This window comes from Cupriavidus sp. UGS-1 (assembly GCF_021213615.1).
Taxonomy (GTDB): Bacteria; Pseudomonadota; Gammaproteobacteria; order Burkholderiales; family Burkholderiaceae; genus Cupriavidus.
In genome coordinates this window covers 453,069-509,749 of record NZ_JAJQJF010000002.1, presented here as the reverse complement: position 1 = coordinate 509,749, position 56,681 = coordinate 453,069, and the positions used below count along the sequence as shown (strand labels likewise).

The window sequence follows — 56,681 nt, the reverse complement described above, 5'->3', positions numbered from 1 at the left end:
GGCGGGGACCCAGCGTCGTTGAAGCCTGGTCGCGGAGCGAAAGCCGCTGGGCCCCCGCTTTCGCGGGGGCGACAGCACCAGGCCCCGCCAGCCATGTCCCGAGCGGGGGTATGGGATTGTTGCGCTGCGGCAAAATCGGCCGTTGCAGTACAATCGCGCTTTAGTTGACGACAGGCGCACCGTCCCCGTGCGCCGCATGCCGCGGTCCCGCCCATGAATGCCCCACTCGTGCTCGACGCCAAGCTCGCCGCGCAGGACGCCCCTCCGCGCCTGCGCGAGATCCCCTATAACTACACCTCCTTTTCCGACCGCGAAATCGTGATCCGCCTGCTGGGCGAGGAGGCCTGGCGGATCCTGGACGAGCTGCGCGGCGAGCGCCGCACCGGCCGTTCGGCGCGGATGCTGTACGAGGTGCTGGGCGATATCTGGGTGGTCCGCCGCAATCCGTATCTGCAGGACGATCTGCTGGAGAACCCGAAGCGCCGCGAGATGCTGATCTCCGCGCTGCATCACCGCCTGGCCGAGATCGAGAAGCGCCGCGCCGCCGATCGCGCCGAGCATGCCGAGCCCGCCGCCGAGGACCGTTCGCACCGCGTCGAGCAGCTGGTCACCTTCGCCCGGCAGGCCATCGAGGAATTCAAGCGCGAGTTCACCGACGCCTACGAGCTGCGCAAGCGCGCGCTGCGCGTGCTGGGCCGTGTCACGCAGAAGGACAACATCAAGTTCGACGGGCTCTCGCGCGTGTCGCACGTGACCGACGCCACCGACTGGCGCGTCGAATACCCGTTCGTGGTGCTGACCCCCGATACCGAGGAAGAGATCGCCGGGCTGGTCAAGGGCTGCTTCGAACTGGGCCTGACCATCATTCCGCGCGGAGGCGGCACCGGCTATACCGGCGGCGCCGTGCCGCTGACGCCGCTGTCGGCGGTGATCAATACCGAGAAGCTGGAACAGCTCGGACCCGTCGAGCAGACCGACCTGCCGGGCGTGCCGGACAAGGTCGCGACGATCTTCTCCGGCGCCGGCGTGGTGACGCGCCGCGTCGCCGACGCCGCCGACAAGGCGGGCCTGGTGTTCGCGGTCGACCCGACCTCGATCGACGCCTCGTGCATCGGCGGCAACGTCGCGATGAACGCCGGCGGCAAGAAGGCCGTGCTGTGGGGCACCGCGCTGGACAACCTGGCCTGGTGGCGCATGGTGGACCCGGAGGGCAACTGGCTCGAGGTCACGCGCCTGGACCACAACCTGGGCAAGATCCACGACGTGCCCGTCGCCACGTTCGAGCTGAAGTGGTTCGACGGCAATCGCGCGCCGGGCGAGAAGCTGCTGCGCAGCGAGACGCTGGCGATCGAGGGCCGCAAGTTCCGCAAGGAAGGGCTCGGCAAGGACGTCACCGACAAGTTCCTGGCCGGCCTGCCGGGCGTGCAGAAGGAAGGCTGCGACGGCATCATCACCAGCGCGCGCTGGATCCTGCATCGGATGCCGCGCCATATCCGCACGGTCTGCCTCGAGTTCTTCGGCCAGGCGCGCGACGCGATCCCGAGCATCGTCGAGATCAAGGACTTCCTCGATATCGAGTCGAAGACGCCGGGCGGCGCGATCCTGGCGGGCCTCGAGCATCTGGACGAGCGCTATCTGCGCGCGGTCGGCTACGCCACCAAGAGCAAGCGCAACGCCTTCCCGAAGATGGTGCTGATCGGCGATATCGTCGGCGACGACGAGAACGCGGTCGCGCGCGCCACCTCGGAAGTGATCCGCATGGCCAACGGCAAGAGCGGCGAGGGCTTCGTCGCGATCAGCCCCGAGGCGCGCAAGAAGTTCTGGCTCGACCGTTCGCGCACCGCCGCCATCGCGCGCCATACCAACGCCTTCAAGATCAACGAAGACGTGGTGATTCCGCTGAACCGGATGGGCGAATACACCGACGGCATCGAGCGCATCAATATCGAGCTGTCGATCAAGAACAAGCTCAAGCTCGCCGACGAGCTCGAGAGCTTCTTCGCGCGCGGCAACCTGCCGCTGGGCCGCAGCGACGACGCCAACGAGATCCCCAGCGCCGAGCTGCTGGAGGACCGCGTGCAGCAGGCGCTGACGCTGCTGCGCGACGTGCGCGCGCGCTGGGTCTATCTGCGCGACAACCTCGACACGCCACTGACGCAGGCGCGCGCCGCGCTGATCGGCCACGGCCTGGGCCTGCTGGGGCAGGCCTTCGAGGCGCGCCTGGTGCAGCAGCCCGATGCCGCCGTGTTCCATCTGCTGCAGGATCGTACGATCCGCGTGTCGTGGAAGAACGAGCTGCGCGCCGAGCTGCGCAAGATCTTCAACGGCGGCGAATTCAAGCCGATCCTCGACGAGGCGCAGAAGATCCACAAGGAGGTGCTGCGCGGCCGTGTCTTCGTCGCGCTGCACATGCACGCCGGTGACGGCAACGTGCACACCAACATCCCGGTCAACTCCGACGACTACGACATGCTGCAGGACGCCCACAAGGCGGTGGCCCGCATCATGGCGCTGGCGCGTTCGCTCGACGGCGTGATTTCGGGCGAGCACGGCATCGGCATCACCAAGCTCGAGTTCCTGACCGAGGAAGAGATCGGCGACTTCCGCCAGTACAAGCAGCGCGTCGATCCGCAGGGCCGCTTCAACAAGGGCAAGCTGCTGCCCGGCGCCGACCTGCGCAACGCCTATACGCCGTCGTTCGGGCTGATGGGGCACGAGTCGCTGATCATGCAGCAGAGCGACATCGGCGCGATCGCCGACAGCGTCAAGGACTGCCTGCGCTGCGGCAAGTGCAAGCCGGTGTGCGCGACCCACGTGCCGCGCGCCAACCTGCTGTACAGCCCGCGCAACAAGATCCTGGCCACCTCGCTGCTGATCGAGGCCTTCCTGTACGAGGAGCAGACGCGCCGCGGCGTGTCGATCAAGCACTGGGACGAGTTCTCGGACGTGGCCGACCACTGCACCGTCTGCCACAAGTGCGTGACGCCGTGCCCGGTCAAGATCGACTTCGGCGACGTGTCGATGAACATGCGCAACCTGCTGCGCAAGATGGGGCAGAAGAAGTTCAACCCCGGCACCGCGGCGGCGATGTTCTTCCTGAACGCGACCAATCCGCAGACCATCAACATGACCCGCAAGGTCATGATGGACTGGGGCTACAAGGCCCAGCGCGCCGGCAACGAGCTGATGAAGACGCTGGCGCGCAAGCAGACCGCGCATCCGCCCGCCACCGTCGGCAAGCCGCCGGTGCGCGAGCAGGTGATCCACTTCGTCAACAAGAAGATGCCGGGCAACCTGCCCAAGAAGACCGCGCGCGCGCTGCTCGATATCGAAGACAACGAGATCGTGCCGATCATCCGCAATCCGAAGGCGACCTCGGTCGAGAGCGAGGCGGTGTTCTACTTCCCGGGCTGCGGCTCGGAGCGGCTGTTCTCGCAGGTGGGGCTGGCCACGCAGGCGATGCTGTGGCACGTCGGCGTGCAGACCGTGCTGCCGCCGGGCTATCTGTGCTGCGGCTATCCGCAGCGCGGCACCGGCCAGTTCGACAAGGCCGAGAAGATCGTCACCGACAACCGCGTGCTGTTCCACCGGGTCGCCAACACGCTGAACTACCTCGACATCAAGACGGTGGTGGTCAGCTGCGGCACCTGCTACGACCAGCTCGCCGGCTACGAATTCGAGAAGATCTTCCCTGGCTGCCGCATCATCGATATCCACGAGTATCTGCTGGAGAAGGGCGTCAAGCTCGAGGGCGTGACCGGGGCGCGCTACATGTACCACGATCCCTGCCACACGCCGATCAAGACGATGGACCCGACCAAACTGGTCAACCAGCTGATGGGCGGCAACGGCGAGGCCGGCAACATCGAGAAGAACGAGCGCTGCTGCGGGGAGTCGGGCACGCTGGCGGTCACGCGTCCGGACGTGTCGACGCAGGTCCGCTTCCGCAAGGAAGAGGAAATGCGCAAGGGCGCCGGCAAGCTGCGCGCCGACGGCTTCGACGGCGACGTCAAGATCCTGACCAGCTGCCCGTCCTGCCTGCAGGGCCTGTCGCGCTACAACGAGGATGCCTCGGTGCAGGCCGACTACATCGTGGTCGAGATGGCGCGCCATCTGCTGGGCGAGAACTGGATGCCCGACTACGTCGCCGCCGCCAACGCGGGCGGCATCGAACGGGTGCTGGTGTGAGGGTCCGGCAATGAGCGCGGCGGAGCAGGGCACGGCCCGCGTGGCCCGCGTGGCGGGTTGCCCGCTGTGCGAGGGCGATGGCGGCGAGCTGGTCTGGCAGGACGCGGGCGGGCGCGCCCGCGTGATCCTGGTCGAGCACGAGCGCTTTCCCGGCTTCTGCCGCGTCGTCTGGCAAGACCACGTGGCCGAGCAGACCGACCTGTCCGAGGCCGAGCAGGCCTGGCTGATGCGGCTGGTCGCCCGCGTCGAACGCACCGTGCGCGACGTGATGGCGCCGGACAAGGTCAATCTGGCCGCCTTCGGCAACATGGTGCCGCACCTGCACTGGCATATCATCCCGCGCTATCGCTGGGACACGCATTTCCCCGAGGCCGTATGGGCCGCGCCGCAGCGCGAAGCGGACGCCGGGCGCGTCGAGGCGCTGCAGCAGCGGCTGCCGGCGCTGCGGGCGGCGCTCGCCGCGCTGTCAGCCGAGTGAGCAGGCGACGCGTTCTACCTGCGTGGTGACTGCGCGCCGTGACTGCGCGCCGAATTGCGGCGAATGGTGCCGAATGCGCGCCGTTGCGCCGCGCGGAACCCGGGCGGTTTCCCCGCCGTCTGATGCCTGTTCGCCGTTCCGTGCTGGCCACCCGCGCCGGCGCGGCCGTTGTTCCTAACGCCTGCCGTCATTCATGTCCACGCCAACCACCGCCACCGTGCCCGGTCCGGCCGTCCCGGCCCGCGAGCTGCAGATCCAGAGCCGCCTGCGCTTTCGCGCGACCTGGGCGCTGATCAAGCCCTACTGGAAATCGGAGGACCGCAAGGCCGGGCTCGGACTGTTGCTGCTGCTGGTGGCGCTGAACCTCGGCATCGTCTACATCAACGTGCTGCTCAACGAGTGGAACCGCGTGTTCTACAACGCGCTGGAGCAGCGCGACTACGCCTCGTTCAAGGAGCTGCTGCTGCGCTTCAGCATGATCGCGGCCTGCTTCATCGTCGCCGCGATCTTCCGCCAGTACTACACGATGATGCTGCAGATGCGCTGGCGGACCTGGATGACCAACCAGTTCCTCGGCAAGTGGCTGGCCTGGCAGGCCTACTACCGCATCGAGCAGACCCACGCGACCGACAACCCCGACCAGCGCCTGGCGGACGACCTGCGGCTGTTTACCGACGGCGCGCTGTCGCTGTCGCTCGGCCTGCTCAATTCGGTCGTCACGCTGGTGTCCTTCGTCGGCATCCTGTGGGCGGTGTCCGGGCCGATCAGCTTCGCGCTGGGCGGCACCACGATGACGATCCCCGGCTATATGGTCTGGTTCGCCGGCGGCTACGCGGTGCTCGGCTCGCTGCTGACGCACTGGATCGGCCGCCCGCTGATCGGCCTGAACTTCCAGCAGGAACAATACGAGGCGAACTTCCGTTTCTCGCTGGTGCGGCTGCGCGAGAATGCCGAGCCGGTCGCGCTCTATCGCGGCGAGCCGACCGAGCAGTCCGGGCTGCGCGCGCGCTTCGAGCAGATCCGCGTCAACTGGAATCAGCTGATGTTCTATACGCGGCGGCTGACCTTCATCAGCTCGGGCTACGGCCAGTTCGCCATCATCTTTCCGATCCTGGTCGCCGCGCCGCGCTACTTCGCCGGCAAGATGACGCTCGGCGGGCTGATGCAGATGTCGACCGCCTTCGGCCAGGTCCAGGGTGCGCTGTCCTGGTTCGTCGACAACTATGCGACGCTGGTCGGCTGGAAGGCCGCGTCGAACCGCCTGATCGATTTCCAGCAGGCGATCCGCGAGGCCCAGCGGCAGGAACGGCTGCACGACGGCGAGCACGATATCCAGGTCACTGTCGGCGATGCCGGTGCCGGCGGGCGCGATCGCATCGAGATCGACGCGCTGGCGCTGGCGCTGCCAGTGCTGGGGGGCCCCGGCTTGCCGGTGGTCAAGCGGCCGCTGGTGTCGGCGTTCTCGCTGACGATCTCGCGCGGCGAACGGTGGCTGGTGACCGGCCCGTCGGGCTGCGGCAAGAGCGTGCTGTTCCGCGCGCTGGCCGGGATCTGGCCTTACGGCAGCGGCTCGGTGGCGATGCCGGCGGCGTCGCGCACGCTGTTCCTGCCGCAGCGCAGCTATCTGCCGGTCGGCACGCTGGCCGACGCGCTGGCCTATCCGCAGGCCGGCGACGCGCATCCGGCGCAGACGCTGCGCGACGCGCTGCGCCGGGCCCAGCTCGGCGCGCTGGCCAACCAGCTGGACGTGTTCGACAACTGGGCGCTGCGGCTCTCGCCCGGCGAGCAGCAGCGGCTGGCGTTTGCGCGCGCGCTGCTGTGCAAGCCCGATTTCCTGTTCCTCGACGAGGCGACCAGCGCGCTGGACGAGGAAACCGAGCGCGCGATGTACCAGCTGATGGTCGATGCGCTGCCCGGGGCGGCGATCGTCAGCATCGCCCACCGCAGCACGGTCGCGGCCTTCCACAATCGCCGGCTGCGCTATCTGCCCGAGGGTGGCGCGCCGCAGGCCGAGGCCGTGGCCACCGGGACGATCGAGGCCGGTGTGCCCCGTCCTGCGCTCGAAGATGGGCAAGGCAGGTCGCGTGCGGTAAGCTATCGGGTCGTACAAGAAGTAGAAGCGTGAATCCGGCAGGAGCTTTGGCCTCCGCCCGGGTCCGCGCCAACACGGCAAGCGCCGAGAATCATGGCAGGACTGGAAAAAGATACCCCGCATCCCACCGCGCTGACGGTCCACACGCAATCGCGCGTGCTGGAAATCGGCTTCGACAATGGCGAGAGCTTCCGGCTGCCGTTCGAATACCTGCGCGTCTATTCGCCGTCGGCCGAGGTGCAGGGCCATGGCCCGGGCCAGGAAGTGCTGCAGACGGGCAAGCGCGACGTCAACGTGACCGCGGTCGAGCCGGTCGGCAATTACGCGATCCTGATCCGCTTCTCCGACGGCCACGACAGCGGCATCTATTCGTGGGACCTGCTGTACCGCCTCGGCGCCGAGCAGGAATCGCTGTGGCAGGACTACCTGCGGCGGCTCGAGGCCGCCGGCGCCGACCGCGACACCCCGATGGCGCCCGCCGCGGCGCACGGCCACGGGTGCGGCCATCACTGAGCCGCCGGTCCCCACCGACTCCCCTGGATTTCTGGAGCCAGCGATGAGCGAAACCCACTTCGGGTTCGAGAAGGTCGACGAGACCGAGAAGGCCGGCAAGGTCGCCGGCGTGTTCCATTCGGTCGCGTCGAAGTACGACCTGATGAACGACCTGATGTCGGGCGGCATGCACCGGCTGTGGAAGCTGTTTACGATCGCCCAGGCCGGCGTGCGGCCGGGCCAGAAGGTGCTCGACATCGCCGGCGGCACCGGCGACCTGGCCAAGGCGTTCGCGCGCCAGGCGGGCCCGACCGGCGAGGTCTGGCTGACCGACATCAACGAATCGATGCTGCGCGTCGGCCGCGACCGGCTGCTGAACGACGGCATCGTGACGCCGACCTGCCTGTGCGACGCCGAGCGGATTCCGTTCCCGGACAACCACTTCGACCTGGTCACCGTGGCCTTCGGCCTGCGCAACATGACCCACAAGGACCGGGCACTGGCCGAGATGCGGCGGGTGACGAAGCCGGGCGGCAAGGTCATGGTGCTGGAGTTCTCCAAGGTCTGGAAGCCGCTGGAAAAGGCATACGACGTCTATTCTTTCAAGGTGCTGCCGTGGCTGGGCCAGCGTGTTGCCGGCGACGCCCACAGCTACCGCTACCTGGCCGAGTCGATCCGCATGCACCCGGATCAGGATTCGCTTGTGCGGTTGATGGAACAAGCGGGGCTGGAGAACGTCGAATACTTCAACCTGACGGCAGGCGTGGTTGCCTTGCACGTCGGCCGTAAGTACTGAATCAGCGCCGATTGCGGCGCAATAAAAGGGGATAAGGAATCATGTCCAACATTCGCGGAAAATTCCTGGCGGGGTCGCTGGCCGGCATGCTGGCCTTCGGGATGGTGTTCGATGCGGAAGCCAAACGCATGGGCGGTTCGCGCAGCTTCGGCAAGCAGTCGTCCAACGTGACCCAGCAGCGCCAGCAGGCGCCGCAGCAGACGCCGGCGCAGCAGCAGGCTCAGCAACCGGCCCAGCAGGCCGCGCCGGCGACCGCCGGCGCCGGTGCCGCCACGGCCGCCGCGCCGCGCCGCAACTGGGGCGGCATCCTCGGCGGCATCGCCGCTGGCCTGGGCATCGGCTGGCTGCTGTCGCAGTTCGGCCTGGGGGGCGCCGCGCTGACCTTCCTGTCCAACCTGATCCTGATCGCGGCGCTCGCCTTTATCGCGATCTGGCTGATCCGCAAGTTCCGTGGCGGCGCCAAGCGCCCGCAGCCGGCCTATGCCGGCGCGGCCGGTGCCGGCGGTTCGCCGGGCGGCCGGACCGACCTGAACCGCGGCGCCTTCGACCGCGGCCAGGAGCCGATGATGCGCGAGCCCGTGCTGCAGCCCTCGGCCCAATCGGCCGGCCCGGCCGCGCTGCAACCGGCCGCGGGGGCCGCGGCGGCCGGGTCGCAGGTCGCGCAGCCCTGGGGCGTGCCGGCGGACTTCGATACCGAAGCCTTCCTGCGCAATGCCAAGGTCTACTTCGTGCGCCTGCAGGCCGCCTGGGATGCCGGCAATCTCGACGACATCCGCGAGTTCACCACGCCGGAAATGTTTGCCGAGATCAAGATGGACCTGGGCGATCGCGGGGCGCAGGGCAACCACACCGACGTGGTGACGCTGGACGCGACGCTGCTGGGCATCGAGTCGACCGACAACCAGCATGTGGCCAGCGTGCGCTTCAGCGGCATGATCCGCGAGAACGAAGGCGAGGCCGCGCAGCCGTTCGCCGAGGTGTGGAACCTGGCGAAGCCGGCCAGCGGCGCCGGCGGCTGGGTGCTGGCCGGGATTCAGCAGGAATCCTGAGCCCGCGGCCGAGTCGCTGCTTGAGCCAAGGCCCGGGTACGGCGTGATGTGCCCGGCGCTGGCTTAGAATGGAGGCCCACGCGCCAACGCGCGTGGGCCTTTTTCATTGGCGCCGGCCTGGCCGGCGTGGTCCGCACCATCACGCCATGAACACTCTTCCGTCCGCGCTGGCCGGCCCCATCGTCGCCGCGCTCAATCATCTGCTGGAACAGGAGCCGTGGGCGCGCAAGCTGCTGACGCCATATGCCGGCCGCGTGATCGGCTTCGACGCTGCTGCCTTTGCAATGGCCTTGCGGATCGATGCGCAAGGCATGGTCGCGCTGGCCGCTGCCGACGCGCCGCCGCCGTCTGTGACGATCGCCGTGCCGCTGCAGCAATGGCCGCTGGTGGTGGCCGACGTCGCCGCCGGGGGGCAGGCCGCCGCGATGCGCCATGTGCGGCTGGAGGGCGATGCCGAGCTGGCCAATACCGTGTCGACGCTGGCGCGCAGCCTGCGCTGGGATGCCGCGGAGGATCTGGCCCGGGCCTTGCGTGCCGTGATGGGCGGCACCGTCGGCGACAGCGTCGCGCAGCGGCTGGTCGACGGCGCGCAGCAGGCCCACGCCGGCGCGCTGCGGGTCGGGCGGGCGCTGGTCGAGAACGTGACCGAATATCTGCTGGACGAACAGCCGACGCTGGTCCGCCATGCCGCGCTGGACGATTTCCGTGCCGATGTGGCCGCGTTGCGCGACGATCTGGCCCGGCTGGAGAAACGGCTGGAGCGGCTGGAGCGCGGTGCGGGTGCTGGTCCCGGTGCCGGCGCCACCCCGCTGCCGTCCGCGCATCGCTGAACCGGGCCAGCCGCGCCGAGCGCGGAACCGCTGACAAGAATCCCGCCCGCCGGCGGCAACGACGCGCAACAGCGTGTCCCGATCCGGCCGGCTTACCAACAAGACCTGCATGACCCGTTTCCTGCGCCTCTGCAAGATCGCCTTTGTCATCTTCTACTACGGCCTGGACGAGCTGGTGCTGTCCGGTTTCCAGAACCGGCATATCCGCCTGCTGGTCAGGGTCATCACCATCGGACGCAAGCTCGATACCGTGCCGCGCGGCGTGCGGCTGCGGCTGGCGCTGACGCGGCTGGGGCCGATCTTCGTCAAGTTCGGCCAGGTGCTGTCGACCCGGCGCGACCTGCTGCCGGCCGACATCGCCGACGAACTGGCGCTGCTGCAGGACCAGGTGCCGCCGTTCGATCCGGCCGTCGCGGTCGCCATCATCGAGCGCTCGCTGGGCCGGCCGCTGACGCAGCTGTTCGAGACCTTCGAGCACCAGCCGGTCGCCAGCGCGTCGATCGCGCAGGTGCATTTCGCCACGCTGAAGGCCGGCCCGTATCGCGGCCGCGAGGTCGCGGTCAAGGTGCTGCGGCCCGGCATGCTGCCGGTGATCGACAGCGACCTGGCGCTGATGCGCGATGTCGCGGTCTGGATCGAGCGGGTGTCGGCCGACGGCAAGCGGCTCAAGCCGCGCGAGGTGGTCGCCGAGTTCGACAAGTACCTGCATGACGAGCTCGACCTGATGATCGAGGCGGCCAACGCCAGCCAGCTGCGCCGCAACTTCCAGGACACCGAGCTGCTGCTGGTGCCGGAAGTGTTCTGGGACTTCTGCAGCAGCGAGGTGTTCGTGATGGAGCGGATGCACGGCATCCCGATCTCGCGCACCGAATCGCTGAAGGCCGCCGGGGTCGACCTGCACCGGCTGGCGGAGGAGGGCGTCGAGATCTTCTTCACGCAGGTGTTCCGCGACGGCTTCTTCCACGCCGACATGCATCCGGGCAACATCCTGGTGTCGGTGCAGCCCGAGACCTTCGGCCGCTATATCGCGCTGGACTTCGGCATCGTCGGCGCGCTGTCCGAGTTCGACAAGAACTATCTGGCGCAGAATTTCATCGCGTTCTTCCGCCGCGACTACCACCGCGTCGCGCTGCTGCACGTCGAGTCGGGCTGGGTGCCGCCGCAGACCCGGGTCGAGGAGCTGGAAAGCGCGGTGCGCGCCTGCTGCGAGCCGTACTTCGACAAGCCGCTGAAGGAGATCTCGCTGGGCATGGTGCTGATGCGGCTGTTCCAGACCTCGCGCCGCTTCAACGTCGAGATCCAGCCGCAGCTGGTGCTGCTGCAGAAGACGCTGCTCAATATCGAAGGGCTGGGCCGCCAGCTGGACCCGGACCTGGACCTGTGGAAGACCGCCAAGCCCTATCTCGAGCGCTGGATGCACGAGCAGGTCGGCTGGCGGGGCGCCTGGGAACGCATCCAGGTCGAGGCGCCGCAGTGGGCCAAGATGCTCCCGGACTTTCCTCGGCTGGCGCACCAGTTCCTGGAGCGCCGCGCGCTGGTCAACAACGGCCAGCAGGACCGCCTGCTGGCGGCGCTGGTGGTCGAGCAGCGCCGCACCAACCGGATGCTGGCGATCGGGCTGCTGCTGATCGGCGCCGTGGCGATCGCGGTTGTGGCCACGCAGCTGGTCGACTGGTTCGGTTGAGGGTTCGACCCAGCGTCGGCCTGCCGCCGTCGCCGATCCAGCCCGTGCCGACGGCCCGCGCCGCTGCCGATTTTTTTGGCAGGGCGCGCTTGTATCGCCGCTTGCATCGCTATAATCCGCGTTTTGATTCGGCTACGACCGCAGGCCAGTGCTCGTCCCAGGGCACCCGATCCGCCACCCACGCGGCCCCGACCGATGAATTGGACTGCGGGCGCGCGCACCTTGCCGCCGTCCGCCATTCGGTTTCTTGGCCCCTGGGCTCTTTGGGATAGGGCAGCAGCATGCTGATCTGGTTTGTCATCATCTACTGGGTAATCTCGGTCGGCATCGGCCTGTGGGCCGCGCTGCGCGTGCGCAACACGACCGACTTCGCCGTGGCGGGCCGCAGCCTGCCGTTCTACGTGGTCACCGCGACCGTGTTCGCGACCTGGTTCGGCTCCGAGACCGTGCTCGGCATTCCCGCGGTATTCCTGAAGGAAGGGCTGTCCGGCGTGGTGTCCGACCCGTTCGGCTCGTCGCTGTGCCTGATCCTGGTCGGCCTGTTCTTCGCCCGTCCGCTGTACCGGATGAACCTGCTGACGATCGGCGACTACTATCACAACCGCTACGGGCGGCTGGCCGAGATCCTGACCACGCTGTGCATCGTGGTGTCCTACCTGGGCTGGGTCGCCGCGCAGATCAAGGCGCTCGGGCTGGTCTTCTATACCGTCTCGGACGGCGCGCTGTCGCAGGACGCCGGCATGATGATCGGCGCCGCCAGCGTGCTGATCTACACGCTGTTCGGCGGCATGTGGTCGGTGGCGATCACCGATTTCATCCAGATGATCATCATCGTGATCGGCATGCTGTACATCGGCTACGAGGTCAGCGGCCAGGCCGGCGGCGTGTCGGCGGTGGTGTCGCACGCGGCCGCGGCGGGCAAGTTCGAATTCCTGCCCGAGCTCGACCTGATCCAGATCATCGGCTTTGCCGCCGCGCTGTTTACGATGATGCTCGGCTCGATCCCGCAGCAGGACGTGTTCCAGCGGGTCACCTCGTCGCGCACCGAAAACATCGCCGCGCGCGCCTCGGTGCTGGGCGGCGTGCTGTACTTCTGCTTTGCCTTCATCCCGATGTTCCTGGCGTATTCGGCCACGCTGATCGATCCGGCGATGGTGCAGCGCTTTATCGATACCGACTCGCAGCTGATCCTGCCGACGCTGATTCTCGATCACGCGCCGCTGTTCGCCCAGGTGATGTTCTTCGGCGCGCTGCTGTCGGCGATCAAGAGCTGCGCGTCGGCCACGCTGCTGGCGCCGTCGGTGACGTTCGCCGAGAACATCCTGCGGCCGTATTTCCGCCACCTGGACGACCGGCGCTTCCTGCGCGTGATGCAGGCCGTGGTGCTGGTCTTCACCGTGGCGGTCACGCTGTTCGCGCTGAACTCGCATCTGTCGATCTTCCATATGGTCGAGAATGCGTACAAGGTCACGCTGGTGTCGTCCTTCGTGCCGCTGGCCTTCGGCCTGTTCTGGAAGCGCGCCACCCGCCAGGGCGGACTGGCAGCGATCCTGCTGGGACTGAGCTCGTGGCTGGTCGCCGAGATTGCCTTCGCCGATGCCGCGGTGCCGCCGCAGATGGTCGGCCTGCTGTTCTCGCTGGGCGGCATGGTGTTCGGCTCGCTGCTGCCGCAGTGGATCGGCGACCGCCCGCCGGTCAAGGAAGTGCACATCGCCTGATTTGCCGGCGGAAAGGGCTGCCGCGCGGCCGATTTGCGCCCCGGCCGCCAATCGGCCGGTCTGCGCCCCAGGCCGGCCGCTTTTCCGGCGGCAACGGCGTCCAAACGGTTTATAATTCAAGGCTTTGCATGGCCGGACGGTGGCGGGCGACAGCCTGGTACGCCGCGCCGGCCGCGCGCGTTGATTTCCTTTGATTTTTTGTCGACCCCTTTGTCGATCCCCTGGTTGAGCCAATGGGGATCTCCCGGAGAACCACGATGCCGATCTATGCCTACCGTTGCGACGCCTGCGGCCATGGGCGCGATGTGCTGCAGAAAATGAGCGATGCCCCGCTCACCGACTGCCCATCCTGCAATACGGCGGGGGCCTTCAAGAAGCAGCTGACCGCGGCCGGGTTCCAGCTCAAGGGTTCGGGCTGGTATGTGACCGATTTCCGCGGGGGCAACAACGGCGGCAGTGCCAGCACGGGCGCCAGCTCGGGCGCGAGCAGCACCGCCGACGCCGGCGCGGCCAAGCCGGCCGAGACGTCCGCGTCCGCCAGCGGGGCGAGCGCGGCCGGCGGCTGCGGCAGCGCCTGCGCCTGCCACTGAACCAGGAAGGAACGTGGCAACCAACAAGAAGACTTCCGCACTGAAGACCTGGTTCCTGACCGGCCTGCTGGTGCTGGTGCCGCTGGGCATCACGCTGTGGGTGCTCAGCCTGATCATCGGCACGATGGACCAGAGCCTCGCGCTGCTGCCCGAGGCCTGGCAGTTCGACCGCCAGCTGTTCGGCATGCGCGTGCCCGGCCTGGGCGCGATCCTGACGCTGCTGTTCATCCTGCTGGTCGGCGTGCTGGCGCACAACTTCATCGGCCAGCGCCTGGTGCGCTGGTGGGAAGCGCTGCTGCACCATATCCCGGTGGTGGGGCCGATCTATTCCAGCGTCAAGCAGGTCTCCGACACGCTGCTGTCCTCGTCGGGCAACGCCTTCCGCAAGGCGCTGCTGGTGCAGTACCCGCGCGAGGGCTCGTGGACCATCGCCTTCCTGACCGGCCGGCCCGGCGGCGACGTGCAGAACCACCTGCAGGGCGAATACGTCAGCGTCTACGTGCCCACCACGCCGAATCCGACCTCGGGCTTCTTCCTGATGATGCCCAAGGCCGACACCATCGAGCTCGACATGACCGTCGATGCCGCCCTGAAATACATCGTGTCGATGGGTGTGGTCGCGCCGGCCGAGCTGCCGCGCAAGGCCGCGCCGAACCGCGCCGCCGGCGCCGCTGCCGGCGCCGCGGCCAACGTGTCCGCCGCCGACCCATCGCACTCCAATTGACCGCGGGCCGCCCGAGCGCGGCCGCGCCTTACCGGGAATTTCTCCTATGTCCTCCATGCGAACTCACTACTGCGGTCTCGTGACCGAACAACTGACCGGCCAGGAAGTGGCCCTGACCGGCTGGGTGCAACGGCGCCGCGACCACGGCGGCGTGATCTTCATCGACCTGCGCGATCGCGAAGGGCTGGTGCAGGTCGTCTGCGATCCGGACCGCCCGGAGATGTTCAAGGTCGCCGAGGACATCCGCAACGAGTTCTGCATCCGCGTGACCGGCAAGGTGCGCGCGCGCCCGGCCGGCACCGAGAACGCCAACCTGACCTCGGGCAAGATCGAGGTGCTGTGCCACGAGCTGACCGTGCTGAACCCGTCGGTCACGCCGCCGTTCCAGCTCGACGACGACAACCTGTCGGAGACCACGCGCCTGACGCACCGCGTGCTGGACCTGCGCCGCCCGCAGATGCAGTACAACCTGCGCCTGCGCTACAAGGTCGCGATGGAAGTGCGCAAGTACCTGGACGAGCAGGGCTTCATCGACATCGAGACGCCGATGCTGGGCAAGAGCACGCCGGAAGGCGCGCGCGACTACCTGGTGCCGTCGCGGGTCAACCCGGGCCACTTCTTCGCGCTGCCGCAGTCGCCGCAGCTGTTCAAGCAGATGCTGATGGTGTCGGGGTTCGATCGCTACTACCAGATCACCAAGTGCTTCCGCGACGAGGACCTGCGCGCCGACCGCCAGCCGGAATTCACGCAGATCGACTGCGAGACCTCGTTCCTGACCGAGCAGGACATCCGCGACCTGTTCGAGAACATGATCCGCACGGTGTTCAAGAACACCATCGGCGTGGCGCTGGACGACCGCTTCCCGGTGATGGAGTTCCGCGAGGCGATGGCCCGCTTCGGCTCGGACAAGCCGGACCTGCGCGTCAAGCTCGAATTCACCGAGCTGACCGAGGTCATGAAGGACGTCGACTTCAAGGTGTTCTCGGGTCCGGCCAACAGCGACAACGGCCGCGTGGTCGCGCTGCGCGTGCCCGGCGGCGGCCAGATCTCGCGCGGCGAGATCGATGCCTATACGCAGTTCGTCGCGATCTACGGCGCCAAGGGCCTGGCCTGGATCAAGGTCAACGAAGTGGCCAAGGGCCGCGACGGCCTGCAGTCGCCGATCGTCAAGAACCTGCATGACGCCGCCATCGCGGAGATCCTGAAGCGCTCGGGCGCGCAGGACGGCGACATCCTGTTCTTCGGCGCCGACAAGGCCAAGGTGGTCAACGACGCGATCGGCGCGCTGCGCCTGAAGATCGGCCACTCGGAATTCGGCAAGGCCAACGGCCTGTTCGAGGACGCGTGGAAGCCGCTGTGGGTCGTCGACTTCCCGATGTTCGAGTACGACGAGGAAGACGCCCGCTGGGTCGCGATGCACCACCCGTTCACCAGCCCGAAGGACGAGCATCTGGAATACCTGGCCACCGATCCGGGCAAGTGCATCGCCAAGGCCTACGACATGGTGCTCAACGGCTGGGAAATCGGCGGCGGCTCGGTGCGGATCTATCGCGAGGACGTGCAGAGCAAGGTGTTCCGCGCGCTGAAGATCAACGAGGAAGAGGCGCGCGCCAAGTTCGGCTATCTGCTGGACGCGCTGCAGTACGGCGCGCCCCCGCATGGCGGCATCGCCTTCGGCCTGGACCGCATCGTCACGATGATGGCCGGCGCCGATTCGATCCGCGACGTGATCGCGTTCCCGAAGACCCAGCGCGCGCAGGATCTGCTGACGCAGGCGCCGAGCTCGGTCGACGAGAAGCAGCTGCGCGAGCTGCATATCCGGCTGCGCACGCCCGAGCCGAAGGCTTCGGCGTGATGCCGCTGGCGAGCTAGCGAGAGACGACGGCCGTGCGCGAGCGCGGCCGTTTTTTGTTTGTGTAGGCTGGGGAGGGCGATCGAGGTTTCCAATTGTTTCCCGTGGGAACGATCGGCCACCTCGCTGGGTCATCCATCGGGCTGCCACCGGCAGCAGCGCCTGACAACGGAGAACAAAGGTGACACTGGATATCGAACTGATCCGCCAATTCCTGCTGCAGCATGCGGAGACGATCCTGACCTGGCTGGTCGCCGGGTTGGTGATGATGCTGCTGGCGCGCTTCGAGCTGCGCCGCGCGGTGCGCAGGTCCGCGCAGGCGATGTCGGAATCGGTGGCGACCACGGTGGCCGCCTGCGTTCCCGATATCGCGCATGCCGCCCAGGTCGGCAGCGCGGCGGCCGAGGGCGGCGCGGTGCAGATGCAGCGCGCCGAGGCGCTGCGGCGCGTGGCGCTGGACACCGTGGCGGCGGTGATGGCGCGCGGGCGCTGGCTCGAGGAGGTCGGCAACCTGCGCCTGCCCGAAGACGCGTTGCTGCCGGGCCGCCGCGGCAGCGGGGCCGATCCGCTGCTGGTGGTGGCGCCGCAGCCCGTGGTGCAGGCCTACCTGGCCGCGCAGCGCACCTTCGAAACGATGGCCGCGCAATTGCAGGCCCGCCGCCGCGACGCGCTGGCGCTGCAGGACGCGGCCCAGGCGCTGGTGGCCGAGGCCGCGCAGATCGAGCAGGAGACCGCCAGCATCGTGCTGCGCTTCGAACAGGTGAACGCCCAGGCCGCGCAGGCCCCGCAGGGCGAAGGCGGCGACTACCAGCGCTTCCTGATCCAGAAGTACCACGCGCTGGGCCAGCGCGAGAAGGAGGTCGCACAGGCCCGCACCGAGATGCAGGCGCGCGCCACCCAGGCCGCCGAGGCGCTGGCGACCGAGGCGCACGCGGCCGCGGCGCGCTACACCGAATCGCTGGCGCCGCTGATGCAGCAGTTGCGCGCCGCCTGGGGCCACGGCGACTCACCCGACGTGTTCGACAGCTGGGTGCGCGAAGCTTCCGTCCGGGAAGAGCGCGCCTGAGCGCCAGGTTTTGTCGCTCTCTTGCTTGCCGGGAGAGTCAGTCCGATCCCAACGATTTTCTCCCCTCTCCCGCTTGCGGAAGAGGGGCGGGGGAGAGGGCAGGGGGCGGTCGTTATGCCTTCGCGGTATGAAAACCACCCCCCCTCTGCCCAACCCTCTCCCCCTGAGGGGAGAGGGAGGACACCGAGAGCACCCCTCCGTGCCTTCTTCATCACATCACCCCCACGCCTCCAGGGCTTGTCGGACTAACCCCGGTGGCGCCATCAGGCAACTGCGTTAAGCTTGTCAGCCTGTTCCCGTCCGATCCCATGCCCTACAAGATTCCCGAATCCGTGCTGGTCGTGATTCATACGACCGATCTGCAGGTCCTGCTGCTGGAGCGGGCCGACCGTCCCGGCTTCTGGCAATCGGTCACCGGCAGCCTCGATACCCCCGACGAACCCCTGGCATTGACCGCCGCCCGCGAGGTGGCCGAGGAGACCGGCATCGTCGCGAGCGAGCACCGGCTGCAGGACTGGGGCCACCATATCGAATACGAGATCTACCCCGAATGGCGCCATCGCTACGCGCCCGGGGTCACGCGCAACGTCGAGCACTGGTTCGGCCTGTGCGTCGACCGGCCGCTGCCGGTCACGCTGGCGCCGCGCGAGCATCTGCAGTCGGTCTGGCTGCCGTGGGAGCAGGCGGCCGCGCGCTGCTTCTCGTCGAGCAATGCCGAGGCGGTCCGCCAGCTGGCCTGGCGCGCCGCGGCCGGGGCGACCGCCTGTGCGACCGCCTGTGCGACGGACGCCGCCGGCCCCGCCGCCGTCGCGGGCGCCGGCCTGGCCGGAGGGACGCGATGAAGTTGCGCGTGGTCACGTACAACATTCACAAGGGACTGACCGGCTTCGCGCGCCGCCCGCGCATCCAGCACGTCCGCGACGGCCTGCAGACGGTCGACGCCGACATCGTGTTCCTGCAGGAAGTGCAGGACCGCAACGATCGCCTGGTGGCCGCCGCGCTGTTTGATTCCGACTACACGCAGCTGAACTACCTGGCGACCGACGCCTATCCGCATTCGGTCTACGGCCGCAACGCGGTCTACGACCATGGCCACCATGGCAACGCGATCCTGTCTCGCCATCCGATCCTGATGTCGGAGAACCTCGATATCTCGGACCATCGCTTCGAGCAGCGCGGGCTGCTGCATGCGGTGGCCGATGTCCACGGCATCGAGGCGCATCTGATCTGCGTGCATTTCGGCCTGTTCGCGCGCAGCCGGGCGCGCCAGGCCGAGGCGCTGGTCGAACGGGTGCGCAACGTGGTGCCGGCGGACGCGCCGCTGGTGATCGCCGGCGACTTCAACGACTGGAACCACCGGCTTGACGCGCTGATCTGCAATACGCTCGGCGCGCTGGAAGCCTCGCATGCGCGCGGGTCGCGGCTGCATACCTTTCCGAGCCATATGCCGTGGTGGCAGCTCGACCGGATCTATGTGCGCGGTTTCGAGATCGAGCGTGCCCGCGTGCTGACAGGACGCGACTGGGCGCAGCGCTCGGACCATGTGCCGCTGGTCGCCGAGCTTGCGCGGCCGCAGGTGCCCGAGGTCAATCCGCGGCACAGCGACGAGACGGCGGGCGCGGCCGGCTAGTCGCCGGGTTCGCTGGCCCGGCGGCGAAGCCGCGCTACAGCTTTCGCTTCAGCGACAGTCCGGCCTGCTCCCGCACGAAGGCCTCGATGGCGTCGATCCGGTTCAGGTCGAGCACCGGCAGCCGGGTCAGCGCGGCCACCTGCTCGGGGTCGTCCGTGGCGACGCCGACGATGCCGGGCACGTCGGGCCACAGCGGCGGCCGGCCATGGCCGGGACGATAGACCTCTAGCTTGGGCACGTCGCTGTGCTTGTATCCCTCGACCAGAACCAGGTCGGTATCGGCGGGCAGCACCGCCAGCGCGTCGGCCAGTTCGGGCGAGGGCGCGCCTTCGTCGTAGCGGCGCATCAGCGTCAGGTGGCGCGCGCCGACCAGCACCACATTGGCGCAGCCGGCCTCGCGCATGCGCCACGAATCCTTGCCCGGGGTGTCCGGGTCGAATCCGTGATGGGTGTGTTTGATGCCGGCCACGCGCAGGCCGGCGGCGACGAAGCGGGGGATCAACTGGTCCAGCAAGGTGGTCTTGCCGCTGCCGGAAGTGCCGGCGATACCGAAAACCTTCACGATCGAATCAGCTCAGTGCGCGGGGGCGAGGGTGGGACGATGTCGTGGACAGGCTGTCAATGCAGACGCCATCGCAGCCGCCAACGAAGTGGGGAACAAAATCGGGAACAAAGTCGGGAATAAATCGCGACGATAGCAGAGTCGGGCCGCGCCCGTCCGTCCTGTTCCGCCTGCCCCGCGCCGGACCCGATGCCTGGTTCGACATCCCGCGCCGCTGCGCGCCGGGTGGCGTTTCCGCCGCCAGGTGACCGATAATGCCGTCATGTCCTTGCCCGAGAGCCCAAGCGAATCCGTCCGCTCTTCCATGACCGCCGTCGCCCATGCGGTGGAAGGCACGACGGAGGCGGCCGCCGCCACGACCCTCGACGCGCGCCACGGCTCCCGCCTGTTGCGCGGCGGGCCCGGCCGGCCGGTCGGCGGCAATCGCGTCGAGCTGCTGCGCGGCGGCGCCGACTACTTTCCCGCGCTGATCGCGGCGATCGACCAGGCGGTGCTGTCGGTCTCGCTGGAGACCTATATCTATGCCGACGACGAGGTCGGCCAGGCGGTCGCCGACGCGCTGCTGCGCGCGGTCGAGCGCGGCGTGCGCGTGCACCTGCTGGTCGACGGCTTCGGCGCCGGCGACATGCCGGCGCCGCTGGTCGAGCGCCTGGAGCAGGGCGGCGTCAGGCTGCGCGTCTATCGGCCGCTGCGCGGCTTCCGGCTGGCGCGCCGGCATCTGCGCCGGCTGCACCGCAAGCTGGCGGTGATCGACCGGCGCATCGCCTTTGTCGGCGGCATCAACATCATCGACGACCACAATCACGGCCCTTTCGACGAGGCGCAGCTCGGTCCGCGCTACGACTTCGCGGTGCGGGTCACCGGTCCGCTGGCGAGCCAGATCGCGCTGAGCGCCGAGCGGCTGTGGTGGCGGCTCGCGCTGCGCGGCGAGATGCAGGGCGGGGGGCTGGCCGGCGGCCTGTCGGGCCTGGCCGGCGAGTTTCCGCTGCCGCAGGGCCCGCTGCCCGCGCCGGCCGACGGCGGCGGCGTGCGCGCCGCGCTGCTGCTGCGCGACAACCTGCGCAACCGCCGCACCATCGAGCGCGCCTATCTGCAGGCGCTGGGCGCGGCGCGGCACGACGTGATCATCGCCAACGCCTATTTCCTGCCCGGGGCCAAGATGCGGCGCGCGCTGCTGGCCTGCCGCCGCCGCGGCGTGCGGGTACGGCTGCTGCTGCAAGGCATGGTCGAATACAGGCTGCAGCACTACGCGACCCACGCGCTGTACGCGACGCTGCTCGAGGCCGGCGTCGAGATCCACGAATACGCCGAGAGCTTCCTGCACGCCAAGGTCGCGGTGGTCGACGACAGCTGGGCGACGGTCGGTTCCAGCAATATGGATCCGTTCAGCCTGCTGCTGGCGCGCGAGGCCAATGTCGCGGTCTACGACGAGGCCTTTGCCGCCGGGCTGCGCCGCGAGCTGGAACGGGCGATCGCGCTGCGCAGCGCCCGGGTCGTGCCCGAGGATCATGCCCGCCGCGGACGCCTGCGGCGCTGCCTGGACTGGATGGCGTACATGCTGTTGCGCTTCGGCGTCATGGTGGCCGGGGCCGCTGGCCGCTACTGAGCGTGGCATGCCGGTGCTGCCTTGCGGCAAAATGCGGCGCGCACCGGCACGTCGGCCTCGCCACCGATGCGGACCGCCGGATGTTGCACCGCAGTTCGGCCGGCGCGCGGTTTAGAAACGAAGGTCTAATTAAAAACTTGATAGCGGCAGGCGCGGCCAGAATAATCTGAACGACCGTTCTTTTTTGGCTTAGACTGCGTGCATTCGCCGCCCCGGCTCCGCTCTACCCTGCGGGCCGGCGGCGATCGACATCACCGGCCAGGGCCAAGCGCGGCATCGCGAACCGATGCCGCAAAAAGTACGGAGAAAAATCATGCGACACCAGTCAGCCCGTCTCGAATCCGCCGCCAACGCTTCTCCCACCCCGATGCGCAAGGGGGAGATGACGCGCGTGGCGATTCTCGACGCCGCACTGGAATTGTCGTCCCGCGACGGACTCGAAGGTTTGACGATCGGTCTGCTCGCGGAACGCATGCAAATGAGCAAGAGCGGCGTGTTCGCGCATTTCGGTTCGCGCGAAGACCTGCAGGTGGAGGTGGTGCGCGAGTATCACCGCCGGTTCGAGCAGGAGGTCTTCTATCCCTCGCTGAACGAGCCGCGCGGTCTGCCGCGGCTGTGGTCGATGGTGCGGCGCTGGATGGAAAAGCGGATCCAGGAAGTCACCACCGGCTGCATCTACATCAGCGGGGCGGTCGAATACGATGACCGCGCGGAAAGCCCGGTGCGCGACGAGCTGATCAAGAGCGTCACGATCTGGCGGGCCGCGCTGACACGCGCGATCGAACAGGCCAAGGAAGAAGGCCATCTGCGCGCGGACTGCGATCCGCGGCTGATGCTGTTCGAGATGTACAGCCTCGAACTGGGGCTGCATCACGACGCCCGCTTCCTGCGCCTGCCCGACAGCGCCGAGCTTGCCATGGTCGCGCTCAACAAGCTGATTCAGTCCTACCGTACCTGATGCCGCCGCGGGCATAGCGTGCTGGAAGCACGAGCGGCGCGGCGGCTTCGCCAACTCCAAAGGAGATCTTGATGGGCCAGTACACCGCTCCGCTGCGCGACATGCAATTCGTGCTGCACGAACTGCTCGGCGTCGAGGCCGAGCTCAAGGCGATGCCGCCGCACGCGGACATCGACGCGGACACCATCAACCAGGTCATCGAGGAAGCCGGCAAGTTCTGCTCGGAAGTCATTTTCCCGTTGAACCAGAGCGGCGACCGCGAGGGCTGCACCCACCACGGCGACGGCGTCGTGACCGCGCCGTCCGGCTTCAAGGAAGCCTACCGGCAGTACGTCGAGGCCGGCTGGCCGGCGCTGGCGTGCGATCCCGAATTCGGCGGCCAGGGCCTGCCGATCCTGGTCAACAACGCGCTCTACGAGATGCTGAACTCGGCGAACCAGGCCTGGACCATGTACCCCGGCCTGTCGCACGGGGCCTACGAGGCGCTGCACGCGCACGGCACCCCGGAGCTGCAGCAGCGCTACCTGCCCAAGCTGGTATCGGGCGAGTGGACCGGCACGATGTGCCTGACCGAGCCGCACTGCGGCACCGACCTGGGCATCCTGCGCACCAGGGCCGAACCGCTGGACGATGGCTCGTACAGCCTGACCGGCACCAAGATCTTCATCTCGGCGGGCGAGCACGACCTGTCGGCCAACATCATCCATCTGGTGCTGGCGCGCCTGCCTGACGCGCCGCAGGGCACCAAGGGCATCTCGCTGTTCGTGGTGCCGAAGTTCATTCCCGACGCCGACGGCAATCCGGGCGAGCGCAACGGCATCGTCTGCGGATCGATCGAGCACAAGATGGGCATCCACGGCAATGCCACCTGCGTGATGAACCTGGACGGCGCGCGCGGCTGGCTGGTCGGCGAGCCGAACAAGGGCCTGAACGCGATGTTCGTGATGATGAACGCCGCGCGGCTCGGCGTCGGCATGCAGGGCCTGGGGCTGACCGAGGTCGCCTACCAGAACTCGGCGGCCTACGCGAAGGAGCGGCTGCAGATGCGTTCGCTGACCGGGCCGAAGGCACCGGACAAGCCGGCCGATCCGATCATCGTGCACCCGGACGTGCGCCGCATGCTGCTGACGCAGAAGGCCTTCGCCGAAGGCGGCCGCGCGTTCAGCTACTGGACCGCGCTGCAGATCGACCGCGAGCTGTCGCACCCGGACGAGGCCGTGCGCAAGCAGGCCGGCGACCTGGTCGCGCTGCTGACGCCGGTGATCAAGGCCTTCCTGACCGACAATGCGTTCATCGCCACCAACGAAGGGATGCAGGTGTTCGGCGGCCACGGCTATATCTCCGAATGGGGCATGGAGCAGTACGTGCGCGATGCCCGCATCAACATGATCTACGAGGGCACCAACACGATCCAGGCGCTGGACCTGCTGGGCCGCAAGATCCTCGGCGACATGGGCGCGAAGATGAAGGCCTTCGGCAAGATCGTGCAGGAGTTCGTCGAGGCCGAGGGCACCAACGAGGCGATGCAGGAGTTCGTCAATCCGCTGGCGGACCTGGGCGACAAGGTGCAGAAGCTGACGATGGAGATCGGCATGAAGGCGATGGCCAATCCCGACGAGGTCGGCGCCGCCGCGGTGCCGTACCTTCGCGTGGTCGGCCACCTGGTGTTCGCCTATTTCTGGGCCCGCATGGCGAAGATCGCGCTGGAGAAGCAGGGGACGCAGGACGGCGGCGGCGACAAGTTCTACACCGCCAAGCTGGCCACCGCGCGCTTCTATTTCGCCAAGCTGCTGCCGGAGACCGCCGCGCAGATCCGCATGGCGCGCGCCGGCGCCGCGCCGCTGATGGCGCTGGACGCGGAATTGTTCTGATCGGTCGGAGAAAAGCCAGGTCGTTGCCCGCTCTACGGTTTTCCCCTCTCCCGCTTGCGGGGGAGGGGTAGGGGAGAGGGAAAGCGGCGGTCGATCCAGCGATATCGCGTGCTGGGAGCGCCGATGCCCTCTCCCCCAGCCCCTCTCCCGCGAGGCGGGAGAGGGGAGAGGACCCGCCAAGGGAAATGGCAGCGACCGTACCATCCGACCCCACCTGTTCAACCGCTCACTACCAGGAGCGCGCATGTCCAATTTCATCGTCAAGAAAGTCGCCGTGCTCGGTGCCGGCGTCATGGGCGCGCAGATCGCGGCCCACCTCGTCAATGCCCGCGTGCCGGTGGTGCTGTTCGACCTGCCGGCCAAGGAAGGCCCCAAGAACGGCATCGTGCTGCGGGCCATCGACAACCTGAAGAAGCTGTCCCCGGCGCCGCTCGGCCTGAAGGACGACGCCGGCCTGATCCGCGCCGCCAACTACGAGGACGACCTCGCGCTGCTGAAGGAATGCGACCTGGTGATCGAGGCGATCGCCGAGCGCATGGACTGGAAGCACGACCTGTACAGGAAGGTCGCGCCGCACCTGGGCGCCGACGCGATCTTCGCCACCAATACCTCGGGCCTGTCGATCACCGCGCTGTCCGACGGCTTCGATGCCGAGCTGAAGGCGCGCTTCTGCGGCGTGCACTTCTTCAATCCGCCGCGCTACATGCATCTGGTCGAGCTGATCCCGACCGAGGCCACGCAGCCGGCGATCCTGGATCGCCTCGAAGCCTTCCTGACCACCACGCTCGGCAAGGGCGTGGTGCGCGCCAAGGACACGCCGAACTTCATCGCCAACCGCGTCGGCATCTTCTCGATCCTGGCCGTGTTCGCCGAGGCCGAGAAGTACGGCATTCCGTTCGACGTGGTCGACGACCTGACCGGCAGCAAGCTGGGCCGCGCCAAGTCCGCGACCTTCCGCACCGCCGACGTGGTGGGCCTGGACACGATGGCCCACGTGATCAGGACCATGCAGGACAACCTGCAGGACGATCCGTTCGCGCCGGTCTACCAGACGCCCGCGGTGCTCAAGTCGCTGGTCGATGCCGGCGCGCTGGGCCAGAAGACCGGCGCCGGCTTCTACAGGAAGGAAGGCAAGCAGATCAAGGTGCTCGACGCGAAGACCGGCCAGTATGTCGACGCCGGCGGCAAGGCCGACGAGATCGTCGCGCGCATGCTGAAGAAGGAACCGGCCGAGCGCATCAAGCTGCTGCGCGAATCGGGCAATCCGCAGGCGCAGTTCCTGTGGGCGATCTTCCGCGACGTGTTCCACTACATCGCCGTCTATCTCGAGCAGATTGCCGGTTCGGCCGCCGACGTCGACCTGGCGATCCGCTGGGGCTTCGGCTGGAACTCGGGCCCGTTCGAGGACTGGCAGGCCGCCGGTTGGCAGCAGGTCGCGCAATGGGTCAAGGAAGACATCGAGGCCGGCAAGGCGCTGTCGAAGGCGCCGCTGCCCGACTGGGTCTTCGCCGGCCCGGTCGCCGACAACCAGGGCGTGCATTCGGCGCAGGGCTCGTGGTCGCCGGCCACGCAGTCGTTCGCCGGCCGCAGCGCGCTGCCGGTCTATCGCCGCCAGGCCTTCCGCGCCGCCCTGAAGGGCAGCGACGCGGTCGATCCGCGCAAGGCCGGCCGCACCGTCGAGCAGAACGACGCGGTGCGGATCTGGGTCTGCGAGGGCCAGGACGACGTGCTGGTGATCTCGTTCAACAGCAAGATGAACACGATCGGACCGGACACCATCGACGGGCTGATCCGCGCGATCGACCTCGCCGAGAGCGCCTACAAGGGCCTGGTGGTGTGGCAGCCGACCTCGCTGCAGCTGGGCGCGCCGGGCGGTCCGTTCTCGGCGGGCGCGAACCTGGAGGCCGCGATGCCGGCCTTCATGATGGGCGGCGCCAAGGGCGTCGAGCCCTTCGTCAGGAAGTTCCAGGACGGCATGATGCGCGTCAAGTACGCCGCGGTGCCGGTGGTATCGGCGGCGTCGGGCATCGCGCTGGGCGGCGGCTGCGAGCTGATGCTGCATTCGGCCCGGCGCGTGGCCGCGCTGGAGACCTATGTGGGCCTGGTCGAGGTCGGCGTGGGGCTGGTGCCGGCCGGCGGCGGCCTGAAGGACGCCGCGCTGGCGGCCGCGCGCGCGGCGCAGGCGGCGGGCAGCACGAACTATCTGCAGTTCCTGACGCAGCGCTTCCAGAACGCGGCGATGGCCAAGGTCTCGGGCTCGGCGCTGGAGGCGCGGCAGATGGGCTATCTGCAGCCCACCGATCCGATCGTCTTCAACGTGCACGAGCTGCTGCACGTCGCCTGCAGCGAGGTGCGCGCGCTGCACGAGGCCGGCTACCGTCCGCCCGCGCAGGGCGAACTGGTACCCGTGGCGGGCCGCTCGGGCATCGCCACGATCAAGGCGTCGCTGGTCAACATGCGCGACGGCGGCTTCATCTCCGCGCACGACTTCCTGATCGCCTCGCGCATCGCCGAGGCGGTCTGCGGCGGCGACGTCGAGGCAGGGGCGCTGGTCAGCGAGGAATGGCTGCTGGCGCTGGAGCGCCGCGCCTTTATCGAACTGCTGGGCAACCCCAAGACGCAGGAACGCATCATGGGCATGCTGCAGACCGGCAAGCCGGTGCGCAACTAATCGGCACGCGAGGAAATCGATCATGAAACAACTGCAAGACGCCTATATCGTTGCCGCGACCCGCACGCCGATCGGCAAGGCGCCCAAGGGCGCGTTCAAGCACTACCGGCCCGACGATCTGCTGGCCACCACGCTGCGCGCCGCGCTGGCGCAGGTACCGAACCTGGACCCGGCGCTGATCGAGGACGCCATCGTCGGCTGTGCGATTCCCGAAGCGCAGCAGGGCCTGAACGTCGCGCGCATCGGCGCGCTGCTGTCGGGCCTGCCGACCTCGGTCGGCGGCATCACCGTGAACCGCTTCTGCGCGTCGGGCCTGAGCGCCGTCGCGATGGCGGCCGACCGCATCCGCGTCGGCGAGGCCGACGTGATGATCGCCGCCGGCGTCGAATCGATGAGCATGGTGCCGATGATGGGCAATACGCCATCGATGTCGCCGTCGATCTTCGCGCGCGACGAGAACGTCGGCATTGCCTACGGCATGGGTTTGACGGCCGAGCAGGTCGCGCGCCAATGGAAGGTCAGCCGCGAGGACCAGGACGCCTTCGCGCTGGCCTCGCACCAGAAGGCGCTGGCCGCGCAGCAGGCAGGCGAGTTCGCCGACGAGATCACGCCGGTCGAGATCGTCGAGAAGCTGCCGAACCTGGCCAGCGGCGAGGTCGAGCTCAAGACCCGCACGCTGTCGCTGGACGAGGGCCCGCGTCCCGATACCTCGCTCGAAGGGCTGGCAAAGCTGCGCCCGGTGTTCGCCAACAAGGGCAGCGTGACCGCCGGCAACAGCTCGCAGACGTCGGACGGCGCCGGCGCGCTGATCCTGGTCTCGGAGAAGATCCTGAAGGCCTGCAACCTGGTGCCGCTGGCGCGCTTCGTGTCGTTCGCGGTGCGCGGCGTGCCGCCGGAGATCATGGGCATCGGTCCGAAGGAAGCGATTCCCGCCGCGCTGAAGGCCGCCGGCATGACGCAGGACCAGCTCGACTGGATCGAGCTGAACGAGGCGTTCGCCGCGCAGGCGCTGGCGGTGATCCGCGACCTGGGGCTCGATCCGGGCAAGCTGAACCGGATGGGCGGCGCGATCGCGCTCGGCCACCCGCTCGGCGCGACCGGCGCAATCCGTTCGGCCACCGTGGTGCATGCGCTGCGCCGGCACAACCTGAAGTACGGCATGGTGACCATGTGCGTCGGCACGGGCATGGGCGCCGCCGGTATCTTCGAACGGGTTTGACGCGAATCGTTCTGCAAGCCGTCCCGTGGGCCGTCCTTCTGGCGGGCGGCTCCCGGGGGTCCGCCCGGTTCCGGCCGCCCGCCCCACCGACAAGAACACCGACCACCAAGGAGACACCATGAGCATCCTGACCCGCATCGAGCAAGGCGTGCTGACCATCGAGTTCGACCGCCTGGACAAGAAGAACGCGATCACCGCGGCGATGTACCAGCAGATGGCCGACGCGCTGCGGGCCGCCGCGAGCGACGACGCCGTGCGGGCGATCGTGATCCGCGGCAAGGACGAGATCTTTACCGCCGGCAACGATCTCGAGGACTTCCTGAAGCGGCCGCCGAGCAGCGGGGAGGATGCCGCCAAGGCGCCCGTGTTCCAGTTCCTGCACGAGATCAGCCATGCGGCCAAGCCGCTGGTGGCGGCGGTCAGCGGGCCGGCGGTCGGCATCGGCACCACGCTGCTGCTGCATTGCGACCTGGTCTATGCGGCCGAGAGCGCGCGCTTCTCGCTGCCGTTCGTGCAGCTGGGGTTGTGCCCGGAGGCCGCGTCGAGCCTGCTGCTGCCGCGCCTGGCCGGCTACCAGCGCGCCGCCGAGAAGCTGCTGCTGGGCGAGCCGTTCGGCGCGCAGGAGGCCCAGCAGATCGGCCTCGTCACGCGCGTGGTCGCGGCTGGCGAGCTGCACGACTTCGCGCTGGCGCAGGCGCGCAAGCTGGCGGCGCTGCCGGCGTCGTCGCTGCGGGAGACCAAGCGGCTGATGAAGGGGGTTGAAACCGCGCAGATGGAAACGCAGATGGCGCAGGAAGGCGCGGTGTTCCGCCGGCTGCTGCAGTCACCGGAAGCGAAGGAGGCCTTCACGGCATTCTTCGAGAAACGCAAGCCGGATTTCTCGAAGTTCAGTTGAAGGGTTGGGGCGGGGGAAACCACCCCCTCTGCCCGGCCCTCTCCCCCTGAGGGGGAGAGGGAGAACCCGATCGGTAGAGCTTGACGCTGCGGTCGGTTTTCTCCCCTCTCCCGCTCGCGGGAGAGGGGCCGGGGGAGAGGGCAAGGGCGCCCGCTATGCCGCCGCGAGCGACACCCTCAAACCTTCGGCAGCACCCGCGGCTGCCGTTCCTCGTCGGTCGCGACATAGGTCAACGTGGCCTCGGTGACCTTGACGATCTCGTTGCTATGGCGCATCCGCTGCGCATAGACCTCGACCTCGACGGTGATCGAGGTCCGCCCCGTCTTGACGATGTCGGCATAGAAGCTGACCAGGTCGCCGACGAACACCGGATGCTTGAACAGGAACGAATTGACCGCGACCGTGGCGACGCGGCCCTGCGCGCGCTCGACCGCGGGAATCGAACCGGCGATGTCGACCTGCGCCATGATCCAGCCGCCGAACACGTCGCCGTGCACGTTGGCATCGGCGGGCATCGGCACCACGCGCAGCGCGGGGTTCTTGCCGGGAGGCAGGGACGACAGGGTTTCGGTCAGATTCATGGTGCATCCGGTTAGCGGCGAGGCGGGGCGCAGGGGAGGGCGAAGCGGGGTAAAAACCCCCCGGGCCGAACTCTGCGACAATCGCATATTGGCCCGAATTCTAACGTATGCGACGCTATTCCACGACGGACGAGCCGGCCCCCACGGCCCCGTCTTCGCCGCTGTTCTCCGGCGCGCGCGGCCAGCGCAGCGACTGGCAGACCGTGCGCAATCTGCTTCCCTATCTGTGGCATTACAAGTGGCGCGTGATGCTGGCGCTCACCTGCCTGGTGGCCGCCAAGGCGGCCAATCTCGGCGTGCCGGTGCTGATGAAGCGGCTGATCGATGCGATGAACATCGCCCCAGGCGATCCGCGCGCGCTGCTGGCAGTGCCGGCTGGCCTGATCGTCGCCTACGGCCTGCTGCGGCTGTCGACCACGCTGTTTACCGAACTGCGCGAGATCCTGTTCTCCAAGGTCACGCAGAGCGCGGTGCGCGAGATCGCGCTGCAGGTGTTCCGCCATCTGCACAGCCTGTCGCTGCGCTTCCATCTGGATCGCCAGACCGGCGGCATGAGCCGCGACATCGAACGGGGCACGCGCGGCATCCAGTCGCTGATCTCGTATTCGCTGTACAGCATCCTGCCGACGCTGATCGAGATGGCGCTGGTGATGGGCTTCTTCCTGCTGCACTACGACATCTGGTTCGCCGCGATCACCGGCGGCGCGCTGCTCGCCTATATCGTCTTCACGGTGGTGGTGACCGAATGGCGCACGCACTTCCGCCGCAAGATGAACGAGCTCGATTCGCGCGCCAACCAGAAGGCGATCGACTCGCTGCTGAACTTCGAGACCGTCAAGTATTTCGGCAACGAGGCCTACGAGGCCGCGCGCTACGACGAGAACCTGCGCACCTACCGGACCGCCGCGATCCGCTCGCAGAACTCGCTGTCGCTGCTGAACTTCGGCCAGCAGGCGATCATCGCGATCGGCCTGATCCTGATCCTGTGGCGCGCCACCGTCGGCGTGGCGCAGGGCGTGCTGACGCTGGGCGACCTGGTGCTGGTCAACACGCTGATGATCCAGCTGTATATCCCGCTTAATTTCCTGGGCGTGATCTATCGCGAGATCAAGCAGGCCACCACCGACATGGACCGGATGTTCGTGCTGCTCGGCACCAACCGCGAAGTCGCCGACGCGCCCGATGCCAGGCCGCTGGCCGTGCGCGGTGCCGAAGTGCGCTTCAGCCATGTCGGCTTTGGCTACGACAGCAACCGGCGCATCCTCGACGATGTCGATTTCACGATCGCCGCGGGCACCACCACCGCGGTGGTCGGCCATAGCGGCTCGGGCAAATCGACGCTGGCGCGGCTGCTGTTCCGCTTCTACGACGTCGGCAGCGGCGCGGTGCTGGTCGACGGCCAGGACATCCGCACCGTGACGCAGGACAGCCTGCGGCGCGCGATCGGCATCGTGCCGCAGGACACGGTGCTGTTCAACGACAGCATCTACTACAACATCGCCTACGGCCGCCCGGGCGCGAGCCGCGAGGAGGTCATCGAGGCCGCGCGCGCCGCGCAGATCGACGCCTTCATCCGCGAACTGCCGCAGGGCTACGACACGCCGGTCGGCGAGCGCGGGCTGAAGCTGTCCGGCGGCGAGAAGCAGCGCGTGGCGATCGCTCGCACGCTGCTGAAGAACCCGCCGATCCTGATCTTCGACGAAGCGACCTCGGCGCTGGACTCGCGCACCGAGCAGGCGATCCAGGCCGAGCTGATGCGGCTGGCGCAGAACCGCACCACGCTGCTGATCGCGCACCGGCTGTCCACCGTGGTGCATGCCGACCAGATCCTGGTGATGGACCGCGGCCGCATCGTCGAGCGCGGCACGCATGCGGAACTGATGCGCGCCGACGGCCGCTATGCCGAGATGTGGCGCATCCAGGCGCGCAGCGCCGCGCAGGGCGCCGCGGCCGCGGACGGCGGCGAGCTGGCCGGCATCGAGGGCGCCGCGGCGGTCGCGGCCGATCTCGGCGACGCGACGCAGGACGCCTGAGGCCACCGAGGTCGCCTTCGCATTGTCGACAATGGCGGCGCGCAATCGCGCGCGGCCATGTCCGATGCACAAGTTTGGTTGGACAAGACGCCGCGGCCATGCCCCGCTTTGGGGCGGTTTCGATGCGGTTTTGGCTGGCATATCGCTTGCAGACACTGTTCGCGCAAAACAGGCACGAACAGGAGAGCAAACATGCCGCAAGACAAGCCGCACCACGGGTCGCATCACCAGCATACGCAGCAGGACACGCATCGCCACGCGCAGGCGCGACAGACCTGCGCCGGCACGGCGCCATCGACGCTGCGCCGCCGGATGCTGCGGCTCGGCACGATGCTGGGCACCGCGATGGTGCTGTCGACACAATGGGCCGCGCCGGCCCATGCACAGGCCGCGACCAAGGTCCGCTTCCAGCTCGACTGGCGCTTCGAGGGTCCTTCGGCGCTGTTCCTGCTCGGCGAGCAGAAGGGCTACTACAAGGCCGAGAAGCTCGATGTGTCGATCGACGCGGGCAACGGCTCGGGCAATGTGGTCAACCGGGTGGCCTCCGGCACCTATGACATGGGCTTCGCCGACCTGGCCTCGGTGATGGAGTTCTACGGCAACAACCCGGACGCGAAGAACAAGCCGGTGGCCGTGATGATGGTCTACAACAATACGCCGGCCGCGGTGCTGGCGCTGAAGAAGTCGGGCATCAAGGCGCCGAAGGACCTGGCCGGCAAGAAGCTCGGCGCCCCGGTGTTCGACGCGGGCCGCCGCGCCTTCCCGATCTTCGCCAGGGCCAACGGCCTGCAGGCATCGAGCTTCAACTGGCAGGCGATGGACCCGACGCTGCGCGAGACCATGCTGACGCGCGGCGATCTCGATGCGATCACCGGTTTCTCGTTCACCTCGATCCTGAACCTCAATGCGCGCGGCGTGAAGGACGAGGACATCGTGGTGCTGCCGTACCCGCAATACGGCGTCAAGCTGTACGGCAATGCGGTGATCGCGTCGGAGGACTTCCTGAAGAAGAACCCCGAGGCGGTCAAGGCCTTCCTGCGCGCGTTCGCGAAGTCGGCGCGCGACGTGATCGCGAGGCCCGAGGAAGGCATCAAGGCGGTCAAGGCGCGCGACGGCATCATCGACGAGAAGCTGGAGGTCCGGCGCCTGAAGCTGGCGCTCGATAGCGTGGTCAGGTCGCCCGACGCGAAGGCCGACGGCTTCGGCCGCGTCAACAAGCCGCGGCTGTCGCTGATGGCGTCGCAGGTCGCCGATGCGTTCGGCACCAAGGGCCGGATCAATCCGGATGCGCTGTGGACCGACGCCTATCTGCCGTCGGCGGCCGAACTGGACGTGCTGCGATGACGGTGGAAACTGCTCCGATCGCTGTTGCACCGGCCGCGCTGCCCGGCGCGGACGCCGAATCTCCCTTCGTCGACTTCAACCGCGTCTGGCTGGCCTACAACGACGAGCTCGCCCGCAAGGGCGAGTTCGCGGTCGAGGACATCTCGCTGCAGGTGCAGCCGGGCGAGTTCATCGCGATCGTCGGGCCGTCGGGCTGCGGCAAGTCGACCTTCATGAAGCTCGCCACCGGGCTGAAGCCGGCCACGCGCGGCGTGGTCAAGATCGCCGGCGAGAAGGTGACGGGCCCGCTGAAGATGGTCGGCATGGCCTTCCAGGCGCCGACGCTGCTGCCGTGGCGCACCACGCTGCAGAACGTGATGCTGCCGCTGGAGATCGTGGAGCCGTACCGCTCGACGCTGCGGGCCCGCCGCGACGAATACGTCGAGCGCGCCCGCACGCTGCTGCGCACCGTGGGCCTGGCCGGCTACGAGGACAAGTACCCGTGGCAGCTGTCGGGCGGCATGCAGCAGCGCGCGTCGATCTGCCGCGCGCTGATCCACGAGCCGCGCATGCTGCTGCTGGACGAACCGTTCGGCGCGCTCGACGCCTTCACGCGGGAAGAACTGTGGTGCGTGCTGCGCGACCTGTGGCAGGCCCAGCGCTTCAACGTGATCCTGGTCACCCACGATCTGCGCGAGGCGGTGTTCCTCGCCGACACGGTCTACGTGATGAGCCAGCGGCCGGGCCGCATCCTGATGCGCAAGCCGATCGCGCTGCCGCGTCCGCGCGATCTGGAACTGACCTATACCGAACCCTTCGCCGATCTGGTGCACACGCTGCGCGAGAAGATCGGCCATGTCCGCCAGCACTGAGATGACCACGTTGACCGATTCGACGCAGCGGCGCGTGGAGCGCGTCGCGCCCTGGCTGCTGCTGGCCGCCTGCCTGCTGCTGTGGCAGGGCGCCTGCATGATCTTCGAGGTGTCCGATTTCATCCTGCCGAGCCCGGCGGCCATCGTGGTGTCGCTGGTCGACTACTGGGACGTGATCGCGGCCCATGCCTGGCGCACCTTCTGGACCACGATGGTGGGCTTCGGCATCGCGATCGCGGTCGGCGTGGTGCTGGGCCTGCTGATGGGGTCGTCGCGGCTCGCGTATGCGGCCGGCTATCCGTTGATGACCGCGTTCAACGCGCTGCCGAAAGCGGCCTTCGTGCCGATCCTGGTGGTGTGGTTCGGCCTCGGTGCCGGTCCGGCGATCCTGACGGCGTTCCTGATCTCGTTCTTCCCGGTGATGGTCAATATCGCCACCGGGCTGGCGACGCTGGAGCCCGAGCTGGAGGACGTGCTGCGCGTGCTCGGCGCCCGGCGTACCGACGTGCTGTTCAAGGTCGGACTGCCGCGCGCGATGCCGTATTTCTTCGCGTCGCTGAAGGTCGCGATCACCCTGGCCTTCGTCGGCACCACGGTGTCGGAGATGAACGCGGCCAACGAGGGCATCGGCTATCTGCTGGTATCGGCCGGCTCGGCGATGAAGATGCCGCTGGCCTTCGCCGGCCTGGTCGTGATCGCGGTGATGGCGATGGCGATGTACGAGCTGTTCGCGGTGCTGGAGAAGCGGATGACGGGGTGGGCGCACCGGGCGTGAGGGGCGAAACACGAGCCTACGCTTCACCCTCGGTTTTCTCCCCTCTCCCACTTGTGGGAGAGGGGTGGGGGAGAGGGCAGGGCGTTCGCCATGGTCAATGGCGTCGGCATGGCCACTGCCGTTTGCCCTCTCCCCCAACCCCTCTCCCGCAAGCGGGAGAGGGGAGTACCGGTCTGCTCAGACGTATTCGAGCGGCAGCGCCGTCGTGTACTTGATCTGCTCCATCGCGAAGCTCGAGCTGACGTCGGCGAGCTCGGCGCCCTGGATCAGCCGCTTGTAGACGCGGTCGTAGGCGGCGATGTCGGGCACCACGACGCGCAGCAGGTAGTCGGTGTCGCCGGCCATCCGGTAGAACTCGGTGACCTCGGGGATCGATGCCACCAGCCCGTGAAAGGTCTTGAGCCACTTCGCGCTGTGCTGGCTGGTGCGGACCGACACGAAGACGGTGACGCCGACGTTCAGCTTGGCGGCATCGAGCAGCGCCACGCGCTTGCGGATCACGCCGGCCTCCTGCAGCTTCTGCACACGGCGCCAGCATGGCGTCGAGGTCAGGCCGACCCGTTCGGCCAGTTCGGCCACCGGCAGGTCGGCGTTCTGTTGCAGCTCGGCCAGGATCTGGCGGTCGTATCGGTCGAATCGGTCCATTGCGCTTGCTCCGTCGGTGTTGCGGGGGTTCGGTGGATCGCGAACCGGCGGGCGGCGCGCATCAGCGCGCCCTCCTGCGCTAGCCGGCCGCCACCGGCAGATTGACGCCGGTGGCGATCTGCGCGGCCTCGACGCCGTACAGATGCAGCGAGATGGCGATGTCGTCCGCCGCGCCGTGGCCCTGTTCCATCGCGCGGCCCGGATGGCCGAGCGAATGGATATGCCCGAGCCCGGCCGGCACGCTGAACACCGCGCCGGATTCGCGCATCACGCCGCCGCTGGGCCGCGCCAGCTGCGCCGCCTCGTCCCAGCGGTAGTGCTGCTCATACAGCGTGCCTTGCAGCACGCGGTAGGCGCACCAGGTCCGGTGCCCATGCACGGGGCTCGCCTGCCCCGGGCGCCAGACCAGCAGCATCGCCGAGAAGCGCGCCATCGGGTCGGCATAGACCAGATGGCGCGTATAGCCATCCGGACTGCCGGCACGCGCGGCCGCGGGCAACAGCGCCAGCAGCGCGTCGGGGTCGTCGCCGAGGCAGGCCTGGACCTGCGCCGCCACGGTCCGCGCGCTGTCGTCGAACACCCGCGCCAGCGCCGGCGACAGCGCGGACAGTGCGGCCTGCGGGCCGGTGGGCAGGGACGAGGACGGGCGCGGCTTCGGTTCGGCGTGCAGGCTGGGCATGGGGACTCCGCAAGGCAAGGGATAAGCGACAAGGGATCGGATGGGTCCGATCATAGCCAGCGGGGCCGAGCAAGCCGATCTAAAATGTGGTGCCGAAGCGATCCAATGTAGGATGATATTCCGTTTTTGCGGGCCGTCATGGAATGTTTTTGCGCAGGCGGCCGCCGGGAGATAATGCGCCATGGAAATCAAATGGCTTGAAGACTTCGTCAGCCTGGCCGAGACGCACAGTTTCTCGCGCTCGGCCGAGCTGCGGCACGTGACCCAGCCCGCCTTCTCGCGCCGCATCCAGTCGCTCGAGGCCTGGCTGGGCACCGAGCTGATCGACCGCTCCAGCTATCCGACCAACCTGACGCCGGCCGGCAAGGTGTTCTACGAGCAGGCGCTGGCGATGCTGGCCCAGGTCAGCGAGACCCGCGCGCTGATGCGCGGCCAGCGTTCGGCCAACGCGCAGATGCTGGAATTCGCGGTGCCCCACACGCTGTCGCTGACCTTCTTTCCCGAATGGCTGAAGGCGCTGGAGCGGCAGGTCGGCACGCTGGCCTGCCGGCTGCGCGCGCTGAACGTGCACGACGCGGTGCTGATGCTGGTCGAGGGCGGCTGCGACCTGGTGATGGTCTACCACCATCCCCGCCAGGCGATCCAGCTCGATCCCTCGCACTACGACATGCTGGTGCTCGGCGTCGAACGGATGTCGCCGTTCAGCGTGCCAGACGCCAGCGGCAAGCCGCTGTACCGGCTGCCGGGCACCGAGCGCAAGCCGGTGTCCTTCCTCAGCTATACGCCGAACGCCTTCCTCGGCCGCATGGTCGAGATGCTGCTGTCGGACACCAGCGAGTCGTTCAAGCTGGACAAATGCTACGAGACCGATATGGCCGAGGCGCTCAAGGTGATGGCGCTGGCCGGCCACGGCCTGGCCTTCCTGCCGGAGAGCGCGGTGCGCGAAGAGCTCGCGCAGGGCCGGCTGGTGCGCGCCGAGGGGCCGCGCGCCGCGCCGCTGTCGATCGAGATGGAAATCCGGCTGTACCGGGCGCGGCCCGGCGAGCATGGCAACGACCGGCGCGGCAGCCAGCTGCGCCGCAAGCGCGAGCTGGTCGACCGCATCTGGGCCAGCCTGTCGGCCGGCGCGGCGCCGATCGAGGGCAGGGCTGTCTGAGTCCCGGGGCGGCGGCGGCGAATGGCGCCACGCCCCCCACTTTGGTGGGGTATCGGGGGCGGCGAGGACCCCTTCAAACGTTATGCATTTCCTGCATGACCGAATGACCAAACGGCATTGGATTTCCCCGGGGCGGCGCCCCTAAGCTTGTCGCCATTCCATTTCCGGATTTCCATGATGTCTTCCGAATCGCCGATCATCACCGCCTCCGCGCATTCCGTCCCCTCCTATCTGAACGCCGACAATCTCGGTCCCTGGGGCATCTACCTGCAACAGGTCGACCGCGTGACGCCCTACCTGGGCTCGCTGGCCCGCTGGGTCGAAACGCTGAAGCGCCCCAAGCGCGCGCTGGTGGTCGACGTGCCGATCGAGATGGATGACGGCACCATCGCCCACTTCGAGGGCTACCGCGTCCAGCACAACACCTCGCGCGGCCCGGGCAAGGGCGGCGTGCGCTTCCACCAGGACGTGACGCTGTCCGAGGTGATGGCGCTGTCGGCCTGGATGTCGATCAAGAACGCGGCCGTCAACGTGCCGTACGGCGGCGCCAAGGGCGGCATCCGCGTCGACCCGCGCAAACTGTCGCGCGCCGAGCTCGAACGCGTGACGCGCCGCTATACCAGCGAAATCAACATCATCATCGGACCGAACAAGGACATCCCGGCGCCGGACGTCAACACCAACGAACAGGTGATGGCGTGGATGATGGACACCTATTCGATGAACGAGGGCAGCACGTCGACCGGCGTGGTCACCGGCAAGCCGATCTCGCTGGGCGGCTCGCTGGGCCGCCGCGAGGCGACCGGCCGCGGCGTGTTCGTGGTCGGTGTCGAGGCCGCGCGCAATCTGGGCCTGGAAATCAAGGGCGCGCGCATCGTCGTGCAGGGCTTCGGCAATGTCGGCAGCGTCGCCGCCAAGCTGTTCCATGAGGCCGGCGCCAAGGTCATCGCGGTGCAGGACCACAAGACCGCGCTGTTCGACCCGGCCGGCCTGAACGTGCCGGCGCTGATCGAGCACGTGTCGCACAACGGCACCATCGAGGGCTTCCGCGCCGAAACCATCAGCGCCGAGCAGTTCTGGCAGACCGAGAGCGAGATCCTGATCCCGGCCGCGCTGGAAGGCCAGATCACCGCCGCCAATGCGCCCCACATCAAGACCCGCATGGTCATCGAAGGCGCCAACGGCCCGACCACGCCGGAAGCGGACGACATCCTGCGCGAGCGCAATATCCTGGTGGCGCCGGACGTGATCGCCAACGCCGGCGGCGTCACGGTGTCGTACTTCGAATGGGTGCAGGACTTCTCCAGCTTCTTCTGGACCGAAGAAGAAATCAACCAGCGGCTGGTACGGATCATGCAAGAGGCGTTCCGCTCGATCTGGCAGGTCGCGCAGGAGAACAAGGTCACGCTGCGGACCGCGGCGTTCATCATTGCCTGTACCCGCATCTTGCAGGCGCGCGAAATGCGCGGCCTGTATCCCTGATCGATACGCGCGATATCGGGGCGATCGGACCCGGATCGGACCCGCGTTGGGGCAGGCGGAATGCTGCGATGCACCAAGGCGGGGTCCGGACCACAGCGAGGCGGCAGCCGGAGATATTCCGGCTGCCGCTTTTTTTATTACAGCCGCGTGGCGCAGCCGATTGCCGGACAGCGGCGGCTAGGGAAATACCCGTTGTATCCGAGCGTCGGCTTGCGCAATACTATTTCGTCGGCGGCACGTTTCTTGTTAGAGTCCCGCCTTTCTCTCATGGTCAAGGAGATGTTATGAAGGTTGCCAAACTGGCTGCGCTGATGATTGCGGCAGGCGTGCTGTGCGGTACCGCACAAGCAGCCGAGCAATTGACCGGCACGCTGAAGAAGATCAAAGACACGGGTGTCATTACGCTGGGCGTGCGGGAATCGTCGATTCCCTTCAGCTATAACCTCGGCGGCGTCCGCACCGTCGGCTATTCCTATGACATCAACGTCAAGATCGTCGAAGCGATCAAGGATCAGCTGAAGCTGCCGAATCTGCAGGTCAAGGAAATTCCGATTACCTCGCAGAACCGCATTTCGCTGCTGCAGAACGGCACCATCGATATCGAGTGCGGCTCGACCACCAATAATCTGGACCGCCAGAAACAGGTCGCCTTCAGCAACACCATCTTCATCATCGGCACCCGCTTCATGACCAAGAAGGACAGCGGGATCAAGGACTGGGCCGACCTGAAGGGCAAGAACGTCGTCACCACCGCCGGCACCACCTCCGAGCGCCTGCTGCGCACGATGAACGACCAGCAGAAGCTGGGCATGAACATCATCAGCACCAAGGACCACGGCCAGTCGTTCCTGACGCTGGAGTCGGGCCGCGCCGCCGCCTTCATGATGGACGACGCGCTGCTGTACGGCGAGCGCGCCAAGGCGCGCAATCCGGCCGACTGGGTCGTCACCGGCAAGCCGCAGTCGCGCGAATCGTATGGCTGCATGCTGCGCAAGGACGATGCGCCGTTCAAGAAGGTCGCCGACAACGTGATCGCCAACCTGATGAAGACCGGCGAGATCAACAACCTCTACGCCAAGTGGTTCACCCAGCCGGTGCCGCCGAAGGGCCTGAACCTGGACTTCCCGATGTCCGACGACATGAAGGCACTGATCAAGAACCCGAACGACAAGGCGCTCGACTGATTCGGCTCCAGTCACGCGTGTGAAACGGAAGGCGTGCGCGAAGGCATGTCCTTCCGTTTCTTTTTGAGGACGCATCATGAATTACAACTGGCATTGGGGTGTATTCCTCGAAGAAGCCGCGATGAACGAGACCTATCTCGACTGGATGATTTCCGGTCTGAAGGTCACCATCGCGCTCGGCCTGACTTCGTGGGTGATCGCCCTGATCATCGGCTCGATTCTCGGCGTACTGCGCACGGTTCCGAATAAATTCCTGTCGGGTATCGCGGCCACCTACGTCGAAATCTTCCGCAATATTCCGCTGCTGGTGCAGCTGTTCATCTGGTATTTCGTGGTTCCCGAATTGCTGCCGTTCGGCGAATCGATCAAGCAGATGAATCCGTTCACCCAGCAATTCCTGGCCGCGATGTTCTGCCTCGGCACGTTTACCGCCGCGCGGATCTGCGAACAGGTGCGCTCGGGCATCAACTCGCTGCCGCCGGGCCAGCGCAACGCCGGCCTGGCGATGGGCTTCACGCTGCCGCAGACCTATCGCTACGTGCTGCTGCCGATGTCGTTCCGCGTCATCGTGCCGCCGCTGACCTCCGAATTCCTGAACATCTTCAAGAACTCGGCGGTGGCGTCGACGATCGGCCTGCTGGAACTGGCGGCGCAGGGGCGCCAGCTGGTCGACTACACGGCGCGGCCGTACGAGTCCTTCATCGCGGTCACGCTGATGTACGCGCTGATCAATATCGTCGTCATGCTGGGAATGCGCTGGGTGGAAAAGCGCACGCGCGTGCCGGGCTTCATCGGCAGCAAGTAAGGGGAACGCGATGGCTTATTCATTCGATTTCACCTCGATCAACGCCGATACGCTGCACGTGCTCGGCGAGGGCATGATGGTGTCGCTGAAGATCACCGCCACCGCGGTAGTGGTCGGCATCGTCTGGGGCACCATCCTGGCGATGATGCGCCTGTCCTCGGTCAAGCCGCTGAACTGGTTCGCGCAGGGCTACGTCACCATCTTCCGCTCGATACCGCTGGTGATGGTGCTGCTCTGGTTCTTCCTGATCATTCCGCAGGTGCTGCAGTCGATCTTCAATCTGTCGCCGGCGACCGATCTGCGGATGACCTCCGCGCTGGTCGCCTTCGCGCTGTTCGAGGCGGCCTATTACTCGGAGATCATCCGCGCCGGCATCCAGAGCGTGTCGCGCGGGCAGATGTACGCGGCGCAGGCGCTCGGCATGACCTATGGGCAGACCATGCGGCTGGTGGTGCTGCCGCAGGCGTTCCGCAACATGGTGCCGCTGCTGCTGACGCAGGGCATCATCCTGTTCCAGGATACCTCGCTGGTCTACGTCAGCGCGCTGGCCGATTTCTTCGGGCAGGCGTATGGCATCGGCGAACGCGATGGCCGCATCGTCGAGATGCTGCTGTTCGCGGGTCTGGTCTATTTCGTGATCTGTTTTTCCGCATCGTTGCTGGTCAAGCGATACCAGAAAAAGGTGGCTGTATGATCGAAATCAATAACGTTTCCAAGTGGTACGGCTCCTTCCAGGTGCTGACCGATTGCACCACGCGCGTGGCCAAGGGCGAAGTGGTGGTGGTGTGCGGCCCGTCCGGTTCGGGCAAGTCCACGCTGATCAAGACCGTCAATGCGCTCGAGCCCTTCCAGAAGGGCGAGATCCTGGTCGACGGCACCTCGGTCGGCGGACCGAAGACCGACCTGCCGAAGCTGCGTTCGCGCGTCGGCATGGTGTTCCAGAACTTCGAACTGTTCCCGCACCTGTCGATCACCGAGAACCTGACCATCGCGCAGATCAAGGTGCTGGGCCGCTCGCGCGACGAGGCCATGGCCAAGGGCATGAAGTATCTGGAGCGCGTGGGCCTGAAGAACCAGGCCAACAAATATCCGGGGCAGCTGTCGGGCGGCCAGCAGCAGCGCGTGGCGATCGCGCGCGCGCTGTCGATGGATCCGATCTGCATGCTGTTCGACGAGCCGACCTCGGCGCTGGACCCGGAGATGGTCAACGAGGTGCTCGACGTGATGGTGCAGCTGGCTCACGAGGGCATGACGATGATGTGCGTGACCCACGAAATGGGCTTTGCCCGCAAGGTGGCGAACCGCGTGATCTTCATGGACCAGGGCCACATCGTCGAGGACACGCCGAAGGAGGAGTTCTTCGGCAATATCGAGGCGCGTTCGGAACGGGCCCGCCAGTTCCTGTCGAAGATCCTGCAGCACTGAGGTCTTCGCTGTCCCCGCAGTTCTCCCTCTCCCCCTCAGGGGGAGAGGGCCGGGGAGAGAGGTTTTTTCCGGCGACAGCGCGCGTGAAGACGCTGCTGCCCTCTCCCCCAACCCCTCTCCCGCCAGCGGGAGAGGGGAGTCAAGGCTCCCTTCAGGTTTCCCTTCGCGTTTCCCGTCAAGTACAGGCCGAATTGGCCGCGTTGCGCGCCTGCACCTCGGGCGGAATCGGCACCGTCAGCGTCATCGTCGGCTGCCCGGCCTCGAACATCATCAATTCTCCCGGCGCGAACGGCGTCCACACTTCGTCGTCGGTCAGCGGCGCGGTGGCGATCACCGCCACCCGGTCTTCCGGCGTGGTCACCTGGGCGAAATCGATCGACAGGTCCGCATCGATCAGATGCGCGGTCGAGAACGGCCACTGCCGCACCAGGTAGTACAGCCGCGTCGAGCAGTGCGCGAACAGCGCCTGCCCATTGCTCAGCAGATAGTTGAAGACGCCGTACAGCGTGATTTCGCGCGTGATGTCGGCCAGCGCGTGGCACAGCTCGTTCAACGGCGGCTGGGAGCCGGGGAAACGCTTGCGCAGCCCCTGCATCAGCGCGCAGAAGGCGAGCTCGCTGTCGGTGTCGCCGACCGGCTGATAGACGCCGGACAGGAACGGCGAGAAGCCCTTCAGGTCGCCGTTGTGGGCGAAGATCCAGTGGCGGCCCCACAGCTCGCGCATGAACGGGTGGCAGTTCTCCAGCCGCACCGTGCCCTGGGTCGCCTTGCGAATATGGGAGATGACGTTCTTCGACTTGATCGGATAGTTCTTGATCAGGTCCGCCACCGGCGAGGTGCCGGCCGACTGGTTGTCGATGAACAGCCGGCAGGCCTTGTCCTCGAAGAACGCGACACCGAAGCCGTCGGCATGATGATCGGTGACGCCGCCGCGCGCGGCGAAGCCGGTGAAGGAGAACGTCACGTCGGTCGGCGTGGCGCAGTTCATGCCGAGCAGCTGGCACATGGCGTGGGACCGGGGCGGCGTGAGGGCCGGCCGATTGCAATAGAATTGCGACATTATCCCGCCGGGCCGGGCGTTCTGCCAAGCACGTCCACGGCCGCCGGCGCGGTCCGCCGGGACGGCCGAATCGCCCGTCGATCCGCTTCAATCCGCCTCCAACGAGCCCTTCCGCCATGAGCCAATACAAGATTGCCGTGATCCCTGGAGACGGGATCGGCACCGAAGTGATGCCCGAAGGCATCCGCGTGATGGACGCCGCCGCGCGCCGTTTCGGCATCGACCTGCAGTGGGACCACTTCGATTTTTCCAGCTGCGACTATTACGCCCGCCACGGCAAGATGCTGCCGGACGACTGGTTCGATACGCTCTCGCGCTATGACGCGATCTACTTCGGCGCGGTGGGCTGGCCGGCGACGGTGCCCGACCATGTGTCGCTGTGGGGCTCGCTGCTGCAGTTCCGGCGCGCGTTCGACCAGTACGTGAACCTGCGCCCGGTCCGGCTGATGCCGGGCATCCGCAGCCCGCTGGCCGACCGCAAGCCCGGCGACATCGATTTCTACGTGGTGCGCGAGAACACCGAGGGCGAATACTCGAGCATCGGCGGCCGGATGTTCCCGGGCACCGAGCGCGAGGTCGTGATCCAGGAAACGGTGATGAGCCGGATCGGTGTCGACCGCATCCTGAAGTTCGCGTTCGAGCTGGCCAGCAAGCGTCCGAAGAAGCATCTGACTTCGGCCACCAAGTCCAACGGCATCTCCATCACGATGCCGTACTGGGACGAGCGGGTCGAGGCGATGGCGGCAAACTATCCCGGCCTGAAGGTCGACAAGTACCACATCGACATCCTGACCGCGAACTTCGTGCTGCATCCGGACTGGTTCGACGTGGTGGTGGCCAGCAATCTGTTCGGCGACATCCTGTCGGACCTCGGGCCGGCGTGCACCGGCACCATCGGCGTGGCGCCGTCGGCCAATATCAATCCCGAGCGGACCTTTCCGAGCCTGTTCGAGCCGGTCCACGGCTCCGCGCCCGATATCGCCGGGCGCGGCATCGCCAATCCGATCGGGCAGATCTGGTGCGGGGCGATGATGCTCGAACACCTGGGCCATGCCGATGCCGGCGCGGCCGTGCTGGGCGCGATCGAATCGGTGCTGGCCGCCGGGCCCGCGCACGCGCCGTTGACGCGCGATATCGGCGGCAACGCCGGCACCGCCGACCTCGGCCGCGCGATCGCGGAAGCGCTGTGAGCGAGGCCGCCAAGCCGGGCATGGACCCGCGCGCGCTGCTGCGCGAGAGCTTCGATGCCGCGGTCGCGGCCGCCGATCCGCTGCGCATCGTGGCCGCGCACCTGCCGCCGCCGGACCACCGGGGCCGCACGCTGGTCGTCGGCGCCGGCAAGGCCGCGGCGTCGATGGCGCTGGCGGTCGAACGCGCCTATGCCGGCGCCGGCGTGGCGCTCGAAGGCCTGGTCGTCACGCGCTACGCGCATGGCCTGCTCACCGAACACGTGCGGGTCATCGAGGCCGGCCATCCGGTGCCGGACGAGGCCGGCGAGCGCGCCGCCGCGGAGATCCTGTCGCGCGTGCAGGAGCTGGGCCCGGAGGATCGGCTGATCGTGCTGGTCTCCGGCGGCGGCTCGAGCCTGCTGTCGCTGCCGGCCGACGGCGTGTCGATGGCCGACCTGCGCGCGACCACGCAGGAGCTGCTGCGCTGCGGGGCGCCGATCACCGAGATGAACGTCGTGCGCAAGCATCTGTCGCGTATCCAGGGCGGGCGCCTGGCCCAGGCCAGCCGCGCGCCGGTGACCACGCTGATCGTCTCCGACGTCGCCGGCGACGATCCCAGCGCCATCGCTTCCGGCCCGACCGTTGCCGATCCCAGTACCTATGACGATGCGCTGGCGATCCTGCGCCGCTACGAGGCACGCGTGCCACCGGCTGTGCAGGCCTATCTCGAAGCCGGCGCGCGCGGCGAACATGCCGAGACGCCGAAGCCCGGCGATCCGCTGTTCGCGCGCGTCGACAACCGCATGATCGCCACCGCCCACGGCAGCCTGGCCGCCGCGGCCGACGTGTTCCGCGCGCACGGCGTGACGCCGGTGATCCTGGGCGACACCGTCACCGGCGAGGCGCGCGAGGTGGCGCGCGTCTACGCGGCGCTGGTCCGGGAGATCCGCGCGTACAATGCGCCGTTTGCCGCGCCGGTGGCGCTGATTTCCGGCGGCGAATGCACGGTGACGCTGCCCAAGGACGGCACCGGACGCGCCCGCGGCGGCCGCTGTTCCGAATTCCTGCTGTCGCTGGCGATCGAACTGGAAGGCGTGGCCGGCGTCCATGCGATCGCCGCCGACACCGATGGCATCGACGGCTCCGAGGAGAATGCCGGCGCGCTGGCCGGTCCCGACACGCTGGCCCGTGCGGAGGCGGCCGGCATGCCGGCGCGCCGCCAGCTGGAGGCGCACGACGCCTGGGGCCTGTTCGATGCGATCGGCGACCTGGTCGTGACCGGCCCGACCCGTACCAACGTCAACGACTACCGCGCCATCCTGATCCTGTAATCGCCGATCGCCGTTCGTCCGCCGCCGCCCGCTCAATCCCCACGCTTTCGATTTGCCGAAGTCATGACCCAGACCCTGACCATCACCCGCCCCGACGACTGGCACCTGCATCTGCGCGACGGCGCGGCCCTGGCGGCGGTGCTGCCCGATACCGCGCGGCAGTTCGCGCGCGCCATCGTGATGCCGAACCTGAAGCCGCCGGTCACCACGGTGGCGCAGGCCGAGGCCTACCGCGCGCGCATCCTGGCCGCGCTGCCGGCCGGCCTGTCATTCGAACCGTTGATGACGCTCTACCTGACCGACAACACGCAAGCCGACGAGATCGTCGCCGCCAAGGCGAGCGGCTTCGTCCATGCGGTCAAGCTGTATCCGGCCGGCGCCACCACCAACAGCGATGCCGGCGTGACCGATATCCGCCGCTGCAGTGCGGCGCTGGAAGCGATGCAGCGCGTCGGGCTGCCGCTGCTGGTGCACGGCGAGGTCACCGACAGCGAGATCGACCTGTTCGATCGCGAGGCAGTCTTCATCGAGCGCGTGATGACGCCGCTGCGGCGCGATTTCCCGGCGCTGAAGGTCGTGTTCGAACACATCACGACCAAGGACGCGGCCGACTACGTGCGCGAGGCCGACGGTCCGATCGGCGCGACCATCACCGCGCATCACCTGCTGTACAACCGCAATGCCATCTTCATCGGCGGCATCCGCCCGCATTACTACTGCCTGCCCGTGCTCAAGCGCGAGACGCATCGCCAGGCGCTGGTCGCCGCGGCGGTATCGGGCAATCCGCGCTTCTTCCTGGGCACCGACAGCGCGCCGCACGCGCGCGGCCTGAAGGAACATGCCTGCGGCTGCGCCGGCTGCTATACCGCGCTGCATGCGATGGAGCTGTACGCCGAGGCCTTCGATGCGGCCGGCGCGCTCGACAAGCTGGAAGGCTTCGCCAGCTTCCACGGGCCCGACTTCTACGGCCTGCCGCGCAATACCGGCACGCTGACGCTGCGGCGCGAGCCGTGGCAGCTGCCCGAAGCGCTGCCGTACGGCGAGACCGAACTGGTGCCGCTGCGCGGCGGCGAAACGCTGCAATGGAAGGCCTCGCTGGCCGCCTGAGCGGTGGGTGCGCGCGGCACTGAGCCGGCAGCCGAGCGTCCGCGATCCACGGGGGACGTGGCGCTCCAGCTGGCCGGGATCGACTGGTCCCGGCCCTGGTTTGCGCCTTTCGCCGAGGCGGGCGCCGCGATCGCGGCCCACGTTTGCCAGGGCCGGCCGGTCCATGCGGCGCTCGACGCCGTCGCCACCGCGCGAGGGCTGGCCAATGCCGCCGGACTGCCTCTGCGCTTCGTCCCCCAGCAGGCGCTGCCGCCCGGCACCGCCTACGAGGCGCATATCCACGCGCATGGCGAGGTGCCGACGCGCGACAACCTGCACGATGTCTTCAACGGCCTGATCTGGCTGCATTTCCCGCGGACAAAGGCGATGCTGAACCGGCTGCAGGCCGAGGCCATTGCCTCGGACGGCGTGCAGCCGACGCGCGGGCCGTTGCGCGACGCGGCCACGCTGTTCGACGAGAACGCAGTGCTGTTCGTCAGCGCGGAGCCGCTGCTGGAAGCGGCGCTGCGCGGATTCCGCTGGCGCGAGCTGTTCGTCGACGGCCGGGATGCGTGGCACGGCCGCTGCACGGTGGTGCCGTTCGGCCATGCCTTGCTGGAAAAGCTGGTCGCGCCCTACAAGTCCATCACCGCGCACGCCTGGCCGATCGCCATGGCGCCCGCGGATCCGCGTCCAGGCTCGCTGGACGCGCCGCTGGCCCAGACGCTGGCGCGGGCCGAGCTGCGCGGCCGAAGCAGCTTCGCGCCGCTGCCGGTGCTCGGCATTCCGCACTGGTGGCCGGCCAATGCCGACGCCGGGTTCTACGACGACACCACGGTGTTTCGTCCTGGCCGCCGCGCGGGCGTCGGCGCATCGAGGAACGGCGGGACCCATGCAAAGGTGCTAGACTGCGGCCCGCGAAGCAGGACAGACAACCGCTGCTCGCCTGGCAACGGGCGAGGGGAGGAAAGTCCGGACTCCACAGGGCAGGGTGGTGGCTAACAGCCATCCACGGCAACGTGCGGAACAGGGCCACAGAGACGAGTCTTCGCGCCGGGTTCGCCCGGTGCGAAGGGTGAAACGCGGTAACCTCCACCCGGAGCAATCCCAAATAGGCAGACGATGAAGCGGCCCGCCGAGTCTGCGGGTAGGGAGCTGGAGCCGGCCGGTAACGGTCGGCCTAGAGGAATGGTTGTCACGCGCGCGCGGACCGCAAGGCCCGCGCGTCGCGCACAGAATCCGGCTTATCGGCCTGCTTCGCTTCGAATTCGCTTCCCGGTGCGCCGCACCGGAACGCTTCCACGGCGCCAAGGCGCCGGCATCAAGTTCCCGCTATTACACTTCGACCAGTTCGACGCTATGGCTGATCTCGGCCGTCTTGGCGAGCATGATCGACGCCGAGCAGTACTTGTCGTGCGACAACTGCACCGCGCGTTCGACGGTGGCCGGGTTCAGGTTGCGGCCGGTCACGGTGAACTTGAAGTGGATGCGGGTGAACACCTTTGGATCCTGGGCGGCCCGGTCGGCCTGCAGCGTGACCGAACAGCCGCGTACATCGTGGCGCCCGCGCTTCAGGATCAGCACCACGTCATAGGCGGTGCAGCCGCCGGTGCCGAGCAGCACCATCTCCATCGGCCGCGGCGCCAGATTGTGGCCGCCGCCCTCGGGGGCCCCGTCCATCGCGACGAGGTGACCGCTGCCGGTCTGCGCGACGAAGCTCATGCCGTCGTTGCCCATCCAGGTGACCTTGCATTCCATTTCGTTCGTTCCTGCTCTCAATGTTTCGTTTCGGGACTGCGACGCGTGTGCATCGTACCCCTTGCATTTTCCTCAAATTTTCCTTGCACCGTGTGGTGTCTTTGCCGCCTGAACGGCCGGAAAACCGAGGGAAACCTCTAAGATGTCAGTTTCGTGACATCCCTATGTGTGACTAAGTCGTTGAATTTTAAGTATTTCTGCGGAGCGGCGTCATCGTGACAATTTTTTGCATTACGAAATGCCGTTTCGCACTGCAAATTTTCTTGCGTCGCACAAGCGGTCATGTATAATTCGAACCATTGAACGACGGCGCGCCGATGGCCCGCCAGAGTGCGAAAGCGAAGGGTGGTCGAAGCGACCGAGACGGTCTCCCGACGCCAGTCCGCACCGCCGGCCCCGTCCCGTTGTTCTCCCAGTGTCTCCTCCACCCTCCTCCTTTGGTGGATTCAAACCCAAGCCTCAGCGGCTTGGGTTTTTTTTTCGTCCCTGCGCGGTTTTTGCCCCCGCAATGTGGCCTGCCAGGCGCGGCACGGCTCCATCCCTTGACGGCAAACGCAATGTTTGCTTGTGCCGAGCGGCGAACCGCAAGTATAATCGAGGGCTTTTCCGTCATGCCCGCGGAAGAAGAACTCAGGGAGAGCCTGCACACACAAGCAGGAAGGTCAGGTCCAAAGGGCCGGCCGACGACGCAAGTCATGTTACGGGCAGGTTCTACAAGTCTCAGGAAAGATCATGAAAACCTTTTCCGCCAAGCCTCATGAGGTAAAGCGCGACTGGTTCGTGATTGACGCGACGGACAAAGTCCTCGGCCGTGTCGCCAGCGAAGTGGCACGCCGTCTGCGCGGCAAGCACAAGCCGGAATTTACTCCGCACGTCGACACGGGCGATTACATCATCGTCGTCAACGCGGCCAAACTGCGTGTCACCGGCACGAAGGAAACCGACAAGAAGTACTACCGTCACTCGGGCTACCCGGGCGGTATCTACGAAACCACGTTTGGCAAGATGCAACAGCGCTTCCCGGGCCGTGCCCTGGAAAAGGCTGTCAAGGGCATGCTGCCGAAGGGTCCGCTGGGCTACGCGATGATCAAGAAGCTGAAGGTGTACGCCGAAGCCGAGCATCCGCACGAAGCGCAGCAGCCCAAGGCGCTGGAAATCTAAGGGGGCCATCCATGATCGGAAATTGGAACTACGGTACTGGCCGCCGCAAGAGCGCTGTGGCTCGTGTCTTCATCAAGTCGGGCAAGGGCGACATCGTCGTCAACGGCAAGCCCATCAACGAGTACTTCGCTCGCGAAACCTCGCTGATGATCGTGCGCCAGCCGCTCGAACTGACCGCCCACGCGCAGACCTTCGACATCAAGGTCAACGTGACCGGCGGCGGCGAAACCGGCCAGGCCGGTGCGGTGCGCCACGGCATCACCCGCGCGCTGATCGACTATGACGCCACGCTGAAGTCCGCGCTGTCGAAGGCCGGCTTCGTCACCCGCGATGCGCGTGAAGTCGAGCGTAAGAAGGTCGGTCTGCACAAGGCACGTCGTCGCAAGCAGTTCTCGAAGCGTTGATGCGCCGGGCGATCCGGGATCCCGTCCTGGATTGCGCAGCCAGCAAGAACCGCACGCCTGTCGTGCGGTTTTTGTTTTGTGGGCTTCGTCGACCCGAGCGTCGCCGCCGACAGCGTTGTTGTGGCATCACGGTCGGACGGGCAGTTGGCCGCACAATGCATCGTCATGGATACAATGGCGCTTTCCCAAGTTTTCCAGTGAGGCCGCGATGCTGTTTTCGAAGAAGAAGGGGTTGACGATCGACACCCTGATCGGTCGCCAGACCGTCGTCGAAGGCGACCTGCACTTCTCGGGCGGCCTGCGGCTCGACGGCCGCGTGCGCGGCAATGTGCTGGCCGTGGCCGAGCAGCCGAGCATGCTGGTGGTCAGCGAGACCGGCGTGGTCGAGGGGGAGGTCAAGGTCGGCCATCTGGTGCTGAACGGCACGGTGACCGGTCCCGTGCATGCCGCCGAGCTGCTCGAGTTGCAGCCACAGGCACGCGTGCAGGGCGAAGTGCATTACGCGGCTCTGGAAATGCACCAGGGCGCAATTGTCGAGGGCCGTCTGGTTCCGCTCGGGAACACCGAGCCCAAGGCGTTGCCCAACCTGAAACTGGCCGCAGGCAGCGAAGAAAGCGCCTGAGGCCGCGCGCCTGGAAATACGCGCGCACCATGCCCCTTGAATCGATGGGGGATCGGCACGATCTTTCCAGTGCGCTTAGAATACCGGCGTATCTAAATAGGAGAACCCCATGAACGCAGTCGCGGAGGCACCCATTACCGAGGACGTGCCGGCCCCGTTCGTCTTTACCGACAGCGCCGCCGACAAGGTCAAGCAGTTGATCGAGGAAGAGGGCAATGCCGATCTGAAACTGCGCGTCTTCGTGCAGGGCGGCGGTTGTTCCGGCTTCCAGTACGGATTCACGTTCGACGAGGAAGTGAACGAGGACGACACCACGATGGTGAAGAACGGCGTCACGCTGCTGATCGATTCGATGAGCTACCAGTACCTGGTCGGCGCCGAAATCGACTACAAGGAAGACATCAACGGCGCCCAGTTCGTGATCAAGAACCCGAACGCCACGACCACCTGCGGTTGCGGCTCGTCGTTCTCGGTCTGACGCCAGTCCGCCTCAGCGAAAAGCGCACCTCGGTGCGCTTTTTTGTTGTCTCTTTCCGACCGGGTCCGCTCCTTACTGCGCCGCGCGCCAGACCACCGGAAACCAGTCTTCCCGCATTCGTTCGCCGTTGGCAAGCCCGATACCAGGGAAGGGCGGCGAGGTGCGGCCGGGACGCTCTACATAGCGGACGTCGTCACCGAGAAAGCGCGCCGAGAACGCGCGCCGGCGTCCGCTTCCGGTATTGCCCGCTGCGCCATGCACGGTGCGGAAGTCGAACACCACCGCGTCGCCCGGCTCCAGTTCCGGCGTCAGGATCCGGTGCGAGCCGTCTTCGACGTCGGGCATCTCCATGAAGGCATCGTCGCCGGCATAGAAGTTGTCGTTGCTGGCCCAGCGCTTGGGCCGCACCAGCTTGGGCCAGCGATGCGAGCCGAGCACCACGCGCAGCGTGTTCGCCGTGGTGACCGGGTCCAGCGGAATCCAGTAGCTGGCAGTCTGCCAGCCATCGACGCAGTAATAGGGCAGGTCCTGATGCCAGGGCGTCGGCTTGGCGGTGCCCGGTTCCTTGACCAGGATGTGCTCGTGAAAGACCTGCGCCGCCTGCGAGCGCATCAGCTGTCCGGCAATCGCGGCCGCCGGCGATTCGCGCATGAAGGCGGCAAAGGCGGGGATGCGCTGCCAGTTGCAGTAGTCCTCGAAGAACCGGCCGCTCTCGCCGGCGCGCACATTTTCGATGGCGAACGGCCCGGGTTCGGCCAGGTTCTGCTCGAAGCCTTCGCGCAAGCGCTCGACCCAGCCGCTGAAGGCACCGCGTAGCACCAGCGCGCCGTCGCGCTGGTAGGTCTCGATCTGTGTGGTGGTGATTTCCATCTGCTCCCCCGATTGATACTGGTCCGCCACGACAGTATCGAAGCGCCGCCAAAATAGGGAAAGCATATATTCTCTATGTTCCAATATAGCCATCTGCTATAGATGGGCCGCGACTGCGCCGAGCCGCCACCGATGATCGCCTTCTCCTTCCGCCAACTCGAATATTTCGTTGCCGTCGCCGAGCAGGGCAGCATCAGCGGTGCGGCGCGCGTGCGCCATGTTTCTCAGCCGTCGGTGTCGCTGGCGATCGGCCAGCTCGAGCAGATCCTCGGCACGCCCTTGTTTCGCCGGCAGGTCAGCCGCGGACTGGAGCTGACGCCGGCCGGCCAACGGCTGCTGGCGCGCGCCCGCGACATCCTGGCGCTGGCGGCCGGTATCGGCGCCGAAGAGAGCCAAGCGGCGACGCTGAGCGGCCAGCTGTCGCTGGTCTGCTTCCAGGACCTCGGCCCCTACCATGTGCCCGCGCTGCTGGCCGGGTTTCGGGCCCGCCATCCCGGCGTCGCGGTGACGCTGTTCGAAGCCGACCTTGCCACGGTCGCCCGCACGCTGCACGCCGGCAAGGCGGAGCTGGCGCTGACCTACGACCTCGGCTTCGATCACCGCGTGCTGCGCTGGCGTCTTGCCGAACTGGCTCCCTACGCGCTGCTGCCGGCCGACCATCGGCTGGCCGCGCAGCCGGACGTCAGCCTGGCGGAACTGGCCGGCGAGCGGCTGATCCTGGAGGACATCGCGCAGACACGCGAGTACTTCCTGTCGCTGTTCTGGGCGCACGGCCTGTATCCGCAGCTGCATCAGTACACGCAGACCTTCGAGATGCAGCGCGGGCTGGTCGCGCACGGCTATGGCGTGGCGCTGTCGTGCACCCGTCCTGCCGGCGACCGCAGCTATGACGGCACGCCGATCGCCTGCCGGCCATTGCGCGAGACCGTGACGCCGCAGCGCGTGGTGCTGGCGCGGGCCGAGTCGATCCGGCCCTCGCCGGTCGCGGAGGCCTTCATTCAGTGGGTAGAACAGGAGCGGGGCGCCGCGCCGTTGCGCGACGAGGCGCAAGGCAGCGCGGACCGCTAGGGGAGGCCGGCGCGGCGCCGGGGCAGATCAGCGCCGACAGTTCAGCGTGGACAGTTCAGCGTGGACAGTTCAGCGTGGACGGTTCCGCGTGGAGAGTTCAGCGTGGATAAATCGCGCCGAGTACGCGCGGGCCGGCGGCGCCGGTCACGGTCGGCATGTTCCCTGGCTGCCGCCGCAGGCATTGGCGCGCCAGCCAGGCAAACGCGAGCGCCTCGACCTGCGAAACCGGCACGCCGAAATCGTCCGTGGTCTGAACCGTCACGCCCGGCAGCGCGGCCGCCAGGCGCGTCATCACGAAGCCGTTGCAGGCACCGCCGCCACAGACGATCAGGCGCCGCGCGTCGGGCGCATAGCGGCGGATATCCCGGGCAATCGCTTCGGCGGTGAGCGCCGCCAGCGTAGCCTGCACGTGCTGGGGGTCGCGTTCGGCGTCCTGTAGCCGTGCGTCCAGCCAGGCCGGATGGAACAGGTCGCGGCCGGTGCTCTTGGGTGGGGATTGCTTGAAATAGGGCTCGTCGAGCAGCCGCGCCAGCAGCGCCTCGTCGATGCGGCCGCCGGCCGCCCAGTCGCCGTTGGCGTCGAACGGCAGGCCGCGATGGCGGGCGATCCAGTGGTCCAGCAGCGCATTGCCGGGGCCGCAGTCGAAGCCGATTACCGGCCCGCCATTGCCGGGCAGCACGCTGATATTGGAGATGCCGCCGATATTGCAGACCACGCGGGTTTCGCCGGCCAGGCCGAACAGCGCCTGATGCACGGCCGGCACCAGCGGCGCGCCCTGGCCGCCGGCCGCGATATCGCGGCTGCGGAAATCGGCGACCACGTCGATGCCGGTCAACTCGGCGAGCAGCGCGGGATGCTGGCTCTGGCGCGTATAGCCGATGCCGTCGTAGCGGCCCGGACGATGACGGATGGTCTGGCCGTGCGCACCGATCGCCGCGACAGCGTCGGCCGGCACCGCGGCGTCCCGCAACAGCGTGGCCACGCAGTCGGCGTAGACGCGCGCCAGCGCGTTGGCGGCCAGCGCCTCGCGCTGGATCTCGTCGTCGCCGGGCTGCTGCAGCGCGCCGAAGGCGGCGCGCAGATCGTCGGGGAAGGGTTGGTGGCTGGCCGCAAGGACCCGCGGCTGCGCCGCGGCGAAGTCCACCAGCACGCCGTCGGCGCCATCCATGCTGGTGCCGGACATCAGGCCGATCAGGAGCTCGGGGCGCGTGGTGGACATCGCGGCGTGGGGCGTTGCGCTCGGTGCCGCGTCAGTTGCCGTTGGAGGCGACGTTGTAGGTGCGCAGCGCGTTGATCCGGCTCAGCATGTCGCTGGTGTAGCTCAGGAACTGCTGGCGCGCGCGCCCGGTCAGCGCCGGCGATTCCATCAGCGTGATCGTCAGCGGATTCTGCGGCACGTCGTTGTGGCGGAACTCGTAGTGCAGGTGCGGTCCGGTGGCCCAGCCGGTCGAGCCGACATAGCCGATCAGCTGCCCCTGCATCACGCGCTGGCCTTGCTGGATGCCGGCAAAGCGCGACAGGTGCGCGTAGTAGGTCGAGTAGCCGTTGTGGTGCTTGATGACGATGATGTTGCCGTAGCCGTTCTGCTGGCCGACGAAGTCGACTTCGCCGTCGCCGGTGGCGAACACCTTGGTGCCGGTCGGCGCCGCGAAGTCCACACCCTTGTGCTGCAGCCACTGGTGATGCAGCGGATGGTCCCGGCCGCCGAAGCCCGACGACATCCGCGAGAACTCGACCGGCGAGCGCAGGAACGGCCGCTTCATGCTGCGTCCGTCGAAGGTGTAGTAGGCGCCGTTCTTGCCGTCCGGCGCGTACCACAGCGCCTGGTGCAGCTGGTTGCGGTTGATCAGTTCGATCGCGACCACGCGGCCGTTGCGCACGAAGGCGCCGTCGCGATAGCCCGATTCGTAGACGATGCGGAAGCGGTCGCCCTTGACGATGTCGTGGTGGAAGTCGATCACGCCCGAAAAGATCGAGATCATCTGATCGACGACCTCGTCCGGCACGTTGGCCGCGTCCATTGCCTTGAAGAAGCCGCCCGTGCCGATCGTGCCCGAGCCCATTTCGTAGTGCAGCTCGTTCTTGACGACCTCGATGCGGGCCTTGTAGTCCGGATCGGCCAGGTCGCCGGCGCGCTCGATCACCAGCTGGCGCGAGATCGACACGTCGCCGCCCAGGTTGGCCTGCAGCGACACCAGCAGATTGCTCTGGTCGACTTCCGCCTGCACGATCTGGCCCGGTTCGAGCTTGAACAGGCCGCGCGCGGTCGGGTTCTTGTGGATGAAGGCCTGGGCGTCGGGGTCGTCCACGCCAAGCCGCTTCAGTAGCGTGGCGATGGTGTCGCCGCGCTGCATGCGCTCCTGGCGGACGAAGGTGGCGCTGGTATCGGTCAGGCGCTCGAGCTGGTCGCGCAGGTCGGGCAAGCGCATGCCCTGGACCACGCGCGGCGCATCGGGGTCGTCGTAGGCGGTGCGGGGCGCCACGCCCATGGCGGCGGCCATGCCGAGCGTAAAGACGGTCGCGACCGACGCCGTCAATTGCTTGCGGCGGCGCGCATGCAGCGCATGGGTCGGATCGACGAGCACCACGAGCTCACGCGCGAAAACTTCGCGGAGTCTGGACCACATCACGTAAAATTCTGCCTTGGTTCGGGCTCCGCTGCCGCGACGATCTGTGCGTGTCTGCCTTCCTCCCCCGAGGTGCGGCGCGGGCTGTCTTTCGTTTGCCGCCTACAATGGCGGTTGGCCGGCGGGAGGGCTCCCGGCTGGCCGAATCGGCGGATTATACCAAAAACTTCCCCGGTGTCCGCCCGAATGTTCAAGTATTTCAACGACTTAAGTCATGACCGACGTATCCTCCGGCGCCGCGACCTCCTACCCCCTGACACCGTCCGTGATGCACGCGCTGGAAGTGTCCAGGCGCGGCTGCGACGAACTGCTGATCGAATCCGAATGGCTGCAGAAGCTGGCGCGCAGCGAAGCGACCGGCGTGCCGTTGCGGATCAAGCTGGGCCTGGATCCGACCGCGCCGGACATCCACATCGGGCACACGGTGGTGCTCAACAAGATGCGCCAGCTGCAGGACCTCGGCCATCACGTGATCTTCCTGATCGGCGACTTCACTTCGACCATCGGCGACCCGTCCGGCCGCAACAGCACCCGGCCGCCTCTGACGCGCGAACAGATCGAAGCCAACGCGCAGACCTATTACCGCCAGGCCAGCCTGGTGCTGGACCCGTCCAGGACCGAGATCCGCTACAACAGCGAGTGGTGCGACCCATTGGGCGCGCGCGGCATGATCCAGCTCGCCGCCAAGTACACCGTCGCCCGGATGATGGAGCGCGACGACTTCACCAAACGCTACCGGTCTGGGATTCCGATTTCGGTCCATGAGTTCCTCTACCCGCTGATGCAGGGCTACGACTCAGTTGCATTGAAGTCCGATCTGGAGCTCGGCGGTACCGACCAGAAGTTCAATCTGCTGGTCGGCCGCGAGTTGCAGAAGGAGTACGGCCAGGAGCCGCAGTGCATCCTGACGATGCCGCTGCTGGTCGGCCTGGACGGCGTCGAGAAGATGTCCAAGTCCAAGGGCAACTACGTCGGCGTCACCGAGCCGCCCAGCGAGATGTTCGGCAAGCTGATGAGTATCTCGGACGACCTGATGTGGCGCTACTACGAATTGCTGTCGTTCCGCCCGATGTCCGAGATCGACCTGATGAAGCAGGAAGTGGCGCTCGGCCGCAA

General features: G+C 67.4%; 49 protein-coding genes, 1 other RNA gene and 1 pseudogene (1 of these 51 only partly in view). 42 read left to right on the top strand and 9 right to left on the bottom strand.

The window, feature by feature from the left end; all coding sequences use genetic code 11:
- Positions 1-213: 213 nt before the first annotated feature.
- The 15 genes from LRR16_RS04840 to LRR16_RS04770 all read left to right on the top strand — a co-directional run bounded on the left by LRR16_RS04840 (position 214) and on the right by LRR16_RS04770 (position 19,189).
- Positions 214-4,188: an FAD/FMN-binding oxidoreductase gene (locus tag LRR16_RS04840; RefSeq protein ID WP_232204940.1), complete on the top strand. Its 3,975-nt coding sequence runs from the start codon at positions 214-216 to the stop codon at positions 4,186-4,188.
- 10 nt (positions 4,189-4,198) lie between these two features.
- A complete protein-coding gene (locus LRR16_RS04835) occupies positions 4,199-4,666 on the top strand; it encodes an HIT family protein (protein WP_232204939.1) in 468 nt (155 codons plus the stop codon).
- A 193-nt stretch (positions 4,667-4,859) separates the two neighbouring features.
- Positions 4,860-6,791, top strand: coding sequence for an ABC transporter ATP-binding protein/permease (locus LRR16_RS04830; RefSeq protein WP_232204938.1), 1,932 nt, complete (start codon positions 4,860-4,862; stop codon positions 6,789-6,791).
- A gap of 60 nt (positions 6,792-6,851) precedes the next feature.
- Positions 6,852-7,271, top strand: a complete 420-nt coding sequence (locus LRR16_RS04825) for a gamma-butyrobetaine hydroxylase-like domain-containing protein (protein WP_064572600.1) — start codon at positions 6,852-6,854, stop codon at positions 7,269-7,271.
- A 43-nt stretch (positions 7,272-7,314) separates the two neighbouring features.
- The gene (gene ubiE, locus LRR16_RS04820; RefSeq protein WP_064572602.1) at positions 7,315-8,046 is read left to right on the top strand and encodes a bifunctional demethylmenaquinone methyltransferase/2-methoxy-6-polyprenyl-1,4-benzoquinol methylase UbiE; all 732 of its coding nucleotides are present in this window, start codon (positions 7,315-7,317) and stop codon (positions 8,044-8,046) included.
- Positions 8,047-8,087: 41 nt separating this feature from the next.
- Positions 8,088-9,095, top strand: a complete 1,008-nt coding sequence (locus LRR16_RS04815) for a Tim44 domain-containing protein (protein ID WP_232204937.1) — start codon at positions 8,088-8,090, stop codon at positions 9,093-9,095.
- A gap of 146 nt (positions 9,096-9,241) precedes the next feature.
- Entirely contained in the window at positions 9,242-9,925 is a 684-nt protein-coding gene (locus tag LRR16_RS04810; RefSeq protein WP_232204936.1) for an SCP2 domain-containing protein, read from the top strand.
- Positions 9,926-10,034: 109 nt separating this feature from the next.
- On the top strand, positions 10,035-11,609 hold the full coding sequence (gene ubiB / locus LRR16_RS04805) for a ubiquinone biosynthesis regulatory protein kinase UbiB (RefSeq protein WP_064572606.1): 1,575 nt from the start codon (positions 10,035-10,037) through the stop codon (positions 11,607-11,609).
- 281 nt (positions 11,610-11,890) lie between these two features.
- Positions 11,891-13,327 (top strand): sodium:solute symporter family protein, encoded by a 1,437-nt coding sequence (locus tag LRR16_RS04800; RefSeq protein WP_023264259.1) that lies wholly within the window; start codon positions 11,891-11,893, stop codon positions 13,325-13,327.
- Between the two features lie 257 nt (positions 13,328-13,584).
- Entirely contained in the window at positions 13,585-13,917 is a 333-nt protein-coding gene (locus LRR16_RS04795) for an FmdB family zinc ribbon protein (RefSeq protein ID WP_232204935.1), read from the top strand.
- Positions 13,918-13,930: 13 nt separating this feature from the next.
- On the top strand, positions 13,931-14,641 hold the full coding sequence (locus LRR16_RS04790) for a DUF502 domain-containing protein (RefSeq protein ID WP_232204934.1): 711 nt from the start codon (positions 13,931-13,933) through the stop codon (positions 14,639-14,641).
- Positions 14,642-14,687: 46 nt separating this feature from the next.
- Positions 14,688-16,496 (top strand): aspartate--tRNA ligase, encoded by a 1,809-nt coding sequence (gene aspS / locus LRR16_RS04785; RefSeq protein WP_023264446.1) that lies wholly within the window; start codon positions 14,688-14,690, stop codon positions 16,494-16,496.
- A gap of 178 nt (positions 16,497-16,674) precedes the next feature.
- On the top strand, positions 16,675-17,559 hold the full coding sequence (locus LRR16_RS04780; RefSeq protein ID WP_064572612.1) for a hypothetical protein: 885 nt from the start codon (positions 16,675-16,677) through the stop codon (positions 17,557-17,559).
- Positions 17,560-17,867: 308 nt separating this feature from the next.
- Positions 17,868-18,401: a dihydroneopterin triphosphate diphosphatase gene (nudB, locus tag LRR16_RS04775; protein WP_064572614.1), complete on the top strand. Its 534-nt coding sequence runs from the start codon at positions 17,868-17,870 to the stop codon at positions 18,399-18,401.
- Positions 18,398-19,189 carry an endonuclease/exonuclease/phosphatase family protein gene (locus LRR16_RS04770; protein ID WP_006579302.1) on the top strand — a complete coding sequence of 264 codons (792 nt, stop codon included), beginning with the start codon at positions 18,398-18,400 and terminating at the stop codon, positions 19,187-19,189. The genes nudB and LRR16_RS04770 overlap by 4 nt, the downstream gene beginning before the upstream one ends.
- A gap of 34 nt (positions 19,190-19,223) precedes the next feature.
- Here the strand turns inward: LRR16_RS04770 and mobB are convergent, their stop codons facing one another.
- Positions 19,224-19,751 carry a molybdopterin-guanine dinucleotide biosynthesis protein B gene (gene mobB / locus LRR16_RS04765; RefSeq protein ID WP_232204933.1) on the bottom strand — a complete coding sequence of 176 codons (528 nt, stop codon included), beginning with the start codon at positions 19,749-19,751 and terminating at the stop codon, positions 19,224-19,226.
- A gap of 304 nt (positions 19,752-20,055) precedes the next feature.
- On the opposite strand from mobB, the gene clsB reads away from it, so the two are divergent.
- The 6 genes from clsB (at position 20,056) to LRR16_RS04735 (ending at position 28,971) form a co-directional block, all read left to right on the top strand.
- The gene (clsB, locus tag LRR16_RS04760; RefSeq protein ID WP_064572617.1) at positions 20,056-21,357 is read left to right on the top strand and encodes a cardiolipin synthase ClsB; all 1,302 of its coding nucleotides are present in this window, start codon (positions 20,056-20,058) and stop codon (positions 21,355-21,357) included.
- A gap of 367 nt (positions 21,358-21,724) precedes the next feature.
- A complete protein-coding gene (locus tag LRR16_RS04755; RefSeq protein WP_006578334.1) occupies positions 21,725-22,315 on the top strand; it encodes a TetR/AcrR family transcriptional regulator in 591 nt (196 codons plus the stop codon).
- Between the two features lie 71 nt (positions 22,316-22,386).
- The gene (locus LRR16_RS04750; RefSeq protein WP_232204932.1) at positions 22,387-24,186 is read left to right on the top strand and encodes an acyl-CoA dehydrogenase C-terminal domain-containing protein; all 1,800 of its coding nucleotides are present in this window, start codon (positions 22,387-22,389) and stop codon (positions 24,184-24,186) included.
- A 244-nt stretch (positions 24,187-24,430) separates the two neighbouring features.
- Positions 24,431-26,857 carry a 3-hydroxyacyl-CoA dehydrogenase/enoyl-CoA hydratase family protein gene (locus tag LRR16_RS04745; protein WP_232204931.1) on the top strand — a complete coding sequence of 809 codons (2,427 nt, stop codon included), beginning with the start codon at positions 24,431-24,433 and terminating at the stop codon, positions 26,855-26,857.
- A 19-nt stretch (positions 26,858-26,876) separates the two neighbouring features.
- Positions 26,877-28,076, top strand: a complete 1,200-nt coding sequence (locus LRR16_RS04740; RefSeq protein ID WP_064572622.1) for an acetyl-CoA C-acyltransferase — start codon at positions 26,877-26,879, stop codon at positions 28,074-28,076.
- Between the two features lie 118 nt (positions 28,077-28,194).
- Complete coding sequence (locus LRR16_RS04735; RefSeq protein WP_232204930.1) at positions 28,195-28,971, top strand: enoyl-CoA hydratase; 777 nt, start codon at positions 28,195-28,197, stop codon at positions 28,969-28,971.
- Between the two features lie 176 nt (positions 28,972-29,147).
- Here LRR16_RS04735 and LRR16_RS04730 read toward each other — a convergent pair whose 3' ends face one another.
- Positions 29,148-29,552 (bottom strand): acyl-CoA thioesterase, encoded by a 405-nt coding sequence (locus LRR16_RS04730; RefSeq protein WP_064572623.1) that lies wholly within the window; start codon positions 29,550-29,552, stop codon positions 29,148-29,150.
- Positions 29,553-29,659: 107 nt separating this feature from the next.
- Here LRR16_RS04730 and LRR16_RS04725 point away from each other — a divergent pair, with 107 nt between their 5' ends.
- The 4 genes from LRR16_RS04725 (at position 29,660) to LRR16_RS04710 (ending at position 34,555) form a co-directional block, all read left to right on the top strand.
- Entirely contained in the window at positions 29,660-31,585 is a 1,926-nt protein-coding gene (locus LRR16_RS04725) for an ABC transporter ATP-binding protein/permease (protein ID WP_232204929.1), read from the top strand.
- Between the two features lie 345 nt (positions 31,586-31,930).
- Positions 31,931-32,929 (top strand): ABC transporter substrate-binding protein, encoded by a 999-nt coding sequence (locus LRR16_RS04720; protein ID WP_370646757.1) that lies wholly within the window; start codon positions 31,931-31,933, stop codon positions 32,927-32,929.
- The gene (locus tag LRR16_RS04715) at positions 32,926-33,780 is read left to right on the top strand and encodes an ABC transporter ATP-binding protein (RefSeq protein ID WP_232204928.1); all 855 of its coding nucleotides are present in this window, start codon (positions 32,926-32,928) and stop codon (positions 33,778-33,780) included. The genes LRR16_RS04720 and LRR16_RS04715 overlap by 4 nt, the downstream gene beginning before the upstream one ends.
- Position 33,781: 1 nt before the next feature.
- The gene (locus LRR16_RS04710; protein WP_023263501.1) at positions 33,782-34,555 is read left to right on the top strand and encodes an ABC transporter permease; all 774 of its coding nucleotides are present in this window, start codon (positions 33,782-33,784) and stop codon (positions 34,553-34,555) included.
- A 177-nt stretch (positions 34,556-34,732) separates the two neighbouring features.
- On the opposite strand, the gene LRR16_RS04705 is transcribed toward LRR16_RS04710, so the two are convergent.
- Complete coding sequence (locus tag LRR16_RS04705; RefSeq protein ID WP_006578978.1) at positions 34,733-35,200, bottom strand: Lrp/AsnC family transcriptional regulator; 468 nt, start codon at positions 35,198-35,200, stop codon at positions 34,733-34,735.
- A 79-nt stretch (positions 35,201-35,279) separates the two neighbouring features.
- Positions 35,280-35,879 carry a cysteine dioxygenase family protein gene (locus tag LRR16_RS04700; protein WP_232204927.1) on the bottom strand — a complete coding sequence of 200 codons (600 nt, stop codon included), beginning with the start codon at positions 35,877-35,879 and terminating at the stop codon, positions 35,280-35,282.
- A gap of 181 nt (positions 35,880-36,060) precedes the next feature.
- Here LRR16_RS04700 and LRR16_RS04695 point away from each other — a divergent pair, with 181 nt between their 5' ends.
- The 6 genes from LRR16_RS04695 to LRR16_RS04670 all read left to right on the top strand — a co-directional run bounded on the left by LRR16_RS04695 (position 36,061) and on the right by LRR16_RS04670 (position 41,931).
- Complete coding sequence (locus LRR16_RS04695) at positions 36,061-37,035, top strand: LysR substrate-binding domain-containing protein (RefSeq protein ID WP_232204926.1); 975 nt, start codon at positions 36,061-36,063, stop codon at positions 37,033-37,035.
- Positions 37,036-37,212: 177 nt separating this feature from the next.
- Positions 37,213-38,517 (top strand): Glu/Leu/Phe/Val dehydrogenase, encoded by a 1,305-nt coding sequence (locus LRR16_RS04690; protein WP_006578981.1) that lies wholly within the window; start codon positions 37,213-37,215, stop codon positions 38,515-38,517.
- Between the two features lie 284 nt (positions 38,518-38,801).
- Positions 38,802-39,701, top strand: coding sequence for a glutamate/aspartate ABC transporter substrate-binding protein (locus LRR16_RS04685; RefSeq protein ID WP_006578982.1), 900 nt, complete (start codon positions 38,802-38,804; stop codon positions 39,699-39,701).
- Between the two features lie 76 nt (positions 39,702-39,777).
- Positions 39,778-40,506: an amino acid ABC transporter permease gene (locus tag LRR16_RS04680; RefSeq protein WP_006578983.1), complete on the top strand. Its 729-nt coding sequence runs from the start codon at positions 39,778-39,780 to the stop codon at positions 40,504-40,506.
- Between the two features lie 10 nt (positions 40,507-40,516).
- Complete coding sequence (gltK, locus tag LRR16_RS04675; RefSeq protein ID WP_006578984.1) at positions 40,517-41,200, top strand: glutamate/aspartate ABC transporter permease GltK; 684 nt, start codon at positions 40,517-40,519, stop codon at positions 41,198-41,200.
- Positions 41,197-41,931 carry an amino acid ABC transporter ATP-binding protein gene (locus tag LRR16_RS04670; RefSeq protein ID WP_006578985.1) on the top strand — a complete coding sequence of 245 codons (735 nt, stop codon included), beginning with the start codon at positions 41,197-41,199 and terminating at the stop codon, positions 41,929-41,931. Before gltK ends, LRR16_RS04670 begins: the two co-directional genes overlap by 4 nt.
- 175 nt (positions 41,932-42,106) lie before the next feature.
- On the opposite strand, the gene LRR16_RS04665 is transcribed toward LRR16_RS04670, so the two are convergent.
- Positions 42,107-42,937 (bottom strand): class II glutamine amidotransferase, encoded by an 831-nt coding sequence (locus LRR16_RS04665; protein WP_053821099.1) that lies wholly within the window; start codon positions 42,935-42,937, stop codon positions 42,107-42,109.
- Positions 42,938-43,107: 170 nt separating this feature from the next.
- On the opposite strand from LRR16_RS04665, the gene LRR16_RS04660 reads away from it, so the two are divergent.
- From LRR16_RS04660 to rnpB, 5 genes and pseudogenes are all read left to right on the top strand, one after another.
- On the top strand, positions 43,108-44,181 hold the full coding sequence (locus tag LRR16_RS04660; RefSeq protein ID WP_006578987.1) for a tartrate dehydrogenase: 1,074 nt from the start codon (positions 43,108-43,110) through the stop codon (positions 44,179-44,181).
- A gap of 20 nt (positions 44,182-44,201) precedes the next feature.
- A complete protein-coding gene (locus tag LRR16_RS04655) occupies positions 44,202-45,491 on the top strand; it encodes a glycerate kinase (protein WP_232204960.1) in 1,290 nt (429 codons plus the stop codon).
- A 63-nt stretch (positions 45,492-45,554) separates the two neighbouring features.
- A complete protein-coding gene (pyrC, locus tag LRR16_RS04650; RefSeq protein WP_064572631.1) occupies positions 45,555-46,598 on the top strand; it encodes a dihydroorotase in 1,044 nt (347 codons plus the stop codon).
- A gap of 57 nt (positions 46,599-46,655) precedes the next feature.
- Positions 46,656-47,441 (top strand): annotated as a pseudogene (locus LRR16_RS04645) (DUF3025 domain-containing protein); the annotation flags it as partial.
- A 55-nt stretch (positions 47,442-47,496) separates the two neighbouring features.
- Positions 47,497-47,840, top strand: an RNA gene (rnpB, locus tag LRR16_RS04640) — RNase P RNA component class A.
- 72 nt (positions 47,841-47,912) lie between these two features.
- On the opposite strand, the gene LRR16_RS04635 is transcribed toward rnpB, so the two are convergent.
- Positions 47,913-48,335 carry an OsmC family protein gene (locus LRR16_RS04635; RefSeq protein ID WP_232204925.1) on the bottom strand — a complete coding sequence of 141 codons (423 nt, stop codon included), beginning with the start codon at positions 48,333-48,335 and terminating at the stop codon, positions 47,913-47,915.
- 732 nt (positions 48,336-49,067) lie between these two features.
- On the opposite strand from LRR16_RS04635, the gene rplM reads away from it, so the two are divergent.
- The 4 genes from rplM (at position 49,068) to erpA (ending at position 51,000) form a co-directional block, all read left to right on the top strand.
- Positions 49,068-49,496, top strand: coding sequence for a 50S ribosomal protein L13 (gene rplM / locus LRR16_RS04630; RefSeq protein ID WP_006576930.1), 429 nt, complete (start codon positions 49,068-49,070; stop codon positions 49,494-49,496).
- 11 nt (positions 49,497-49,507) lie between these two features.
- Positions 49,508-49,900: a 30S ribosomal protein S9 gene (rpsI, locus tag LRR16_RS04625; protein ID WP_006576929.1), complete on the top strand. Its 393-nt coding sequence runs from the start codon at positions 49,508-49,510 to the stop codon at positions 49,898-49,900.
- 208 nt (positions 49,901-50,108) lie between these two features.
- Positions 50,109-50,522 (top strand): polymer-forming cytoskeletal protein, encoded by a 414-nt coding sequence (locus LRR16_RS04620; RefSeq protein ID WP_064572635.1) that lies wholly within the window; start codon positions 50,109-50,111, stop codon positions 50,520-50,522.
- A 109-nt stretch (positions 50,523-50,631) separates the two neighbouring features.
- Positions 50,632-51,000, top strand: a complete 369-nt coding sequence (erpA, locus tag LRR16_RS04615) for an iron-sulfur cluster insertion protein ErpA (RefSeq protein ID WP_006576927.1) — start codon at positions 50,632-50,634, stop codon at positions 50,998-51,000.
- A 72-nt stretch (positions 51,001-51,072) separates the two neighbouring features.
- Here the strand turns inward: erpA and LRR16_RS04610 are convergent, their stop codons facing one another.
- Positions 51,073-51,870 (bottom strand): phytanoyl-CoA dioxygenase family protein, encoded by a 798-nt coding sequence (locus LRR16_RS04610; RefSeq protein ID WP_006576926.1) that lies wholly within the window; start codon positions 51,868-51,870, stop codon positions 51,073-51,075.
- Between the two features lie 132 nt (positions 51,871-52,002).
- Between LRR16_RS04610 and LRR16_RS04605 the strand changes: the two genes are divergently transcribed.
- Positions 52,003-52,938 carry a LysR substrate-binding domain-containing protein gene (locus LRR16_RS04605; RefSeq protein WP_043440033.1) on the top strand — a complete coding sequence of 312 codons (936 nt, stop codon included), beginning with the start codon at positions 52,003-52,005 and terminating at the stop codon, positions 52,936-52,938.
- 97 nt (positions 52,939-53,035) lie between these two features.
- Here the strand turns inward: LRR16_RS04605 and LRR16_RS04600 are convergent, their stop codons facing one another.
- Positions 53,036-54,157, bottom strand: a complete 1,122-nt coding sequence (locus LRR16_RS04600) for an anhydro-N-acetylmuramic acid kinase (protein ID WP_006576924.1) — start codon at positions 54,155-54,157, stop codon at positions 53,036-53,038.
- Positions 54,158-54,188: 31 nt separating this feature from the next.
- Positions 54,189-55,565: a M23 family metallopeptidase gene (locus tag LRR16_RS04595; protein WP_064572639.1), complete on the bottom strand. Its 1,377-nt coding sequence runs from the start codon at positions 55,563-55,565 to the stop codon at positions 54,189-54,191.
- Between the two features lie 214 nt (positions 55,566-55,779).
- Here LRR16_RS04595 and tyrS point away from each other — a divergent pair, with 214 nt between their 5' ends.
- Positions 55,780-56,681 carry the 5' portion of a tyrosine--tRNA ligase gene (gene tyrS / locus LRR16_RS04590; protein ID WP_006576922.1) on the top strand. The gene runs 340 nt beyond the window's last position, so the window shows 902 of its 1,242 coding nt (coding positions 1-902); it begins with the start codon at positions 55,780-55,782; its stop codon lies off the right edge, out of view.

Excerpts from the sequence above, each read along its gene's own strand:
- LRR16_RS04605 (WP_043440033.1), top strand. The coding sequence starts at position 52,003 with ATGATCGCCTTCTCCTTCCGCCAACTCGAATATTTCGTTGCCGTCGCC.
- erpA (WP_006576927.1), top strand. The coding sequence starts at position 50,632 with ATGAACGCAGTCGCGGAGGCACCCATTACCGAGGACGTGCCGGCCCCG.
- LRR16_RS04815 (WP_232204937.1), top strand. The coding sequence starts at position 8,088 with ATGTCCAACATTCGCGGAAAATTCCTGGCGGGGTCGCTGGCCGGCATG.
- LRR16_RS04685 (WP_006578982.1), top strand. The coding sequence starts at position 38,802 with ATGAAGGTTGCCAAACTGGCTGCGCTGATGATTGCGGCAGGCGTGCTG.
- LRR16_RS04600 (WP_006576924.1), bottom strand. The coding sequence starts at position 54,157 with ATGTCCACCACGCGCCCCGAGCTCCTGATCGGCCTGATGTCCGGCACC.
- clsB (WP_064572617.1), top strand. The coding sequence starts at position 20,056 with ATGACCGCCGTCGCCCATGCGGTGGAAGGCACGACGGAGGCGGCCGCC.
- rplM (WP_006576930.1), top strand. The coding sequence starts at position 49,068 with ATGAAAACCTTTTCCGCCAAGCCTCATGAGGTAAAGCGCGACTGGTTC.
- LRR16_RS04735 (WP_232204930.1), top strand. The coding sequence starts at position 28,195 with ATGAGCATCCTGACCCGCATCGAGCAAGGCGTGCTGACCATCGAGTTC.
- LRR16_RS04795 (WP_232204935.1), top strand. The coding sequence starts at position 13,585 with ATGCCGATCTATGCCTACCGTTGCGACGCCTGCGGCCATGGGCGCGAT.
- LRR16_RS04715 (WP_232204928.1), top strand. The coding sequence starts at position 32,926 with ATGACGGTGGAAACTGCTCCGATCGCTGTTGCACCGGCCGCGCTGCCC.
- LRR16_RS04840 (WP_232204940.1), top strand. The coding sequence starts at position 214 with ATGAATGCCCCACTCGTGCTCGACGCCAAGCTCGCCGCGCAGGACGCC.
- LRR16_RS04595 (WP_064572639.1), bottom strand. The coding sequence starts at position 55,565 with ATGTGGTCCAGACTCCGCGAAGTTTTCGCGCGTGAGCTCGTGGTGCTC.
- rpsI (WP_006576929.1), top strand. The coding sequence starts at position 49,508 with ATGATCGGAAATTGGAACTACGGTACTGGCCGCCGCAAGAGCGCTGTG.
- LRR16_RS04660 (WP_006578987.1), top strand. The coding sequence starts at position 43,108 with ATGAGCCAATACAAGATTGCCGTGATCCCTGGAGACGGGATCGGCACC.
- ubiB (WP_064572606.1), top strand. The coding sequence starts at position 10,035 with ATGACCCGTTTCCTGCGCCTCTGCAAGATCGCCTTTGTCATCTTCTAC.
- LRR16_RS04800 (WP_023264259.1), top strand. The coding sequence starts at position 11,891 with ATGCTGATCTGGTTTGTCATCATCTACTGGGTAATCTCGGTCGGCATC.
- LRR16_RS04725 (WP_232204929.1), top strand. The coding sequence starts at position 29,660 with ATGCGACGCTATTCCACGACGGACGAGCCGGCCCCCACGGCCCCGTCT.
- LRR16_RS04655 (WP_232204960.1), top strand. The coding sequence starts at position 44,202 with ATGGACCCGCGCGCGCTGCTGCGCGAGAGCTTCGATGCCGCGGTCGCG.
- LRR16_RS04690 (WP_006578981.1), top strand. The coding sequence starts at position 37,213 with ATGTCTTCCGAATCGCCGATCATCACCGCCTCCGCGCATTCCGTCCCC.
- LRR16_RS04750 (WP_232204932.1), top strand. The coding sequence starts at position 22,387 with ATGGGCCAGTACACCGCTCCGCTGCGCGACATGCAATTCGTGCTGCAC.
- LRR16_RS04770 (WP_006579302.1), top strand. The coding sequence starts at position 18,398 with ATGAAGTTGCGCGTGGTCACGTACAACATTCACAAGGGACTGACCGGC.
- LRR16_RS04670 (WP_006578985.1), top strand. The coding sequence starts at position 41,197 with ATGATCGAAATCAATAACGTTTCCAAGTGGTACGGCTCCTTCCAGGTG.
- LRR16_RS04665 (WP_053821099.1), bottom strand. The coding sequence starts at position 42,937 with ATGTGCCAGCTGCTCGGCATGAACTGCGCCACGCCGACCGACGTGACG.
- LRR16_RS04635 (WP_232204925.1), bottom strand. The coding sequence starts at position 48,335 with ATGGAATGCAAGGTCACCTGGATGGGCAACGACGGCATGAGCTTCGTC.
- LRR16_RS04620 (WP_064572635.1), top strand. The coding sequence starts at position 50,109 with ATGCTGTTTTCGAAGAAGAAGGGGTTGACGATCGACACCCTGATCGGT.
- LRR16_RS04755 (WP_006578334.1), top strand. The coding sequence starts at position 21,725 with ATGCGCAAGGGGGAGATGACGCGCGTGGCGATTCTCGACGCCGCACTG.
- LRR16_RS04695 (WP_232204926.1), top strand. The coding sequence starts at position 36,061 with ATGGAAATCAAATGGCTTGAAGACTTCGTCAGCCTGGCCGAGACGCAC.
- LRR16_RS04720 (WP_370646757.1), top strand. The coding sequence starts at position 31,931 with ATGGTGCTGTCGACACAATGGGCCGCGCCGGCCCATGCACAGGCCGCG.
- LRR16_RS04810 (WP_232204936.1), top strand. The coding sequence starts at position 9,242 with ATGAACACTCTTCCGTCCGCGCTGGCCGGCCCCATCGTCGCCGCGCTC.
- LRR16_RS04700 (WP_232204927.1), bottom strand. The coding sequence starts at position 35,879 with ATGCCCAGCCTGCACGCCGAACCGAAGCCGCGCCCGTCCTCGTCCCTG.
- LRR16_RS04745 (WP_232204931.1), top strand. The coding sequence starts at position 24,431 with ATGTCCAATTTCATCGTCAAGAAAGTCGCCGTGCTCGGTGCCGGCGTC.
- aspS (WP_023264446.1), top strand. The coding sequence starts at position 14,688 with ATGTCCTCCATGCGAACTCACTACTGCGGTCTCGTGACCGAACAACTG.
- LRR16_RS04710 (WP_023263501.1), top strand. The coding sequence starts at position 33,782 with ATGACCACGTTGACCGATTCGACGCAGCGGCGCGTGGAGCGCGTCGCG.
- LRR16_RS04835 (WP_232204939.1), top strand. The coding sequence starts at position 4,199 with ATGAGCGCGGCGGAGCAGGGCACGGCCCGCGTGGCCCGCGTGGCGGGT.
- LRR16_RS04830 (WP_232204938.1), top strand. The coding sequence starts at position 4,860 with ATGTCCACGCCAACCACCGCCACCGTGCCCGGTCCGGCCGTCCCGGCC.
- LRR16_RS04730 (WP_064572623.1), bottom strand. The coding sequence starts at position 29,552 with ATGAATCTGACCGAAACCCTGTCGTCCCTGCCTCCCGGCAAGAACCCC.
- LRR16_RS04680 (WP_006578983.1), top strand. The coding sequence starts at position 39,778 with ATGAATTACAACTGGCATTGGGGTGTATTCCTCGAAGAAGCCGCGATG.
- ubiE (WP_064572602.1), top strand. The coding sequence starts at position 7,315 with ATGAGCGAAACCCACTTCGGGTTCGAGAAGGTCGACGAGACCGAGAAG.
- LRR16_RS04825 (WP_064572600.1), top strand. The coding sequence starts at position 6,852 with ATGGCAGGACTGGAAAAAGATACCCCGCATCCCACCGCGCTGACGGTC.
- gltK (WP_006578984.1), top strand. The coding sequence starts at position 40,517 with ATGGCTTATTCATTCGATTTCACCTCGATCAACGCCGATACGCTGCAC.
- LRR16_RS04705 (WP_006578978.1), bottom strand. The coding sequence starts at position 35,200 with ATGGACCGATTCGACCGATACGACCGCCAGATCCTGGCCGAGCTGCAA.
- LRR16_RS04610 (WP_006576926.1), bottom strand. The coding sequence starts at position 51,870 with ATGGAAATCACCACCACACAGATCGAGACCTACCAGCGCGACGGCGCG.
- pyrC (WP_064572631.1), top strand. The coding sequence starts at position 45,555 with ATGACCCAGACCCTGACCATCACCCGCCCCGACGACTGGCACCTGCAT.
- nudB (WP_064572614.1), top strand. The coding sequence starts at position 17,868 with ATGCCCTACAAGATTCCCGAATCCGTGCTGGTCGTGATTCATACGACC.